58 protein-coding genes (1 of these 58 running past the window's edge) are annotated in these 57671 nt (G+C 40.2%); 40 read left to right on the top strand and 18 right to left on the bottom strand.

What is annotated here, in order from left to right:
* Nucleotides 1–529 carry the 5' portion of a patatin-like phospholipase family protein gene (locus tag GGD38_RS16495; RefSeq protein ID WP_375297347.1) on the bottom strand. It extends 239 nt beyond the left edge of the window, so 529 of the gene's 768 nt are visible here — the first part of the coding sequence; the start codon lies at nt 527–529; the stop codon falls past the left edge of the window.
* A gap of 182 nt (nt 530–711) precedes the next feature.
* Between GGD38_RS16495 and GGD38_RS16490 the strand changes: the two genes are divergently transcribed.
* From GGD38_RS16490 to GGD38_RS16475, 4 genes are read left to right on the top strand one after another with little or no spacing between them, the layout of a single operon-like run.
* Complete coding sequence (locus tag GGD38_RS16490; RefSeq protein WP_375297346.1) at nt 712–1620, top strand: hypothetical protein; 909 nt, start codon at nt 712–714, stop codon at nt 1618–1620.
* Nucleotides 1610–2602: a hypothetical protein gene (locus tag GGD38_RS16485; RefSeq protein ID WP_375297345.1), complete on the top strand. Its 993-nt coding sequence runs from the start codon at nt 1610–1612 to the stop codon at nt 2600–2602. Before GGD38_RS16490 ends, GGD38_RS16485 begins: the two co-directional genes overlap by 11 nt.
* 10 nt (nt 2603–2612) lie before the next feature.
* Nucleotides 2613–2783: a hypothetical protein gene (locus tag GGD38_RS16480; RefSeq protein WP_375297344.1), complete on the top strand. Its 171-nt coding sequence runs from the start codon at nt 2613–2615 to the stop codon at nt 2781–2783.
* Nucleotides 2740–3204, top strand: coding sequence for a hypothetical protein (locus GGD38_RS16475; protein ID WP_375297343.1), 465 nt, complete (start codon nt 2740–2742; stop codon nt 3202–3204). Before GGD38_RS16480 ends, GGD38_RS16475 begins: the two co-directional genes overlap by 44 nt.
* Nucleotides 3205–3254: 50 nt before the next feature.
* On the opposite strand, the gene GGD38_RS16470 is transcribed toward GGD38_RS16475, so the two are convergent.
* The gene (locus GGD38_RS16470; RefSeq protein ID WP_375297342.1) at nt 3255–3875 is read right to left on the bottom strand and encodes a hypothetical protein; all 621 of its coding nucleotides are present in this window, start codon (nt 3873–3875) and stop codon (nt 3255–3257) included.
* Between the two features lie 1070 nt (nt 3876–4945).
* On the opposite strand from GGD38_RS16470, the gene GGD38_RS16465 reads away from it, so the two are divergent.
* The 7 genes from GGD38_RS16465 to GGD38_RS16435 all read left to right on the top strand — a co-directional run bounded on the left by GGD38_RS16465 (nt 4946) and on the right by GGD38_RS16435 (nt 9456).
* Nucleotides 4946–5233 (top strand): hypothetical protein, encoded by a 288-nt coding sequence (locus GGD38_RS16465; RefSeq protein WP_375297341.1) that lies wholly within the window; start codon nt 4946–4948, stop codon nt 5231–5233.
* On the top strand, nt 5175–6029 hold the full coding sequence (locus tag GGD38_RS16460; protein WP_375303704.1) for a polysaccharide lyase family 1 protein: 855 nt from the start codon (nt 5175–5177) through the stop codon (nt 6027–6029). The genes GGD38_RS16465 and GGD38_RS16460 overlap by 59 nt, the downstream gene beginning before the upstream one ends.
* Nucleotides 6030–6160: 131 nt before the next feature.
* Complete coding sequence (locus tag GGD38_RS16455; protein WP_375297340.1) at nt 6161–6952, top strand: polysaccharide deacetylase family protein; 792 nt, start codon at nt 6161–6163, stop codon at nt 6950–6952.
* A 132-nt stretch (nt 6953–7084) separates the two neighbouring features.
* On the top strand, nt 7085–7738 hold the full coding sequence (locus tag GGD38_RS16450) for a DUF6088 family protein (RefSeq protein WP_375297339.1): 654 nt from the start codon (nt 7085–7087) through the stop codon (nt 7736–7738).
* On the top strand, nt 7689–8519 hold the full coding sequence (locus tag GGD38_RS16445; RefSeq protein ID WP_375297338.1) for a nucleotidyl transferase AbiEii/AbiGii toxin family protein: 831 nt from the start codon (nt 7689–7691) through the stop codon (nt 8517–8519). Before GGD38_RS16450 ends, GGD38_RS16445 begins: the two co-directional genes overlap by 50 nt.
* A 60-nt stretch (nt 8520–8579) precedes the next feature.
* Entirely contained in the window at nt 8580–8933 is a 354-nt protein-coding gene (locus GGD38_RS16440; RefSeq protein WP_375297337.1) for a VOC family protein, read from the top strand.
* Nucleotides 8917–9456 (top strand): hypothetical protein, encoded by a 540-nt coding sequence (locus GGD38_RS16435; protein WP_375297336.1) that lies wholly within the window; start codon nt 8917–8919, stop codon nt 9454–9456. Before GGD38_RS16440 ends, GGD38_RS16435 begins: the two co-directional genes overlap by 17 nt.
* A 286-nt stretch (nt 9457–9742) precedes the next feature.
* On the opposite strand, the gene GGD38_RS16430 is transcribed toward GGD38_RS16435, so the two are convergent.
* Both GGD38_RS16430 and GGD38_RS16425 read right to left on the bottom strand, forming a co-directional pair.
* Nucleotides 9743–10261 carry an exonuclease gene (locus tag GGD38_RS16430; RefSeq protein ID WP_375297335.1) on the bottom strand — a complete coding sequence of 173 codons (519 nt, stop codon included), beginning with the start codon at nt 10259–10261 and terminating at the stop codon, nt 9743–9745.
* 19 nt (nt 10262–10280) lie between these two features.
* Entirely contained in the window at nt 10281–11012 is a 732-nt protein-coding gene (locus GGD38_RS16425) for a protein phosphatase 2C domain-containing protein (RefSeq protein WP_375297334.1), read from the bottom strand.
* Between the two features lie 101 nt (nt 11013–11113).
* On the opposite strand from GGD38_RS16425, the gene GGD38_RS16420 reads away from it, so the two are divergent.
* The 3 genes from GGD38_RS16420 (at nt 11114) to GGD38_RS16410 (ending at nt 14219) form a co-directional block, all read left to right on the top strand.
* A complete protein-coding gene (locus GGD38_RS16420; protein ID WP_375297333.1) occupies nt 11114–12007 on the top strand; it encodes a hypothetical protein in 894 nt (297 codons plus the stop codon).
* A gap of 30 nt (nt 12008–12037) precedes the next feature.
* A complete protein-coding gene (locus GGD38_RS16415) occupies nt 12038–12901 on the top strand; it encodes a helix-turn-helix domain-containing protein (protein WP_375297332.1) in 864 nt (287 codons plus the stop codon).
* Nucleotides 12902–13106: 205 nt separating this feature from the next.
* Nucleotides 13107–14219, top strand: coding sequence for an alkene reductase (locus tag GGD38_RS16410; RefSeq protein WP_375297331.1), 1113 nt, complete (start codon nt 13107–13109; stop codon nt 14217–14219).
* Between the two features lie 15 nt (nt 14220–14234).
* Here the strand turns inward: GGD38_RS16410 and GGD38_RS16405 are convergent, their stop codons facing one another.
* Nucleotides 14235–17168, bottom strand: a complete 2934-nt coding sequence (locus GGD38_RS16405; protein ID WP_375297330.1) for a triple tyrosine motif-containing protein — start codon at nt 17166–17168, stop codon at nt 14235–14237.
* A gap of 194 nt (nt 17169–17362) precedes the next feature.
* On the opposite strand from GGD38_RS16405, the gene GGD38_RS16400 reads away from it, so the two are divergent.
* From GGD38_RS16400 to GGD38_RS16390, 3 genes are all read left to right on the top strand, one after another.
* The gene (locus tag GGD38_RS16400) at nt 17363–19114 is read left to right on the top strand and encodes a cellulase family glycosylhydrolase (RefSeq protein ID WP_375303851.1); all 1752 of its coding nucleotides are present in this window, start codon (nt 17363–17365) and stop codon (nt 19112–19114) included.
* A 110-nt stretch (nt 19115–19224) separates the two neighbouring features.
* Nucleotides 19225–20664, top strand: coding sequence for a glycoside hydrolase family 30 beta sandwich domain-containing protein (locus tag GGD38_RS16395; protein ID WP_375297328.1), 1440 nt, complete (start codon nt 19225–19227; stop codon nt 20662–20664).
* 17 nt (nt 20665–20681) lie between these two features.
* The gene (locus tag GGD38_RS16390; RefSeq protein WP_375297327.1) at nt 20682–22130 is read left to right on the top strand and encodes a glycoside hydrolase family 30 beta sandwich domain-containing protein; all 1449 of its coding nucleotides are present in this window, start codon (nt 20682–20684) and stop codon (nt 22128–22130) included.
* A gap of 87 nt (nt 22131–22217) precedes the next feature.
* Here GGD38_RS16390 and GGD38_RS16385 read toward each other — a convergent pair whose 3' ends face one another.
* Nucleotides 22218–22700: a hypothetical protein gene (locus tag GGD38_RS16385; protein WP_375297326.1), complete on the bottom strand. Its 483-nt coding sequence runs from the start codon at nt 22698–22700 to the stop codon at nt 22218–22220.
* Nucleotides 22701–23241: 541 nt separating this feature from the next.
* On the opposite strand from GGD38_RS16385, the gene GGD38_RS16380 reads away from it, so the two are divergent.
* Complete coding sequence (locus GGD38_RS16380; RefSeq protein WP_375303850.1) at nt 23242–25575, top strand: ABC transporter permease; 2334 nt, start codon at nt 23242–23244, stop codon at nt 25573–25575.
* Between the two features lie 52 nt (nt 25576–25627).
* Here the strand turns inward: GGD38_RS16380 and GGD38_RS16375 are convergent, their stop codons facing one another.
* Nucleotides 25628–26536: an XRE family transcriptional regulator gene (locus GGD38_RS16375; RefSeq protein WP_375297323.1), complete on the bottom strand. Its 909-nt coding sequence runs from the start codon at nt 26534–26536 to the stop codon at nt 25628–25630.
* Nucleotides 26537–26616: 80 nt separating this feature from the next.
* Here GGD38_RS16375 and GGD38_RS16370 point away from each other — a divergent pair, with 80 nt between their 5' ends.
* From GGD38_RS16370 to GGD38_RS16355, 4 genes are all read left to right on the top strand, one after another.
* A complete protein-coding gene (locus GGD38_RS16370; RefSeq protein ID WP_375303849.1) occupies nt 26617–26859 on the top strand; it encodes a hypothetical protein in 243 nt (80 codons plus the stop codon).
* 13 nt (nt 26860–26872) lie between these two features.
* A complete protein-coding gene (locus GGD38_RS16365; RefSeq protein WP_375297321.1) occupies nt 26873–27271 on the top strand; it encodes a hypothetical protein in 399 nt (132 codons plus the stop codon).
* 221 nt (nt 27272–27492) lie between these two features.
* Complete coding sequence (locus GGD38_RS16360) at nt 27493–27717, top strand: hypothetical protein (protein ID WP_375297320.1); 225 nt, start codon at nt 27493–27495, stop codon at nt 27715–27717.
* Between the two features lie 70 nt (nt 27718–27787).
* Entirely contained in the window at nt 27788–28312 is a 525-nt protein-coding gene (locus tag GGD38_RS16355; protein WP_375297319.1) for a host-nuclease inhibitor Gam family protein, read from the top strand.
* Nucleotides 28313–28399: 87 nt separating this feature from the next.
* Here the strand turns inward: GGD38_RS16355 and GGD38_RS16350 are convergent, their stop codons facing one another.
* Both GGD38_RS16350 and GGD38_RS16345 read right to left on the bottom strand, forming a co-directional pair.
* The gene (locus tag GGD38_RS16350; RefSeq protein WP_375297318.1) at nt 28400–29464 is read right to left on the bottom strand and encodes a class 1 isoprenoid biosynthesis enzyme; all 1065 of its coding nucleotides are present in this window, start codon (nt 29462–29464) and stop codon (nt 28400–28402) included.
* A gap of 18 nt (nt 29465–29482) precedes the next feature.
* Nucleotides 29483–30322: an NAD(P)-dependent oxidoreductase gene (locus GGD38_RS16345; RefSeq protein WP_375297317.1), complete on the bottom strand. Its 840-nt coding sequence runs from the start codon at nt 30320–30322 to the stop codon at nt 29483–29485.
* Between the two features lie 186 nt (nt 30323–30508).
* Between GGD38_RS16345 and GGD38_RS16340 the strand changes: the two genes are divergently transcribed.
* Nucleotides 30509–30778 (top strand): hypothetical protein, encoded by a 270-nt coding sequence (locus GGD38_RS16340; protein ID WP_375297316.1) that lies wholly within the window; start codon nt 30509–30511, stop codon nt 30776–30778.
* 80 nt (nt 30779–30858) lie between these two features.
* Here GGD38_RS16340 and GGD38_RS16335 read toward each other — a convergent pair whose 3' ends face one another.
* Both GGD38_RS16335 and GGD38_RS16330 read right to left on the bottom strand, forming a co-directional pair.
* Nucleotides 30859–32199 (bottom strand): serine hydrolase domain-containing protein, encoded by a 1341-nt coding sequence (locus GGD38_RS16335; RefSeq protein WP_375297315.1) that lies wholly within the window; start codon nt 32197–32199, stop codon nt 30859–30861.
* A gap of 63 nt (nt 32200–32262) precedes the next feature.
* A complete protein-coding gene (locus GGD38_RS16330; protein WP_375297314.1) occupies nt 32263–33444 on the bottom strand; it encodes a hypothetical protein in 1182 nt (393 codons plus the stop codon).
* 122 nt (nt 33445–33566) lie between these two features.
* Between GGD38_RS16330 and GGD38_RS16325 the strand changes: the two genes are divergently transcribed.
* Both GGD38_RS16325 and GGD38_RS16320 read left to right on the top strand, forming a co-directional pair.
* Entirely contained in the window at nt 33567–34829 is a 1263-nt protein-coding gene (locus tag GGD38_RS16325; protein WP_375303848.1) for a hypothetical protein, read from the top strand.
* Nucleotides 34830–34865: 36 nt separating this feature from the next.
* Entirely contained in the window at nt 34866–35804 is a 939-nt protein-coding gene (locus GGD38_RS16320) for a hypothetical protein (RefSeq protein ID WP_375297311.1), read from the top strand.
* Here the strand turns inward: GGD38_RS16320 and cysC are convergent.
* Complete coding sequence (gene cysC, locus GGD38_RS16315) at nt 35738–36286, bottom strand: adenylyl-sulfate kinase (protein WP_375297310.1); 549 nt, start codon at nt 36284–36286, stop codon at nt 35738–35740. The two genes, GGD38_RS16320 and cysC, sit on opposite strands and share 67 nt — an antisense overlap.
* Before the next feature lie 47 nt (nt 36287–36333).
* On the opposite strand from cysC, the gene GGD38_RS16310 reads away from it, so the two are divergent.
* Nucleotides 36334–37050: an aspartyl/asparaginyl beta-hydroxylase domain-containing protein gene (locus GGD38_RS16310; protein ID WP_375297309.1), complete on the top strand. Its 717-nt coding sequence runs from the start codon at nt 36334–36336 to the stop codon at nt 37048–37050.
* 92 nt (nt 37051–37142) lie between these two features.
* Here GGD38_RS16310 and GGD38_RS16305 read toward each other — a convergent pair whose 3' ends face one another.
* Entirely contained in the window at nt 37143–38090 is a 948-nt protein-coding gene (locus GGD38_RS16305) for an NmrA/HSCARG family protein (protein ID WP_375297308.1), read from the bottom strand.
* Nucleotides 38091–38833: 743 nt separating this feature from the next.
* Between GGD38_RS16305 and GGD38_RS16300 the strand changes: the two genes are divergently transcribed.
* Nucleotides 38834–39679 carry a metallophosphoesterase gene (locus tag GGD38_RS16300; RefSeq protein WP_375297307.1) on the top strand — a complete coding sequence of 282 codons (846 nt, stop codon included), beginning with the start codon at nt 38834–38836 and terminating at the stop codon, nt 39677–39679.
* A 13-nt stretch (nt 39680–39692) separates the two neighbouring features.
* On the opposite strand, the gene GGD38_RS16295 is transcribed toward GGD38_RS16300, so the two are convergent.
* A complete protein-coding gene (locus GGD38_RS16295) occupies nt 39693–40061 on the bottom strand; it encodes a hypothetical protein (RefSeq protein ID WP_375297306.1) in 369 nt (122 codons plus the stop codon).
* A gap of 445 nt (nt 40062–40506) precedes the next feature.
* Between GGD38_RS16295 and GGD38_RS16290 the strand changes: the two genes are divergently transcribed.
* Entirely contained in the window at nt 40507–41967 is a 1461-nt protein-coding gene (locus GGD38_RS16290) for a hypothetical protein (RefSeq protein ID WP_375297305.1), read from the top strand.
* A gap of 60 nt (nt 41968–42027) precedes the next feature.
* Here the strand turns inward: GGD38_RS16290 and GGD38_RS16285 are convergent, their stop codons facing one another.
* Nucleotides 42028–42867 (bottom strand): DUF4249 family protein, encoded by an 840-nt coding sequence (locus GGD38_RS16285; RefSeq protein WP_375297304.1) that lies wholly within the window; start codon nt 42865–42867, stop codon nt 42028–42030.
* A complete protein-coding gene (locus tag GGD38_RS16280; RefSeq protein ID WP_375297303.1) occupies nt 42864–44897 on the bottom strand; it encodes a TonB-dependent receptor plug domain-containing protein in 2034 nt (677 codons plus the stop codon). The genes GGD38_RS16285 and GGD38_RS16280 overlap by 4 nt, the downstream gene beginning before the upstream one ends.
* 590 nt (nt 44898–45487) lie before the next feature.
* Between GGD38_RS16280 and GGD38_RS16275 the strand changes: the two genes are divergently transcribed.
* The 5 genes from GGD38_RS16275 (at nt 45488) to GGD38_RS16255 (ending at nt 50057) form a co-directional block, all read left to right on the top strand.
* Entirely contained in the window at nt 45488–46840 is a 1353-nt protein-coding gene (locus tag GGD38_RS16275) for a tyrosine-type recombinase/integrase (protein ID WP_375297302.1), read from the top strand.
* Nucleotides 46841–46960: 120 nt separating this feature from the next.
* Nucleotides 46961–47380 carry a hypothetical protein gene (locus GGD38_RS16270; protein WP_375297301.1) on the top strand — a complete coding sequence of 140 codons (420 nt, stop codon included), beginning with the start codon at nt 46961–46963 and terminating at the stop codon, nt 47378–47380.
* A gap of 194 nt (nt 47381–47574) precedes the next feature.
* A complete protein-coding gene (locus tag GGD38_RS16265; RefSeq protein WP_375297300.1) occupies nt 47575–47772 on the top strand; it encodes a hypothetical protein in 198 nt (65 codons plus the stop codon).
* On the top strand, nt 47759–48046 hold the full coding sequence (locus tag GGD38_RS16260; RefSeq protein WP_375297299.1) for a helix-turn-helix domain-containing protein: 288 nt from the start codon (nt 47759–47761) through the stop codon (nt 48044–48046). The genes GGD38_RS16265 and GGD38_RS16260 overlap by 14 nt, the downstream gene beginning before the upstream one ends.
* Nucleotides 48047–48452: 406 nt before the next feature.
* Nucleotides 48453–50057 carry a hypothetical protein gene (locus GGD38_RS16255; protein ID WP_375297298.1) on the top strand — a complete coding sequence of 535 codons (1605 nt, stop codon included), beginning with the start codon at nt 48453–48455 and terminating at the stop codon, nt 50055–50057.
* A gap of 455 nt (nt 50058–50512) precedes the next feature.
* On the opposite strand, the gene GGD38_RS16250 is transcribed toward GGD38_RS16255, so the two are convergent.
* Both GGD38_RS16250 and GGD38_RS16245 read right to left on the bottom strand, forming a co-directional pair.
* Nucleotides 50513–52027: an N-6 DNA methylase gene (locus GGD38_RS16250; RefSeq protein ID WP_375297297.1), complete on the bottom strand. Its 1515-nt coding sequence runs from the start codon at nt 52025–52027 to the stop codon at nt 50513–50515.
* Nucleotides 52002–52574, bottom strand: a complete 573-nt coding sequence (locus GGD38_RS16245) for a restriction endonuclease subunit S (protein WP_375297296.1) — start codon at nt 52572–52574, stop codon at nt 52002–52004. The genes GGD38_RS16250 and GGD38_RS16245 overlap by 26 nt, the downstream gene beginning before the upstream one ends.
* 165 nt (nt 52575–52739) lie before the next feature.
* Here GGD38_RS16245 and GGD38_RS16240 point away from each other — a divergent pair, with 165 nt between their 5' ends.
* The 7 genes from GGD38_RS16240 (at nt 52740) to GGD38_RS16210 (ending at nt 57583) form a co-directional block, all read left to right on the top strand.
* Nucleotides 52740–53627 (top strand): hypothetical protein, encoded by an 888-nt coding sequence (locus GGD38_RS16240; protein WP_375297295.1) that lies wholly within the window; start codon nt 52740–52742, stop codon nt 53625–53627.
* A gap of 126 nt (nt 53628–53753) precedes the next feature.
* On the top strand, nt 53754–54077 hold the full coding sequence (locus GGD38_RS16235) for a helix-turn-helix domain-containing protein (RefSeq protein WP_375297294.1): 324 nt from the start codon (nt 53754–53756) through the stop codon (nt 54075–54077).
* An 80-nt stretch (nt 54078–54157) separates the two neighbouring features.
* Complete coding sequence (locus GGD38_RS16230) at nt 54158–54550, top strand: hypothetical protein (protein WP_375297293.1); 393 nt, start codon at nt 54158–54160, stop codon at nt 54548–54550.
* Nucleotides 54547–55488, top strand: coding sequence for a CHC2 zinc finger domain-containing protein (locus tag GGD38_RS16225; protein WP_375297292.1), 942 nt, complete (start codon nt 54547–54549; stop codon nt 55486–55488). The genes GGD38_RS16230 and GGD38_RS16225 overlap by 4 nt, the downstream gene beginning before the upstream one ends.
* Nucleotides 55489–55604: 116 nt before the next feature.
* A complete protein-coding gene (locus tag GGD38_RS16220; RefSeq protein ID WP_375297291.1) occupies nt 55605–55985 on the top strand; it encodes a mobilization protein in 381 nt (126 codons plus the stop codon).
* Between the two features lie 50 nt (nt 55986–56035).
* On the top strand, nt 56036–57007 hold the full coding sequence (locus tag GGD38_RS16215; protein WP_375303847.1) for a relaxase/mobilization nuclease domain-containing protein: 972 nt from the start codon (nt 56036–56038) through the stop codon (nt 57005–57007).
* Nucleotides 57008–57037: 30 nt separating this feature from the next.
* Nucleotides 57038–57583 carry a hypothetical protein gene (locus GGD38_RS16210; protein ID WP_375297289.1) on the top strand — a complete coding sequence of 182 codons (546 nt, stop codon included), beginning with the start codon at nt 57038–57040 and terminating at the stop codon, nt 57581–57583.
* Nucleotides 57584–57671 lie beyond the last annotated feature (88 nt).

Below are 57671 nucleotides of genomic sequence, written 5' to 3'. Positions count from 1 at the left end.
TGTTTACATAGCAGCCAATAAGTACATCGCAGTTGTTCTGGAGTGGTTCAACCGGGAAGTTGTTAAGCAGGCCGCCGTCTACAAGAATGTGATCGTTGATCTTTACCGGTTCAAAGATCACGGGAACAGAAGCGGAGGCAATAACGGTTTCAATTAGTTTGCCCTGGGAGAAGGTGATGGCTTCGTTGGTGGCGTAATCGGTAGCGATTATAAAAAGTTGTTTGTTCAGGCTTTCGTAACTATCTATAGGAATGCAGGTTTCCAGCACTTTTCGCAGCGCTTTCATGGAAAAGAAACCATCTTTATTCATTAAAAAGCTCGACCAGCCGAAGTAGGAGTTCTTTTTCATGATCTCAAGAATAGTTTTGGGCGAATGGCCGGCGGCGTATAAAGCGCCAACAATGGCGCCGGCGCTAACGCCTGAAATGGCATTGGGTTCAATTTGTAATTCTTCCAACACCTGTAACAAACCTAAATGGGCGAACCCACGTACTCCACCGCCACTTAATACAATACCGATTTTTGCCATTGAACGAGAATTTAAAACTGCGACCTAAAGTATACGCTTTTGGCGTTAAATGCAATAGTGGGGTTGAATATTTTACGCTTCGGGATTAATAATTTTTATTATGCCTCATTTAACATTTTTCTGTGTTTGGTTCAGAAATATACCGGGGTTATTTCCGTTAGCGGAAGATAACCCTTACAGCAATGCGCCAGCCCTTTTTTCACTTCGTTATGGTGGTAACGTTGCTGGCCGGTTGTGGCCAGCGGGAGGATGTGGACCGGTTGAAAATTATAAATCAAAGTTTGGAGGAGGCGAATACTGTTATTCAGAATGAAAACGAAGTTCTTGGAAAAGCTTTGACGGTGAGGGCGCGCACGCCACGAACCCTCTATTATGGAAAGATATGGGAGCCAAGGGGAAACCGTATAAGAAGAGAAGCCGATAGTATTGTTACTATGATAGAGAATTTAAAGAGCGATCTGTTAAAGCAGAAAGAAGATCCTTCCTTTGATAAAATGATGCAAAGGCTGGCGGCATTTAAAGACAGTATTCCTTTCATATTTAAGGGAGACTCCTCGCTGGAGTTTGCTTATATACAAAATGACATACTTGCGATGCACGCAAAAGCGCCGCTGCTATACGGCTATTCAGATTGCCTGAATAAAGACCAGCGCATACAGTTCATAAAAAATTGGCGGGAAAAGAATTTCTCAGGCGCCTCTTCTGTAATGGCAATACTTGTATTAAATAAGATTGAACACGATGTGTTGGCAACGGCAAAGCTATTTTTAGATTTCTGTTTTAGTAAAACGGAGGTACATACCTGTGGTTTTAGAGGGATTGCATTAATGAACAGTAACTATGTAAAACAAGGCCAGTCAATAGAGGTAACGGCAGGCATTGGTGATTTCGATACGGCGGAAGCGCCCCGGATATCTATAGCAGGTAAAGAAATAGCATTGAATAATGAAGGTGCGGCTGTTCATCGTTTTGCTGCTGTTGGCAAACCGGGCAACAACAAGATCAGGGTTGAGTTTGAGTTTATGAAACCCGATGGTTCCAATGAACATGTATACAAGGACCTTAATTATATAATTGCTGATGAGAAATAATTTAATAATGATAAGACCCTATTATGTTGCCTTGTTAGCCATGCTTGCTGCCTGCCAGCCAAAGGAGAACAAGGTGCAGTTGAATGCTATTAATGCAAGTCTTGAAAAGTCGAATGAGCTTATTAAACGTGCAAGTGAACGAGCTTTAGAGCAAATGGAGAATAACCACCATGACATACCCAATAGCGATAGAATAGTTAAGTTGTTGTTGATAATGAGAAAGGCAAAAGCCGAAACAGACTCCCTTGCCAATTTAGTTGAGAATTTAAAAACGCAATTGTTAAAGCAATCAGGTAACCTGGGGGTGGACAATGCGCCAATTCTTCATTCTTTGTATGAACCTAATGGCAGCGGGTATAGACTGCTCAATAATCTGGCTTCTATCAAAGATAGTTTGTCTGCTATTTTCAGTATTGTAGATTCCAGCAACACTCCATATTTATACGAAACTACAAAAGAGAATATTGACAAACTTCGAAATGCAAGCCCACTGCTGCCAGATTACACAGATAAAATGAATGCAAAGCAACGTGCTGGGTACTTTAACAAATGGCTCGAAGATAATATGAGGGGAAGCTCTGCTTTAATGGCAATGGTGGTATTAAATAAATTGGAAAACGATATACTTAATACAGGAACAATGTTGATGGAATATTGCTGTAATCAGGTTGGCTATGTAGATGGGCGGGGATTTTATGAAAAATATAATGCAATAGCAGTTTTAAATAGCAGCTATGTAAAGCGTGGGCAAACTCTAGAAGTAACCGCGGGTGCAGCCGCATTTGGAAGGGCCGCAAACCCCAGGGTATCAATAGATGATAAGGAAATACAATTGGATAAAGATGGGGTTGCCTTGTATAAGTTTAAAGCTGCCGGAAAGCCGGGGAAGCATATTGTGCCGGTAAAAATTGCGTTTAAAAAGATTAATGGTTATACAAGTTCTGTAATAAAAAAGCTTGAGTATATAATAGCTGAGAAATAACATTATGACAATGAAAATAGCCATTCTTTTTCCTGCATGCCTTACTATCTTCATGACCGCCTGCCGCCAACAGCAACCTGTAAGCCAGTTGAAAGAGATCAATGAAGCGCTTGAAAAAGCAAACTCTATAAAAAGTATTGCAAACAGATGTAACAGGGTATTCAAAAACAGATTGGCTTAATAAGAATTTTGATAATTGTTCGCCTTTATTGGCAGTTATGGTCTTAAATGAAATTGAGGCCAATGTGTTGCGCTCAGAGAATAATCTCGTTAATTACTGTAATTATAATGTGGTGTTCAATTTTTGTGGATATTACAGACCTTCTCCAATTGCATCAATAAACAACAATATAGTAAAACCAGGCGAGGCAATAATGGTTACTGCAGGTGTAGGCGTTTTTGACAAGGATGCATCCGCGCGAATTACAATAAACGGCACCCGAATTAAATTATATGAAAGCCCTGTTGCGAGATACGAATTCATTGCCACTGGAAAGCCCGGAACTTATAATATACCAGTGAAAATAGAATATAAAGAATCAGACGGTTCTTGGCAAACGGCATCTAAAAATCTCCAGTATATTATAACTGATGATAAATAAAGAACCCCATCCCGGCAAGCCGGAACGGGGTATTGGTTAATAATGATTGTTTACTGAATGATGCGAAGAACCGGGTCCCAGTATATTGGATTTCCGTCTTTGTCAATGACAATGACACGGAACCACATTCTGGAAGCTGATTCAAGGCCGGTAAAAGTATGCGTAGGTTTTAGCGTTGTTTCTCCTGCCCACACACTTTGCGGTGTTAACGGATCTGCTGTACACTGATGTACATACGCCCTTGCTTTAGTTACTCTGGTTATGCTGGTAGTTACCTGTCCAGCCATTCCCAAATCAACTTGCAGTTTGGGTGGCGCCTTTTGCCTTTTAGCCGTTTCTCCGTTGATTTCAAAGCCACTCGACAATAACATGGCTTTGTCGCCTTTACAGATCTGAGTTACATAATAAGCCAGTTCTGTAAGCATTTGCCGCAGGTTGGCTTGTTTACCGTCCTTGATAGCAACCTTTTCCCGATCAAAACCGCCGGCATTAGATAACGCGGTTACAAATTCTTCCAACGCATTTTCTATTTCTGCCAGCACAGGTGTTGGATTCGGAAAATAGGTATTCTCTTTTAAACTGTCCAGAATGCGATGGGTGATTTTTATTAAATCCCCTGCACGACAGTAATTGAACCTCATTAGTATTCTATTGATTTTAATCTTTTTCATTTTACTTGTTTTTTGATGGTTTTAAATTGATTTTAAAAACTGCTACTAATCAGTACAACTTGGATGGCCATCAAAGTTGATCGATAACAACTTCAGAATTGTTTAAATCGTTATGCTGAGGATCCTTGCAACAATTCGGTTATTCATTTCTGTTGCTGTTTCTGAGAACAAACCTAGAATGAATTTTTGAATCAAAAAACAGGCATGAGTGAAAATGAGCGATTTTGAGCGATAATGATCAATTATGAGTCAAAATAGTCACTTTGACTTGCCTCAAAAACTGATCGCCGTCAGCTATTTTGAGCTTAAGATGTTAATACATGGGTTCTTGCGGATGCTTAATTGGCGTGACGATACTACAAAAAACAAGACGCAAGGTGAGTAAACGAATAAATAAAGCTGTAAAAAAGGATACGGGGTGACAAAACCTTTTTTTCGATGCATTCAAGGGGATTATCGATAGCAAAAACTTTTTGTTTAAGTCAGAAGAACATAAGCAGGTGGTTAAAACTTTTTAGTTGATACGGTTAAAAGAAATTCAATAATAGAAACTTTTATATTGTATCAGAAAGGAAGTAATCACTATGACCGAAAGCTTTTTCCTATACGATTAAAAGGTTTTTGATAGGCGGTTATTTTCTTCTGAGTCAGAGAACAGGAATGAGCGGTGAGAAGAAAAAGAAACGGTACTTAAAAACATTGTAGTTAGTGTGTTTAAAAAGTTGCCAATAGCCGAAATTTTGAGACGGACCGAAATAAAAGAAACACCAATATCAAAAGATTTTTTTCAATATAAAAGGAATCCTAAGTTATAAAGCATTGCAAACGTTGTCGGGAACGATTGCACAGAAAAATGACCAACCACAGCACCATTCATTTTTAGTAATCACTATCTTCCATATACGACATTTATTTAGGGTTACTAACGATTGCCTGGCCATTAGCTGCAGCCATTTTAATTTGTACCCGCTTTTTAGCCTCTCTCCTTTATCGAATGATCTCCCCAGGTAACCGGGTTGCACACCCATTTTATTTACAGTTGCTATTATTAACGATTAACTCGCTTCCAAATGAAAAAAACACCCATTTGTATGGCAGTGCTTGCCATTGTCTTTTGTATTTTTTCCTGCTCAAAGCCGGGTACTTCCGAAGAAGAACCCAGCATTCAAAACGACGCCAGGACTGCCAGCGCCGAGGCCGCCTTTGGCATTGCCGGCTTCGCCACGCAGAATGGCGGCACCACCGGCGGACAAGGCGGAACAACAGTTACAGCTACCACCTATGCGCAATTGAAAAGCTATCTCGAAAGTTCAACCACTTACATTAAGGGTAACCCAAAGGATCTACAATGGCACTAAAGGTGGCCGCATCAACGTAAATTCAAACAAAACATTGCTGGGCGTTGGCACTGCCGGCTTTCTGGACGGCGTAGGATTGAATATTTCCAGTAAACGGAATATCATAATCCAGAATATCAAGATCACACTCACTTCTATCACCGACCGCAGCGATCCGGCAGTTTATGATCCGGATGGCGATGAAGGTCTGCCGCAGATCATTGTAAATGGCGGCGATTGTATAAGCATTCAGGGAAGCAGCTCAAATGTGTGGATAGACCATTGCGAGCTCTATAATACCGACCCCACCGTTCAAACCAATAAAGACCTGTACGATGGGTTGGTTGATATCAAAAATACCAGCCAGTATGTTACATTGTCGTGGAATTATTTTCATGACAACCACAAAACCCACCTGGTGGGTTCGTCAGATTCAGATCTTTCAGACCGGAAGTTGACATTCCACCATAATTATTACCGGAACATACAATCGCGGTTGCCACTGAACCGGGGTGGTGTGGCGCATGTATACAACAACTATTATAATGTTATCAGGGGATCGGCTGTTGATTCGCGCATGGGCGCCTGTGTTCGGGTAGAGAACAATGTATTTGAAACAGTAAAAAGTCCCATAATAGCCAGCGGTACCACCCTTGGTAAATACCAGGTGATTGGCAATACCTTCTCTGGTATTACTGGTACTGCCGCTCCAACTTCTTCAACCTGCACATTTACGCCGCCGTATTCTTATTCACTGGATGCTGCCAGTGCAGTAAAATCGGGCGTGACTTCAGGTGCTGGTATAGGGAAGATCTAAAAAAATGCATTAGTTTACTTGTAAACGTAGTTGCGGAATGCAGCTACGTTTTTTTAATTCCCGTTAGTTTGCGTTGTAATTTTTCTTAAATTAAGGGTCTGGAATGGGGATCACTGTCAAACCAAAACGAAATGACCATATTAAAAACGATTGCTGCTCTTCTGCTATTCAACAATACACTATACGCTCAACAATCATTGCCCTGGAAAGGGAAAAAATGCGCAGTAGTATTGACCTACGACGATGGGCTCGATGTACACATTACCAACGCGCTTCCTGCGCTTGATTCCTTAGGATTAAAAGCTACTTTTTACATTGCCAATTATATGGGCGGCCTGCAAAAGCAGGTACCAGGCTGGCGGGCAGCAGCGGCCAAAGGGCATGAACTGGCCAATCATACCATGTTTCATCCCTGTGAAGGTGGCAGAGCGGGCCGGGAATTTGTAAATGCCGATTATGACATGAACAATTACTCCATGCGCCGTATCACGAATGAGATCAAGGCCATGAATGCCGTTTTATACGCAATTGACGCAAAGACCACCAGGACCTTTGCTTTCCCTTGCGGCGATAACAAAGTGCACGACACTGCGTATATCGATACTATGCATGATGAATTTATTGCGGCCCGCGGTGTAGTAGGTACAATACCAACCATCGATAAAGTAAACCTGTACGATTTCCCAGGTTATGGAGTGTTCAATCACACAGGCGAAGCAATGATAGAATGGGTAAAGGAGGCCGAAGCCAAACAGGGATTGCTGGTGATCATTTTTCATGGGGTTGGCGGCGGCCATAATATAAATGTTTCCTTACCGGCGCATAGCCAACTGCTACATTATTTAAAGCAACATGAAAAAGACATTTGGATAGCGCCTCTGGCACAGGTGGCAAAGTGGGTAAAGGAGAAGCAGGGAAAGTAGGGGTTTTGGGTGTTTGAAATGAATGATTACATTAGGGTTGCTGTAAGTAGCTGATAGGCATTGTTTTGCGTTATTGGTTATAAGGGTATTGTTATTGCGAAATGTCACCTTTTTTCATAAATTTGTGACAAAATGCAAGCCACACATACACATATTGAGCATGTAATACTGCGACGGAAAGGGGGCGAATTAATTTTCCCTACAGATTTTCGTGGCAAGGGCACGGAGGATGCTATTAAAAAGGCATTATCCAGGCTTACTCAAAAAGGTGTGTTGAAGCGATTGGCTCATGGTATTTATTATATTCCTAAAACAGACCCGGTATTAGGTGACCTTCGGCCTGGAGCAGAAGATGTTGTGAAGATGCTTGCCAAAAAAGAAAAAATACGGGTACGTCCGGCTGGTGCCTATGTGCTTCACCAGTTAGGTTTAACAACTCAGGTCCCAACCAAACTCGTCTACATAACAGATGGGCATCCCCGCCTTTTTAAGTTGGGGAGAATGCAGATCAAATTCAAAGCAACTACGCCTAAAAAGCTATCAACTATTGGTAAGATCAGTAGTTTGGTAATTCAGGCCCTTGAAGAAATAGGGACTGACAATGTTGATGCAAAAACGGAATTAAAACTTTATGAGCTCTTAATGAAGGAAGTTCCAAAAAACTTGAAGCATGATCTTGCACTGGCCCCTGCTAAAGTAAACGATTACATTGTCAAACTTTTGAAAAAGCAGGCAAATGACAGGTTGGTTGACGCTAACAAACGAACAACGAAAAGCGACCATTGATCAGGCAGAACAATTAAGCGGCATTAGCGCCAAGGTTATTGAAAAAGATTGGTGGGTGACACTTACGCTGAAAGCATTATTCAGTTCAATATACTCCAGGTACATAGTATTCAAAGGCGGCACTTCGTTAAGTAAGTGCTGGAGACTTATTGCACGATTTTCAGAAGATGTCGATATTGCGTTATCTCCTGAAGCGTTTGGGATGAAGTATGTTAAATATCCTTCGTTATATACGCCTAGTAGTTATATAGCAGACGAAGTAAAAGTTGAAGCGAGTGTACGATCGCTTCGGACACCATACACAACAGTCGCTATCCATTCTCTTCTTAATGAGCATAATCCTAATCCTGTTTATGGCGAAACACTTTTTGAAGTAGATGCGGTTGAGCCACGAAAAACGTTTCTGGAAAAGGCGTTCCTGCTTCATGAAGAATTTGGAAAACCAGACAGGTCCAGGATCAAATCTGATCGAATGTCCAGACATTTATATGACCTGGGAAATATTATGAACACCCCCTTTGGGCAGGAAGCCCTAAATGATTTCCGGTTATATGATTATATAGTAAAGCGCCGCGAATCATATAACAGAATTTCATGGGTAAATTACAAAAGCCTAAAACGTTCTTCTTTATCATTTATTCCCCCTGACGACCTTATTGATGTGTATCGGCAGGACTACAGTCGCATGCAGGAGCAAATGATTTATGGAGACACGCTCTCTTTTGATGATTTAATAGGGCAATTGAAGAAATTACAAAACGATTTTAGGAAAAATCAATAATCTAAAAATCTACGTTTAAATATTGCAGAGATAAGAGTATATTTAGGGTAATTAACCCTTATGGAACTTCGACTCCTTGTTGTACGAACAACAGATATTGCCCGGCTTGCAGATTTTTATTCTTTACTGGGCTTAACCTTTGACTATCACAAACACGATAAATCCCCTTATCACTATTCAGCTTCAATTGGAAAAACCATCCTAGAAATTTATCCCCTGGCAAAAGGTCAAACGGAAGCCGATAAAGATCTGAGATTAGGATTCGCAGTAAATGATCTTGCTGCAACTATTCAATTGCTAAAAACCAAGCAAACAGAATTTTTATCGGAACCAATGCATACAGATTATGGATTTATGACCATCGTAAAAGACCCCGATGGACGTAAAATAGAATTATATGAGAACCAGTTATAGTACCGTAGTTGTAAAAGTATCAAAGACACCCGGCGAAGTAGCAGCGCAAATTGAAAGATGGTTTTTGTTGTATCACAAAACGGAAAAGACGTCCTTCAGCGGCTCTGAAACATTTACCATTTTTGATCTATTGTCTCCCGAAAAACAAAAGGAGTTAGTAAAACATGTTGAGTTTAATAAACAGGAAATCCCCGTGCTGGTTATGTTCCTCAACAGTAACGAATGCATACTAAATACTACCGAACGATTTATTCATATTGATAATAAAGGAACATCGTCCCTTTATTATACTGAGTTTGATGGCCCCAATGGCTTTAAAGCATTAGGTCCGGGAACTATGGATAATCTTACGGTGGTTAGCATTAAAAAGGAGGGAAAACTGGAAGAGTTTGGTTTGAAAAAGAAAGACGGGGAAGTAGTTTACTGGCCGGTGCCTACAGGAAAGCCGGGATTTGCATTCTGGAATATTACAGACAGGTTCAAGATCATCGGCCGGCGATTTGTAATTAAAAAGAAAAAATAGCTTGTACACAAAAATTTATTGGGTGCATGATTTCGCCAATGGGGCGAAACTTGGCATTATGCCCCGGCCGCGGGGTGATGAGTGGTTAGAACAGAAGCCGGATATTCAGTCGTTATCCATTGCCGAATGGGCATTGGCCGATCCTCAATAATCGCCGGCTCTATTCTGTTAAAGGCAGGTTTTAAAACTGATCAAATCTTACAAAAGATCACTCAGCAAGAGGGCTTAAAGTGCCAGACACCGATCAGCAGGTGCAATGGTTAAGAAGCAGGGAGAACGGTTAACCCTAAAACTTGATCTTCAAATCATACTCCTTCTTCAATGTCAATAACGCTTCGGCATTTCCGCGTGCATCATCAACAGGATTATGCGTATGCTTTGTTTTGCGCAGGTGTTTAAAATTTTGGAAGGTATCCAGCACCACTCCTTTATAAAGGCTGCCCAGGTTCTGAGAGCTAAAGCCAAACGGATTTGAACCCGTGAAATGATGAAAGTACCAGCAGATAAACATCCAGTCGAAACCATTATTATCGCTGATAAAGATCGGCCGGTCCTGGGCCACCCTGCTGATCCAGTTTGCAAATGATTTCATAACAGTTGCAGCATCATCAAACTCCATTGTTTCTTCCCTTGTAAAACCAGAAACGGCTAATGCTTCGGGAATGAATTTATTTGAAATGGGTTTGCATTTACCATAAAAGGTTTTGTTCAGTTGTTCATCAACCAGTACAGCGCCAAATGAGATCATGGAATAGTCGCCGGGTATGGGACCATCGCTCTCTATATCAACCATGATATAAGCCATAAAAATTGTGTTTAAGGTTTTAAAATATTGTTCTGATAATTGCCAGGTCGTCACCTGGCTTCAATCCCCAGTTGTTTTGAATGTCGAGCAGTTTGCTGTTCAACATATTGCCGTTATTGCTTCCTTCGGCATCAAACAACAGGTGTTCTACCACATTGCCCGGGCTTGCATAGGTTTTGTTGTCAAATTTGTTAAAAGTAAATATGCCATCAGTTGCCAGACTGAAGTCCTGAATATGCTGCGCAGCTATCCTTTGCTGTTGGTTGTTGTACCAGCTGTTGAATGCTTCATTTAAATGGTATCCCAAATAATCGGGTTTGTTATCCTGTTCAAATTCATACAGCTGGTTATTGATACATATGAGCCCATCGCCTACGCATAGGAACTCACCTGAGCGGTTTTCTGTATCAATAACGCCCATCAATAAAGTATTCAGTACTTCATCCCTTTCTAACTGAAGTATATTTTTTGCACTGCGTAGCTCCTCAAATAACTGCCTGGTTATTTGTTCAAGAGTTAGCTGTAAGCTTGCTGAGTTCTTTGTTATGAACTCTTTGTAGTTATACTCTTTGCAAACTTTTCTTAGCAATTTACCTGTTAAAGTAGCTGCGAAGTAGCTGTCGGTGCCCATTGTGCAGCCGTCCATTACAGCACAAAGAAGCTTATTCTTTCCAATTTCTGCAGTGATAAAATAGTCTTCGCAATGGTTGGTGTGAAGCTCACCGATTTGTAGCGTAGTATAGATCCTCATTCAGAAATACCATGCAAAATTAGTAAAATCTAAATAATACGCAATAGCCCTGGAAATTTTGCCCGGATTTTACCTATATTCATTAAAACCTGATCTCTTCTATGAACCGTTTATATATGCGAAATTTTGTGTGCATGTGCGCACTTATTACCTTACTGTTACCTGTTATTGCCTTTTCTCAAATTGCAACAAGAAAATATAAAATTGGCGAAAGGTATAAATATAAATTAACCACCGAAACCTGGCGTAATGATAAGTATACTGGCAAAACAGTATCAACTGCCGAACATCAGGTTGTTAATATAAACGGAATATTGTCAGAAGAAATAAAATGGATAAGCAAGATAACTTACAACGGATCTGCTTCTGCTTCGCTCGACAGCATTGCACAGAAAGTAGCGCCATACCGCATTTCGCTTTTGCCCAACGGTAAAGTACTATTGCCTGCATTAACCGTTTCTGAAATGGTAGGCGAAGTTACCGACCTCAATACCTTTTTTGTAGCTGTTGCTCCGGCTTCAAATGCCGGCAAGGTGTCTGCAAAGGATACGGTTTATATTAACAAAGAACCGCGCCAGGGAAATTTTGCCGACAGCGTATTTATCTTATATGGCACAGATTGTATTGAAATGTCGCAACATTTTATAACCTCCGATAAATTAAGTACAACCATTCGTACCGACTTTCTGCCGCCGGCTTCTTTTTGCCTTACTCCAAAACTGGATACCGTTGCAACACAGCTCTATGACCAGCCCAATAACTTTCAAATGATACAAAAGGGCGCAGGTGATAAAGTGAATTTTTTCTGGGGTGTTGAAACGTTTACCATCACTTCCCGGATCGATAATAAAACCGGCGCCATCATAGAGGCCGGTATGGAAAATACATTGAACCTGCAAATGCGGTACAATGCCTCGAAAGATCTGCAATCGTATGCCATACAATTGCCGGTTAAAATAAAAAGGCATTTGAAGCTGGAACTGGTGAAAGAATAATTTCTATATTCTTCCCTAACTTTACCTGCTATGAATCAAAAAATGCTTCACCGGCCTTTTGAATTATACGTAGCCGATATGGAATTGTGGTATGCCCGGCCGTTGAAATATCATTTTTTTGAAATTGTTCAAATTCTCGAAGGCGAAGGTATTCGTGAAGTAAATGAGAACCGGTATCCGTATAGCAAAGGCAGCATATTTTTGTTTACCCCGCTCGACTGCCGGGGTTTTGAAATGAGCACACCTACCCGCTTTTGTTCTATCCGCTTTTCGGAAGTGTTCCTTGGTAAATGTAAAGATGAGCAGGAACGCGGGCGCATTGCCCAATGGCTTCGCCAGCTGGAACATATTTTCTACCATCATAACCGCTTTGAGCGAATGCTTATAAAGGAGGAGGCCGATTGCCAAATGATAAGTACGCTTATTGGCAATATGGTACAGGAGTACGAAGCGCAACAACCTTATTACGAAGAGAACCTGCAACATTTTATTACCCTGGTGCTCAACATTCTTGCCCGTAATGTGGCCGATAGCAAATTGAATGTACCGGCAAACCCCCAGCCAGAGCCGCTTATAAATCGCATGTTGCTGCACGTGCATGAAAATATTCGTAATCCCGAACAGCTGCGCATCAGTCACCTGGCCAGTCATTTTAACTTATCGGCCAACTATGTAGGCGAATACTTTAGAAAACTTACCGGTGAAAGCCTGCAACAATATATTACACAATATAAAATGCAATTGGTGCAACACCGCCTAACCAATAGTGCCCTAACCGTTAGCCAGATCGCTGCTGAACTGGGCTTTACCGACGAAAGCCATTTAAACCGCCAGTTCAGAAAACATAGCGGGGTTAGTCCAATGGAGTTTCGCAAAAACGTGAAATCAATGTGATAATTTGATAATTTGCTAATGTGATAATGCTAAACTTTCGGTCACTCCGCCTTTTATCGCGAGCCTCGCAATAGGGCATTATCTCATTATCGAATTATCACATTAGCTAATTCCTCAACCCCGAATTGTACCGAACAAACCTTTCTTTTTCACTGTTCACCCATGGCCATGGCTGCTAATTTTGACATTAAATAAAGTGTCAATCATGAAATTAAATAAGTTATTGTCGCCATTGGTCACTGATACCATTACTTTAAAAAACCGCGTAGTTATGGCCCCCATGAGCCGTCGCCGGGCGCAGAATGGGGTTCCCAATTCCTCCTATGAATTATATTTTGCGCAAAGGGCCGGCGCCGGTTTAATAATTACCGATAATACAGCTGTAACGGCCAATGGTACCGGCTATCTGAATGTTCCCGGAATTTATAATGAAGCACAAAAAGCAGGCTGGAAGAAAGTGGTTGATGCCGTTCATGCCCGCGGCGGAAAGATCATTGTTCAACTGGTGCACGCAGGCCGTATTGGCCATTCGCTCAATTATGAAGGCAATGAACCTATTGTAGCGCCTTCTGCGGTACAGGCCAGTGGCGTAATGCGCATTCCCGGCGATCTCCATGTGCCTATGCCCGTACCCAAAGCGCTCACTACTGAAGGTACAAAAGCAATGGTGCAGGCGCATATACAGGCTGCTATAAATGCTATTGAAGTTGGTTTTGATGGAGTAGAAATTCATGGGGCGCATGGCTTTCTGCCCGAACAATTCTTAAATCCGCATACCAATCGCCGCACCGATGAGTATGGTGGTAGTATAGAAAATAGAAGCCGGTTTTTGCTCGAGATCATGAAAGGCGTTGTAGCTGCCATTGGTAAAGAAAAGACCGGCATAAGATTGTCGCCTTTTGCGCGCATCAACGACCTGCCTGCTTATGAAGAAGAAGCCGAAACTTATAAGTACGTTATTGACGAATTACAAAAACTCGATATCCTGTACATACACCTTTCGGCCCTGGTCTCTGATGGAAGCTCATCAATACCTACCGCATTTTTGCAAGATGTGCGTAGCCGCTTTAATAACCTGCTGATGCTGGCAGGTGGTTTTACCGCCGCTTCTGCAGAAAATATTTTACAACAAAACCTGGTTAACCTGGTGGCTTTTGGTAAACCTTTTATTGCCAACCCCGATCTGGTTGAACGATTCAGAAACAATACCGAACTGGCTATTCCCGACCCCGAAACATTTTACCAGGGCGGCGATGCCGGATATATTGACTACCCCGCTATTCACACAAATGAACGATCACACTGTGCTGCCCTTTAACCGGGCGCACAGTGGTTAATCAATTTCCGAATGAAAGTTCAACAGGAAGTTAACCAGGTTCACCTCGGGTTGAATGCCTAATTTCTTTCTTAAGCGGTGGCGCCCCAGCTCAACGCCCTTTATGGTAATGTTCATGATCTGCGCAATTTCTTTACTGGTTAAATTCAACCGTAAATAAGCACATAATTTAAGATCGCTTGCTGTTAAATTGGGATACACGCTTTTTAATGATACCAGGAAGTTGCTGTGTACTTTATCGAAGTGTACGGCAAATTGCTCCCAGTTCTGTTTCATTTTTTCGTCGCCCAGCATACGCAGGATCTTTTTATAATCGGTGTTATCTTTATCTACTTCACTCGATTTTTTCATGCGCACAAACTCTTCTTTCACCTTCATCAGCATTTCGCCTTTTTGCACAAGCGTAAATGTGGTTGATGCAAGCTCTGTATTTTTTACCTGTATTTCCGATTGCAGCTTTTCATTTTGTAAACGAATGATCTCTTTTTCGTTTCTTTCCAGCTCCAGCTGATGCAGGTACATCAATTGCTTTTGTTCTTCCTGGTGTTTTTCTATTTCCAACTGGTGCAAATATTCCATCCGCCTGCGCTCTTCATCGTGCTTTAGCTGTTGCATAATGAATTTTTTCTTCTGCCATTTGTAAATAGCATATAAAAGCAACAGCGCTAAAATTGTATAGATCGAATAAGCATATGTGGTGCGATACCAGGGCGCCAGAATGGTAAACCGGTAAACAGCTACTTTCGATTCCTGCCCCTCGTGCGTTCTTGCCTTTATTTTAAAAGTGTAAGTGCCGGGTGACAGGTAGGTATAATCTTTTTCGTTTTTCTTTGTCCAGGCACTCCAGCCATTGTCATAATCTTCCAAAAAGTAAGCATACTCTATGCTGCCCTGTTTGCCATATAATGGCGAAGAATAGTCGAAGTGTACTGAGTTCCAGGCATATTTTATTTCGGGCGTTTCATCCATTTCTGTGTTGATATATCCACCGAAAATGGTGCTGTCTCTTTTATTTACAATACGTACATCACTTATGTGTATGGGAATATCTTCTTTAAATTGTTTGTACTGGTCGTAATTCACCAGGTAAAAGCCCTCTTCGGCTGCAATGAAAATATTATTACTGTTATATGGATAAATATATTCCAATCCATTTCCTGTGATCTTTCCATTGAGCTCGGGTATATAAATAATGCGCGGTTGCTTGCCGCTTAGATCGGCAACACCCAGGTGCCGGTTGTGCACAAACCAAATATTGCCATTGCCATCTTCTTTCATATACCTGATGGGCGCTTTGGGCAATATATTTTGCAAAAATTGCGAAGGTTCAAAATCGCTGGTCCTGGTATTGTATTCGAATATGCCTTTGTCGTTGCTAAGAATTATGCGGCCCTTTATTTTAAAAATGTGATTGTTGTTATTTGAAACAATTCCTTTAGTGTCTTTATACGGAACATACGTAGGGTTAACGCCCCCATTCAATGTTATTTTATATAATCCTTTATAGGGGTGTGCCGCCCAGGCAATTGAATTATCAAGCGCCACAAAACGGGCCGATTCAAAATGTGAATGTATTTGTGGATTGGTAAAACGGCCATTCTTGAAATTATAAAAATTCAATCCATTATAAGTACCTGCCAATACTACCGGCGACGGCGACACATTACTTAAGGGAAGAAACATCCAGAAGCCTGAAGTGCTATCTATCATTTTGGTAACGCCGTTCTCAATTACAAAAAAACCATCGTTGTGGCCCATTACCAGTTGTCCGTTCAGTTCACTCAGGTTCCACACCTGGCCTTTAGGCCCTTTTATTAATTCGAATTTACTTTTTATCAACCCTATTTCCGGTTGTGTTGAAATAGCTGTCTGGTAAACTCCATTCGAGGTACCTATGTATAAATGGTCTTTAAAAATGATGGCTGCTTTGCCGGCGCTTTGTTCCTGGTAATCGGGGTAAATATGTTTTATGGCATTGTTATAAGCGATGAAATCGATGCCATTATCGAGGCCCAGCCAAATATTCTTTTTGTTATCTATAAAAAGGCTCAGGATGTTATTGCTTTGCAGCCCGTCTTGTTTTGAAAGCCGTTGTACCAGCTCCCCTTTTTCATTTATTATAAAACAACCTGCCAGGTTGGTGATAATAGCTATCTGGTTTTTATCTATCACGGCGGCGCTGTAAGGGTTCTTTTCATTTATCAGCCGCATGTCGGGGGTGTTAAAAGGAGTTATCTGTTCCTTGTATAAAATATACGACCCGTGGTGCTTGGTAAGAAGTAATGAACTGTCGCCTGTAATGGGCACAATGGCAGTGATCTCGGCTTTCTCAGGAAAATAATCGGCTTTGGAAAAAGGTACCCATTCGCCGTTTTGAAACTGAAGCAATCCTTTTTGCCAGGCTTTTGTAATAAGTTTATTATTATGTAGCCCCAAAAAGCTCCAGGCTGCATTACCATAAACCGTGATCTTGTCGTTCTCTAATTTGAATATTTTGCGGAAGGCTCTAAAGAAAACGGCATTTCCAACTGGAACAACATTCCAGATATCGGTAAAGTCTTTTTGATTTTCAGGAACGAGGTTGTTTAAAGAATGGTACTGAAGCTTTCCGTTCTTATCGGGTCCAAAAAAACCTATTTCACCCTGCGACCCAATGTAAATGCGGCCATCGTTTCCAACGGCTATCGAACGTACCCCTGTGCCGCCGGGTAAAGTATATTTCTTCCAAAAACTTCCGTCAAAACTTAATAGTCCTTCATCGTTGGCGGCGTAAATAATACCTTTTTTATCCTGAACGATCTTCCAGTTTTGAGTGCCGGCATTATATACCTGTTTGGGATAATTAATGATCTCTGGCAGGGCAATGGTGTTTTGAGTAAACCCATTGAATACTCCAAGGCAACAAATCGATAACAGCAGTTTTCTCATCATGACAGGCAATTGAGGGCGATAGAAGAACTAAGGTAAGTAAATGATAGATATGATAGAGGGGGCCGATGTGGTGTTAATAGGGTAAAGTAATTGTTCTTTAACCTCTTATGTTGTTTTTGATGTGGTAATGATGTGGTGATAAAATGAAATTTTTTAAATGGTAGTTCTAATTTTAGCTACCCAAAAAATGCCCCATGTTTAAAAACAAACCGATTCGCTTGCTTTTCCTCTTACTGATAATTATAGTTAAACAACATCAATCCAATGCCCAGGGTCTTTTAAAGGTCAGCGGTAAACAAATAGTGAATGAAAAAGGCCGGAACATAATTCTTCGTGGAGTTGGTTTAGGCGGCTGGATGTTGCAGGAAGGGTATATGCTGCAACTAAGCGGCTTAGGCATGCAACATAGAATAAGGGCACAAATGGTTGAACTTATTGGTGAAGATAGTACCCGCACATTTTACGATACCTGGCTGGCAAACCATACCCGCAGAATTGATATCGATTCTATGAAGGCATGGGGATTCAACTCTGTTCGTCTTCCCATGCACTATAACCTGTATACGCTGCCGGTTGAGCAGGAACCTGTTGCCGGAAAGCAAACCTGGCTGGAAAAAGGTTTTCAAATGACCGATAGCCTGCTTGCCTGGTGCAAAGCCAATAACATGTACCTTATTCTCGATCTGCACGCCGCACCGGGCGGACAGGGAAATGACAATAATATTTCTGACCGCGACCCCGCCAAACCATCGTTGTGGGATAGCGAGGCCAACCGTCTGAAAACGATAGCGCTGTGGAAAAAGCTGGCAGAGCGTTACACCAACGAGCCATTTATTGGCGGCTACGATATTCTTAATGAACCCAACTGGGGCTTTGCCGATTTGGTAAATGATAAGAACGGCCTTAACGAAAAAGGGAATGAGCCCCTTAAGCAATTGATGGTGGATATTACCAAAGCCATTCGCGAGGTTGATACAAAACACCTCATCATAATTGAAGGCAATGGATGGGGCAATAATTACAATGGCATATTACCACCCTGGGATAACAATATGGTACTAAGCTTTCATAAATACTGGAATTTCAACACCCAAGAAGCCATTCAACATATACTCGATACAAGGGAGAAATACAATGTGCCGGTATGGTTGGGCGAAACCGGTGAGAATTCAAATGTGTGGTTTACCGAAGCGGTGAGGCTGCTCGAAGCCAACAATATTGGCTGGGCCTGGTGGCCACTAAAAAAACTGGGCAATAATAACCCAATGCAGGTACTGTCGAACAAAGATTATGATAAGGTACTTGCATACTGGTCAAAAAGAGGACCGCAGCCTTCAAAAGCGGAAGCATATAATGGATTGATGCAGCTGGCAGCAGCCACACGCCTGGAGAATACCATTATAAAACGCGATGTGCTGGATGCACTGTTCCGGCAGCCTTTTTCGAGATCCACCCTTCCATTTAAAACCCATGTCATAAAAAATGGTGCTGAAGTAAAAGCTGTTGACTACGACCTGGGTATAAACGGCGCAGCCTACCAGGACACCGATACGGCCGACTACCACATTTCAAATGGAAAACGGGGTGGCAACCGCGGCCGGGTATATAGAAATGATGGCGTTGATATTACCACCGACCCTGCAGCCCTTAATAGTTACATTGTAAACCATACAGCTGCCGGCGAATGGTTACAATACACACTCGATGTTGTACAGGGCGGCAAATACAAGGTGAAGCTTAATTACAATGCTAACAAGGAAAACGGCAGGCTCTCTTTATATGTGAATAATAGCAATACCAAAAAGGTAACAGTGCCAAAAGGTAGCGACTGGCAGGCCCTGGAAATAAATGATGTAGAATTGAAAAAAGGCGCCAACACCCTTCGCATTTATATCGATTCCGGTGAAATGGACCTCCGTTCCTTACAGTTTACTACCGTTAAGTAATAAATCAATAGTTGATGTGGTAATGTAGTGGTGCCTTTTTAGGCCGGGGCACATCAACAGTATATTTTTAGAATGCTGATTTAATTAACTAACAATTGACTTGCGCTAATATGTGTTTTAATGTAGGATTCTGGTTGGTATGGCTAATGCTCGCCGGCGGTTGCAAAAGGAGCAATGATGCCGAAAATCCACCTCTTACCCCCGACCCAGACCCGCCAAAAGCTACCACCGCTGTAAGTTTGTATGTAACCAATGGCGACAAAACTTTGCTTTTTAGAAAATCGAATGATGTGCTGGTGTTTTCAGGTACGGGCACTGCAAGCACAACTATTGAAGTAGACTCCGCCCAAATTTTTCAAACGATTGATGGCTTCGGGTATACATTAACAGGCGGCAGCGCTACCCTGTTGAATTCGTTGCCGGCCATTACACGTGATCACCTATTGAAAGAGCTTTTTTTGTGGGACAGTACAAACATAGGCGTAAGTTATTTGCGCATCAGTATCGGCGCCTCTGACCTTAGTGATTCTACCTTCTCCTATGACGACATGCCTGCTGGCGAAACCGATGTTAATCTAACGCATTTCACCCTCAACAAAGAAAAGCAGGACCTGATACCCATTCTGAAAAAGATCGTTGCACTAAACCCTTCAATAAAGATCCTGGGATCGCCCTGGTCGGCCCCGGTATGGATGAAGACCAACGGCAGCTTTAAAGGCGGTAGTCTGAAACCCGAATATTACGCAGCTTACGCCAATTACTTTGTAAAGTATATACAGGCAATGAAGGCCGAAGGTATAACCATCGACGCCATTACCCCGCAGAATGAACCGCTGCATGGTGGCAATAACCCAAGCATGGTAATGCAGGCAACGGAGCAGGCTTCGTTTATTAAAAATAACCTGGGACCAGCCTTTGCAAGCGCCGGCATTAACACCAAAATAATTACTTACGATCATAATGCCGATAAGCCTGAATATCCGCTGGCAATATTGAACGATGCAGCGGCCAAACCTTTTGTCAATGGCTCGGCCTTTCACTTGTACGGCGGCAGTATTTCGGCGCTTAGTACGGTACATAGTGCGCACCCCGACAAGCATGTTTATTTTACTGAACAATGGGTGGGTGGCCCCGGCGATTTTGCCGGCGATTTGAAATGGCATGTGGAGAACCTGATCATTGGCGCCACCCGTAACTGGAGCCGTAATGTGCTGGAATGGAACCTGGCGGCAGATGCCAGCTACAAACCACATACTACCGGCGGTTGCACTTCCTGTTTAGGGGCGCTCACCATTAGCTCCAATGTAAGTAGAAATGTATCGTATTACATAATTGCGCATGCCAGCAAATTTGTTCGTCCCGGTTCGGTACGTATAGGTTCTACCAATGCCGGTTCACTGGCAACGGTGGCATTCAAAAATCCTGAGGGTAAAAAAGTGTTGATCGTGCTGAATAAAGGAACAAATACCGAATCATTCAACATAAAGTTCAATGGCAGTATGGTTACCTCACTATTGAAAGGAGGCGCTGTAGGAACCTATGTATGGTAAATAGAAAAATAATTATAATGAAGAAAATTGCTGTCCCGTTTTTAATTCTTGTTACCCAAGCAGCTGTTGTGAAGGCGCAACAAACCGGCACTAAGAAAAACTATAAAACCGTTACCGTTTACACCACTGCCGATAAAACTGATTACCGGCTTTCAAAAACAAACACCCTAACCCTTACTCCGTATGGCCAGCCCCTGGAGACTCAGCCCTGCGTATTTATTGATGCAACGCGAAAATTTCAAACCATAACAGGTATAGGCGGCGCCATTACCGACGCCAGCGCCGAAACATTTGCAAAGTTGCCTGCTGCCACACAGGATGAATTGATAAATGCTTATTACAATCCGGAAAAAGGGATCGGTTACTCACTGGTGCGTACGAATATTAACAGCTGCGATTTCTCAAGCGATACGTACACGTATATTGCCGAGAACGATGCCGCGCTGAAAACGTTCAATATTGCGCATGATGAGAAGTATCGTATACCAATGATCAAAAGGGCCATTGCTACCGCCGGAAGAAAAACACCATTATTTGTTAGTCCATGGAGCCCACCCGCCTTTATGAAAGACAACAACAACATGTTGCAGGGCGGAAAATTGAAAGAGGAATTTAAACAAAGCTGGGCCAATTATTTTGTAAAGTACATTAAAGCCTATGAAGCCAAAGGCATTCCTGTGTGGGGACTAACCGTACAAAACGAGCCCATGGCCAAACAACGCTGGGAATCGTGCATCTTTACTGCTGAAGAAGAGCGCGATTTCATAAAGAAGTATTTAGGGCCTACATTACAACAACAGGGCCTGGGCAGTAAAAAGCTGATTGCGTGGGACCATAACCGCGATCTGTTGTACCAGCGGGCAACAACTATTTTAAATGATGCTGCCGCTGCCAAATATGTTTGGGGTATTGGTTTTCACTGGTACGAAACCTGGACCGGAAGCGCTATGCAATTTGAGAACCTGAGAAGAGTGCATGAAACGTTTCCCGATAAGAACCTTGTGTTTACAGAAGGCTGTGTTGAGAAGTTTGATTTGAACCGCATCAACGAATGGTCAATTGGCGAGCGTTATGGCTTTTCACTGGTGAATGATTTCAACAGTGGTACCGTTGCCTGGACCGACTGGAATATTCTGCTCGATGAGAACGGTGGACCAAACCATGTTGGTAACTTTTGTTTTGCGCCGGTACATGCCGATACAAAAACAGGTAAGTTGATTTACACAAATGCCTATTATTACCTGGGGCATTTTTCAAAGTTTGTAAAAGCCGGCGCCAACCGTATTGGTACGGCCTCGAGCCGCGATAAACTGTCTGCAACGGCATTTATAAATCCTGATGGTAAGTTGATAGTAGTAGTGTTAAACCTGTCGAACGATGCGGTAGAATATAATTTGTGGTTACAGGGCAGTGCTGCTGCTGTTAATAGTTTGCCCCATTCAATTACAACGCTGGTTATTGAGTAATACACTGATCGCTATAAAAACAAGAGAGTCCCGCCTTCAAGGCGGGACTCTCTTGTTTTTATATATTACTATCGGGTAATTGGTTTCTTATTGTGAAATGTATGTGGCGTTGAACTGGCCATTAGTGATAACCGTGCTGTCTTTTGCATTTGACCAGCTATAAAGTACACCGCTGAAAGTGCCGGCAATTTTTTTACCTGATTTGTCAAAGTTGGTAAGTTTTAATGTGCCGTGCGCATTGTAAGCAAAGTCCATAAACATAGCATTTCTCTTATTGTCAGAAAAGGCAATATCTACATCGTCAAAATCATACGCCGTATTAACTTTAAGGGTATCCGGTACTGAAACTATAAAGTATGATGAATCCTTGGTCAGGTCGCCTTCAATATGGATACCACCGTTAGCAGCAACGGCTGTTACTCCTGAAAAATCATAGGTTGTGCCGTCTATGGTTGCACTTAATGGTTTAGGGCTGTCGTCTTTATCTTTTTTACAGCTGGTTACTACAATTGATAAAGTAAGGGCTACAACAGCAGACATTGCCAGGAACTGGCGGTTTTTGGTTTTCATAACTTTTTTTAGGTTTGTGGACTAAGAAACGGGTTAGTGTAACCTTTATTGTTGTGGTTTTTTAGCGTGGATTGTTACTGTATAGTATACACGGTGCATTTTCGCTGTTTTTTATACCTGCGAACTATAAATGCATTCAGGTTACGGTGCACGGTTATTGCCTAAAACAACACACTTATTGCTTAAACTGCACACTTATTCGTTGGGCTTGCTATTACCAAAAAAAAGTGGCACCTTGTGCGGTTAAGCCTGGAAGGTGCCAGATATTATAAAAAAAAATTTAATTTTTTTTAAAGAAAGCTTCTGTTCCCATCTCTTATTTTACCTGGACTGCGAAGTTGTCTTGTTTGGTATTCACGAAACATAAAATGCATTTCCTGCCTCCTGCTTTTGTATTATTCCTTTAAAAATGAACACTGACTGTAACATTAGCGTACACAAGCATAAACCAGTCTAACTATAAGTTGTTGGGTTATAGCGTGTAAAAAACTGGCATTTTTTAGGTTGGCATCTTTTGCCGCAGGCGCCATAAAAGGAGCATATGATCAAAAACTATTTTAAAACTGCTTTCCGCAATCTGTTTAAAACCCCATTACTTTCTTTTATTAATATAACAGGACTGGCATTGGGAATGGCCGGCGCTGGTTTGCTTTTATTGAATATCTATTATGAAATAAGCATCGATCAGTTTCATGAGAAGAAAGACCAGGTTTTTAAAGTATATAATAAAACCTCTGTAAATGACCGCCTGATCTGTCATGACCATAGCCAGGCGCCACTGGGACCGGCCATGCAAAAGGAATTTCCGGGAATAAAACAGATGGCCCGCATTGCCAGCACAGGAAAGCAGGTGGGATATAAAGATAAAATGCTACAGGCTAATGGTTATTATGCCGATGCGCCTTTCCTGAACATGTTTAGTTTTCCTTTATTGGCGGGGAGCAAACAGGCAGCGTTGAATGACAAGCATGCAATTGTTATTACTGAAAAGCTGGCAAAAAAGATCTTTGGTGAGGAAGATCCTTTGAATAAAGTGATCCGTTTGGATAATACCCGCGACGTTACTGTATCTGGGGTGCTTAAAGATATTCCAATGAACAGTTCGCTGAAGTTTGAATATCTGTTACCCTGGGAAGATAATAACGATAAATGGGATATTTATTTTGCAAACACTTTTGTTGAGTTGAATAAGGCAGAAGAAGCAGGTACTATTGATAAACAGATAGCTGATATTATTAGCAGGCACAGTAAAAATGAACAACATTCCCAGGTGTTTTTACATCCTGTAGCAAAAATGCATTTGCAGGGTTCGTTTGATGAAAAGGGAAAACCGAAAACTCAATCCGAAATATATTTCCTGAGTGTACTGGCTGCAATAATGCTTTTAATAGGCTGTATAAACTTTATGAACCTTAGCACGGCACACAGTGGAAAACGAGGAAAAGAAGTAGGCGTTAGAAAGATAATGGGCGCGGTAAAGAAATCGCTGATAGTACAGTTTATAACAGAATCAACCTTACTGGCTTTTATTGCAGGTTGCGTAAGTTTACTCATTGTTCAGCTGGTTTGGCCCACATTCAGCGCCATGGCTAAAGTTAGAATAGATATTCCCTGGCATTTACCGGCTTTCTGGTTGTCGACGCTGACGTTTATTTTGTTTACCGGAATACTGGCGGGCAGTTATCCTGCTTTTTATTTGTCGTCATTTAAACCGGTTAAGGTATTAAAAGGCGTATTCAGCAATAAGGCGTCGTTGATAACACCACGGCGTATATTGGTAGTGGTTCAGTTTGTGCTGGCCATATTCCTTATGAACTTTGCGATCCTTTTTCGCAAACAGGCCAGTTTTACCGAAAACCGGGAAATGGGATTTGGAAAAGATGGATTGATCTTTCAGTCAATGACAAATGATCTGCGAAAAAACTTTGAAGCCGTTGAGCAGGAGCTAATGAGTACCGGTTTGGTAACATCTATTTGTAAAAGCAATTCGGCAATAACAAGGTCTGGCGGCGGTATAAGTGGTTTGGAATGGAATGGCAGGGACGATAATAAATATGTTTCATTTGGTTTGTTTACTTCCATTGGCGGTTTTGTAAAAACGAATGGACTTACTTTACTGGCCGGCCGGGATATAGACTATTATAATTATAAATCCGATAAAAAATCCTGCGTTATAAATGAAAGCGCTGCTAAGGAATTAGGTTTTGCCAATCCCGTTGGGCAAACCATAAAGGAAGATAACCATACCTGGAATATCATTGGCGTTGTAAAGGATTTTTATCAAAGCTCGCCAGGTGAATTATCTAAACCCGTAATGATAAGATATGGTACAGATGATGGAACGATCAATATAAGAATGCAAACCAGCAGCATATCGTTGCAGGGTATCAGCAAAGTCGAAGAAATATTAAAAAAGAATAACCCCGGTTATATTACCGACCTGCAATTTGCCGATGAGGATGTGGCCCGTACTTTTCAGCAACGGAAGAATGCATCCAATTTAATAAACTCCTTTACATTGATAGCCATATTTATTGCCAGTATGGGATTGTTGGGACTTACCGCCTACATGGTTGAAATGAGAAGGCGTGAAGTTGGTATAAGAAAAGTGCTGGGCGCCAGTGTTGCTAAGATAACTAGGTTGCTGGCGAAAGAATTTGTAAAGCTTGTAGGCATTTCGGTGCTCATTGCTTCGCCGCTGGCCTGGCTGTTTATGAATTACTTTTTACAGCAGTTCAGTTACAGAACAACAATAAGCTGGTGGATACTGCCGGTAACGGGTATTATTGCTATAGTCATTGCAATCGCTACAATCAGTTTTCAAACAATTAAAACGGCGATAGCCAATCCCGTGAATGCGCTAAGAAGTGAGTAACAACGCAAGAGAAATGCACATGAAATAATCAGTTGGGAGAAAAGACGCCAGTCTATTCTCCCATCTTTTGTTTCAGCATGGCCAGTTCAGCTTCTATATTTACCAGGCGTTTGTAAATTTCACCGGGGCCCGGAAGTTGTCTTGTCCAACGTTCAACCACATACCATATTTCAGCCACTTCATCCATATCCATAACTATGGTGGGAAATTCACCGGCGTGGTTGTTATCGCTTTTTACAATGATCTTCCCTTCGTGGTGGCGGTTAATAAGACGTTTTATCAATACACCCTGTGTGCGGGTAACCAATACATATACGCGATCATCACGAACTTCCGAAATGTCGGCCCAGCGGGCAATAACACGGTCGGCATCCTGCAACGTGGGGAACATGGAGTGGCCTTCTACTTCAAATATGCGGTAAGTGCCGTTGGTATAACCAGGCAGCCGGTAAGCCGATAACGATTGAATAAATTGCGGATCGCCATACCCCAGCATGTAACCAGCCCTTGCTTTCACCGGTACATATATTATATTCTCTTCGCCCTGGCTATCGATCGTGACAATTTTTGGGGCTTGAAAACGCCGATAGGGGTATAAGGTGCTGCCCACCACAGAAACCGGCAGGTCGTCATCTACAGGCGGTTGATACTGCCGCACCACGGAAGTCACATTGCCCCCAACCGCGCCATTTTTTTTGTCACGATCGTCATTTTTCTCATCATTTCCGCCTTTTAATTCGACAAGGCTTTCTTTCGACAAATCGAGGCTGATAAGCTCATCCATTGAGATGTCGAAAAATGAGGCAATTTTTTCTAATGTGTTCAAGTCAGGCTCAGAATGGGTTGTTTCGTAATTCGAAAAGGTATTTCGCTTCAAACCCAGTGCTGTAGCCACTTCTGCTTGTGTCAGTCCTTTCTTTTTTCTTAAAAAAGAAAGGTTCGATGCAAAAAAAGTTGGCATAAAGTAAAATTTTCTGCCTCAAAAATTGGTAATGTCAAAAAATGAGGCGTATATTTGCTGTATCGAAAAACGATACAAATATGCATGAGGCTAAAAGTAGGCAAAAAATCGAGGAATCAATGCTCCGGCGGCGCGATGTGGCTGCTTTGGTGGCAGAAATTCACGGTGTTACGGCCGATCATGTCAGAAAAGTGGTCAGAGGTGATCGAGAAAATGAGCAAATTCTGGCAACCTACATGCACATAATTGAGAACGATAACATGTTATTAAGGGCTGCAAAAGATGTTGTGCCTTTTAAACAAGACCTGAATCCTGAAGCATGAAAGCTGCCTGATCATGATCCATTTATTTATACAGAATGATCTGGCTCCCCATCTCAAAGCGCAGATATGCCATTTACTCAAGTGGGACGAGCTGCAGTATGGAGAATTTCAGTTTCAATGTGGCTGTTTGTATTTGCAATATTATATATCAAAAGATCCTGTGGCTATTGATGAAGTGTTACTCCATCGCCTTTATTGGAAATGGTGGAAGTACGAATGGCTCGACAGAGATTATGTTCTTGCCGGCACCCTGGTGAAATGTGACAAACTTTCTATAGAAGAGAAAAGGAGGCTGTATCGTAATTGGCACGATGCACGCGTATTAGCCGATGAGTGTTCGCCGGTAGGATTAATTATGAGCAACGGATATAAAAAAATGATTAGCGAAATAATAAAATCGGAAGTGTTATGAATATACTCACAAGAAAAGAGCTATCAATCGTAAGTCTAGTAATTACGCGTGCTCAATCGGAAATTCAAGAACAAGCTGGTATTGACGTAGTGTTGGTTCCCCGCTATTCGAATAAACGAGTGGAAGATGATGTGAGGCAACTGTTTGAGTCAATGTGTGAATGTTGGAATGTACAACTTTCATGGGTAAGTGATAAAAGCAGAGCAAACGACAGACCTGTTATGAGAAAACTATTATGGATGGCAGGCAAAAAGCGTTTTCCACAGATCTCTTATTGCGTGTTGGCTAACCTTACAGGAGCAACCGACCACGCTGGAGTAATTAAAGGAATTAGAAGCGGGTACGACTGGTTACGTGTACAGGACGAAAAGTTCCTGAAGTATTACGAGCCTGTTAAAAGCTATTTGATGGAATTAGAAGAAGAGCAGGTATTAAGCGTGCATTAGTACGGTGGCAGAAGAACCCACCAATGCACCGCCTGCTACCTTATTTTATAAACAAGTAAATTATAAACGTATGTTCCGTGAAAAAAAACGAGTGATCAACAATGTAGATTATGATCAAGCCCAGGAGGCATCTGCAAGATATGCTGAAATTTCTGCCCGTCTTGGTTTTTTAGAAGCGCAAATAAACGAGCGCATCAATAGCATTAAAGATGAGTTCGCCGATGAGATCATTCACCTCACCCGCGAAAAAGAAAGGCAATTTGAAACGTTGGAAGTTTATGCAAAAGAGCAGAAAGATAATTGGGGCCGGCGCAAAAGCCTTGATCTTTTACACAGTGTTATCGGTTTTCGTACAGGAACACCCAGGGTTACCAAAGACAAAATGTTTACCTGGGATAATATACTTGATATGGTAAAAGAAAGATTCCCTTCACTAATTCGTGCTAAATACGAGCTCGATAAAGAAGCGATCATTGCCATGCGCGATGATAAAGAGTTCCTGGAGGTGCAAAAAGCATGTTATATAGACGTAGAGCAAAGCGAATCGTTCTATGTTGAAGCAAAACAGCTGGAGTTAATGCGTCAACGCGCCTAGTGCTCCGCTTTAAATATTTTTCGGTTCTGATTGTAATTTTTGTGTCATAGCTAGTAAGTACGCCGTTCTGTTTCTACAGAGTGGCCTTTAAACAGGCATAGCGATGGTAATTGCTGCAGCGAGGTTGCCGGCAGAAGGGTCGTAGTAATTTGCGATACGCCGGATGTGACTTAGCCATTTCCTTATCTGTTTTAAACTATCCATGTCACATACCAACGCCTTTCTGCTCAAAGTGCGAAGGTCTGCAACCGTTGGTATGCCTGTTGTTACTTGTTTTAACTGCTCAAGCGCCATCCAACCCATGGCATGCAGAGAATGTATAGTGATAGCGTAATTTTGTTTTGCTTTTTTAGAAGCCGGCAACTGCCATAATAAATTATTGATGCGCGCCACCTCATTCATAAAGTTCTGCTGCAGTTTTTCGTAGTTGCGATATAAAATGGGCAGCGTATAAACGCCGTTATTCACATCTTTATAAACATCAAACGCGTCGTTGGTCAATTGCATTAAACCCGCAATGGGGAAAAGTATTTCTCTTACTTTTTCATTTGGATAATCATCGAGCACAGCGCAATATAACAGCACTGCAAAATAACTTTTGTTATAGGTTACCTGGTAAAGTTCATCTTCGGCGATATTTTCATTTAATTGTTTCAACGACTCCTTTTGCCAGCAAGCGACTGCCTGTAGCTGTTCAATGAACAAATCTTTCCCGGGCAGGTTCCGCAATATCTCAAGGTATAATTTTACAACCAGCCGGTCAGTATCTTTTAAGGCTACATAGGTTGTGGGATTTGTAACCAGTGAGGTTATCTGTTCGTGATCAAGAATTTTGTCGTCGAAAAGATCATCGAACAAAGGCCCGAAAACACTAAGCAGAACAATGCGTTTATTTTCTTCAGCACTTAATTTTTTGCCACTTAATTCATACAGGTTGCCGCAAACCAGGTTTAACCCCAGTTGCCAGTATTTGGTTATTCTTTTTATATGGGTAGCAGTAAATGTTTGTTCAATATTGGGAATAAGACCGGCCAATGCTACCGGAAGATGGTCTTTGAGAAAACGTTCTTGTTTTTTTACCCGCCGGTAAAGGCACAACATCCTGGTAAGGATGCGATAATTATTGACGGAAGGTTGATTGCTTAGGTGCATGGCCGGCAAATTAATCTTTTATTTTCCAATCACTGTCCAGTCGTGGTTGCCCAATCCTTTATTAATATACTCATCCATTAAAGCGGCAATGGCCGGCATCAGCAATAATTGGTGGCCGCTTTGTTGGGCTGCATCAATAAATAACTGCGTGTCTTTACGGGCCATGTTCAATTCCCAGGATGGTTGCGAATGGTCGGCGCCCGTCATACGTTGCAAACGGGTTGTTACAAGTGTGCCCGGGTTCCATGAGTTAAATAACGTAAGCAGATCTTCTACCGAAACCCCAAGTGATTTTGATAAAGTGAGCGTGTCCTTTAACCCTGCGGTAAGGCAAACCAAAAAAGCATTGCCCGCCAGCTTCATGGAAGCCGCTTTACCTACTTCGGCACCAAAGTGAAGCAGTTTGCCGGTCATTTTAGCCAGCCCGGGCGTAAGAGAATTAATGATGGCCTCATCGCCCGATAACAGGATAAAACCTGTACTCTCCAGTGCATTTATGGGGCCCATGAACACTGGTGCATGTTGATAGGTAAATCCTTTTGCTTTCCAGGCCTCCGTTCTTTTTATGGCGCCTTCTTTTGAAGTGGTTGTATGGTCTATGATAATAGCGCCAGGAGCAAAGCCCGCCTCGGCAACTTTAAGTACTTCATCAACAGAGGCATCGTCTTTTAAGGTAAGGTGAATTTCCGTAGCCCCTTTTACAGCGTCCTGTGCTTGTGCAAATGCTTTGGCGCCTGCTTTTTCAAGCTCCTGCGCCTTTGAAAAAGTGCGGTTCCAAACCTGTACTGTTTCTCCACGTTTGAGCATGGCCCGAACAAAGTTCGAACCTAATAACCCCATGCCTAAAAATGCTTTCATGATGATTTTTTTGCAAAGATTGGTGTTTTTGGGAAAACTATGGCAAAAGACAGATCACCACAAATAAAGTACATATTATAGCGGCTATATGAAAAAATGAACAATGTGATGTCAGTAATCGTACTTTCTGATGTCATATAATGCCATAATTAGGATATGTATAGCCATTTGACTTTTTATTTGCATATGGCGAAGGATAAACGCTATACTACGGTTAGAAATCTTATTACAGGGGGATATATAAAAAGCTTTTCAGAGATCTGGGACACATTACCAAAAACTATTGTAGCCCGCGATCTGAAAAAGCATCACCAAACATTCTCAAAACTTATTAGTAGTCCGGAAAAGATAAAGTTTGAAGAAGCCATTGAAATTGCATCGTTGATTGAAATTGAGAGTATTCAAATAATAAACCTTATCTATAATGAATTAGACCCCGACAAAAAGTATAAATGAGTTTTATTGATTAGGAATAGTTACACGATAATCTTCACAAAGAACAAATCAGGTCTGCATTAGCGGGCCTTTTTTGATGCTTATTCCTTTCGTAAAATATATATATTGTCCGTTTCTTTTATTTGCAATTCTCCTTTGTTGGTATTGAACTCGAAGAAGGACCCGTTTGGAACATTCATAAAGTAGTTGGCATTTATCGGTTCTATGTTCATTGATCTCCCTGCAGCTTCAATAGTCAGCTTGTTGTTTTCTTTTTTACAGGTTACTTTAAAAGGAAGGTTGCCTGAATAAGTGCCGGTGTATTTATCAGCGTTTGTATTTTGCAAAGTATGCGCAGATGAGAATGGGATTGTATATTGCTTATTAAAGCAAATTTTTAGTACCCCATCCAGTATATCAACTCTTGGATATAAAATACCATTAGTGATATAACATACGGCCATTTTGCTTTCAGGATAATACCGCACTGCCGAATAAAACTCTTCAATTCTTCCGTTGTGCCCATACCCTTTAGTTGCGTCAAAATCATAAGGGAATATGCCCATGCCATAGCCATCGATCATAGTTGTCATGTTGGTAAGGCTTGTTTTGTTTATAAGCCTGCCGTTAAATAGCGCATGAATAAACACAGTTAGGTCGCCAGGTGTTGATACAATTGCTCCTGCGCCGCTATGTATATTTACATTGGTTTCTTTTTCCGTGGTCCAGGCGCCGTTGGAATATTTGTACGAACTGCTTTCATTCCTGTTATAATCAATCGGCTTTCCGAAATAAGTATGGGTTAAACCTATTCGGGAAATTATTTTCTTTTCGAGAATTGCTGCGTAGGATCCTTTCGCAATTTTTTCTATAATATAGCTTAGCAATAGAAAGTTTGAATTGCAATAATCTGCTTTCGCCCCGGGTTCAAAGTCGGCGCCTTTATCAGCAATTATTTTAAGTAACTCTTCCTGAGTTTTGGGTTTATCCATCCAGTCGGGGAAATTGGTGTCAACAGTATAGTTGTGCAGGCCGCTCCGGTGATATAACATATCTTTTATTGTGATCTTGCCGGCATTAGGCAATTGCGGATAGAATGTTGACAGGCTTTGGTCAAGGCTTAGTTTCCCTTCCTCCATGAGCTGAAGGATCATCACAGCCGTAAACATTTTTGATACGGAGCCAATCCTGTATTTAGTATTGATATCCGGCACTGCTTTTCTATTACTGCCAAGTGTAATAAAGCCAATTGCTTTTTGATATACTGGTTTACCGTTAATGGAAACAGCTACACTGCCGGTTGCAAGATGACGGGTTTGCAACACATCGAACAGGCTGTCGAGCTTTTTTACATCGGGCGATTGGGAATAGGATGCAGAAAGAAAGGATACAAAAAGAAACAGGAGCAGCGAAAGTGCTTTGGTAAAAACGGTCGTATACATAAAGGGAAATTACAAAAGTAGAGGGAAACTTCTCATTGGAGTTTCCCTTTTAACAGTGTAGTATTATTTAATAACTGGCAGGTGAATGCCGTCTGTATCATCTAGCCGGGCAATAATGCCCCAGCCATAAAAATAGTTGGTAAGGCCAATAAGGATCTCGTTCTTTCCCTTTTGCAATGGCAACTTTATGGCAGCATTTTCTATAGTACATCTTCCGCGTGGGAATTTCTGCCCTGGTGTTCCAAAATGATTTTTATCAGAATAAAGGAACTGCCCGTTTATAAATAAACAAACCTCATCGCTAAAGCCCAAATTCAACATACGCTCCTGCACTTTGTCGCTTTCAATTGTTGTTTTTAACCAGGCCAGCCTGCGGTTTTTGAAATCGGTTGCCCCAAACAGCCTTGTCAAATTTACTATGCCACGGTCTTCGGCTGTTATGTTGGTCCATTCAGTAGTACTATCTGGAAAACCAAGAGTGGCAACGCGCATAATGGGTGGTATAATTTCTTTGCCAAATTCAAACCCAATGCCTTTGCTTACCTGCCAGTTACGCAGGTACCGGGTATCGTTATATGAGGAAATATAACCGGGGGCAGGGTCAAGATTTTCGACAACATCAGGTTTTAGTACAACGTTGGCAATTGCCACTTCACCACCTGAAAATGAAATACCGCCATTTTCTCTCCCCCCTTCCAGTTTAGGCACCACCAGGGCCGGCCGGCTCATATCGTTTACATATGCTTTCATTTGTTTGCCCGATAAAACCAGTTTCACATGGTTCCATGTTGGTATGTTCAGTTTGGCGCCGGCCTGGTATTCGTCGGTGAGGTCCCAAATGCTCATGCCATCTATAAGGGCTGAGTATTGAAGCGTAGTACGGCTTTCTGGCGAGGTGCTTCCAAAATAACGCAGGTAAAAATGCTCGCCATTTTTTCCGTCATCAGACAAATGGAAATTAATGCCGGGAAATCCCTGGCCCAATGCTACATCATATTCAATGGTGCCGTTTGCGAATTGTATATCTTTTAGCACCAGTGGCGATGCATTTTTTATACGTATGGCTTTTACATTCTTTTCCATGGTAAATTCAACGCCGGTGGTGTCATGTTTCCAATGCGCAGCATCCATGGGTATGCTTATTTCCTGGCTGGCTTTCTTTGGCTGTTTTTGAGCAACAGCAGTAATGGCAACAGAAGGCACGATAATGAGAAAAATGATGATTTTTTTGAATGTGCAATTCATAAATATCTGTTTTTAACTTTAGGTATTAGCGCAAACAAGGTACATGCAAAGGCCGGCGGCCCCCTGTGCAAGTGTGCGCCAAACCGGTGCAAACAAGTGCCAATCACATTCATCAGTAAATAATGGATAACAATAGCGAACAATACTACCTGGCCCGCATACTTGATAAGATAGTGCTGCTGTTTGAACGGGGTGCCAGCGATCAGTGGACAACCTACGACTTTGAAAAACTGTCGGAAGCGATCTTTGACCGTACCCAAATCCGGCTAAGTGTAACAACCCTTAAGCGTATTTGGGGCAGGTTGAAGTACGACAGTGCGCCCACCCTTACTACGCTTAACACGCTGGCGCAATTTGCCGGGTATGTTGATTGGCTTCAGTTTAAACAAAAAGAAGACCAGCCTGGCGAACCGGTTGTTACAATGGTACCGGAACCATCCGGAAAGAAAACCAGGTTTTGGCTGGTGGGGTTTGCCGGCAGCGTGCTGCTAATAGTGGGTGTGTATTTATTGTTTCTTTCGGCCCGCCAAAAACAACCGCATTATGATGAGGGCCAGTTTGATTTCAGCGCCAACAAAGTGATCACCGAAGGGGTGCCCAATTCTGTTATATTCCATTATGCCGTGCCGCGCGGAATAAAACCCGATTCACTTTTTATTGTACAAACCTGGGACATTACCCGCAAACAACTTGTGCCGGGCGATAAGCATGAACATTCAGCTATATATTATTATCCCGGTTTTTTTAAGACCAAACTGATTGCCGATGGGCAGGTTGTGAAAACGCACGATCTGTGGATCACGTCTGGTGGCTGGCTATGTTTACTGGAAGATGAGCCGGTACCTGTTTACTTAAAAAAAGAACAATACCTGCAAAATGGCATTGTTGAAGTGACCGAGGCAATGCTGGCTCCGCATCGCAAATCGCCTGCACAGCGGCTTCGGATTTTCTATCAGCGCGAAATGGGCGACCTTATGAACGATAACTTCACGTTTGAAACGATGCTGAAGAATGATTTTGACGATGGCTCAAACGCCTGCCATAAGGCACAGGTGCTTATTCAGTGTAAGAATGATATAATTATGATCCCTTTGGCTGCCAAACCTTGTGTAGGTGATCTGTCGCTTTATTTTTGCGGAGCAGCAGCAGAAAGCAAAACAGCTGACCTTAGCGGCTTTGGATGTGATCTTACACAATGGACATCGTTACGGGTGGAAGTGGTGAATAAGGCGGCGACCATTTATGTAAACAATAAAAAAGCGTATTCCTTTTTGTTCCCTAATAAGCCAACGGGTATTGTAGGTGTGCAATACAGGTTTAATGGAGCTGCTGCCGTAAAGGAAACAAGATTTAAGGCGGGAAACAAGGTGTATGAAATGGAGTGAGGCCGTTTTTCATTATATTACAACATAAACGCTTACATGAATATATTGCAGGAGCTGGAGAACTGGATACCTTATAAACTTTCGTTCGTTGATGAGCAGCCGCATTGTGAATGGTTGTACACAAACGATAAAGAGTTTACCGAACCGTTTTTTGATGAAACGATCTCAAGGTGCCGGAGTGCTAATTTTCACAGCTTCAGAAGCGTGAGTGGTATAGAAGTGTTGCCGCAATGGTCAGAAGGAATTGAGCGGGTGCAGCCTTCGGCGTTTATTTTCCATGTGTCAAGATGTGGGTCAACACTGGCTTCGCAGCTGCTGGCTCAGGACCGCACCAATATTGTGCTCTCAGAAGTTCCTTTTTTCGATTCCATACTTCGGGCAGGAAATAATATTCCTTATCAGGTGCTAAAAGATGCCCTTGCTTTTTATTCACCGGTAAAAAATTATAGAAAACGCCTGTTTATTAAAACCGATAGCTGGCATATTTTCTTTTATAAACAAATACGGGAGCTATACCCGCAAACGCCTTTCATTTTGCTGTATCGCCGGCCCGATGAAGTGGTGAGGTCGCAACAAAAACGAAGAGGAATGCATGCCATCCCCGGTGTAATTGAACCTGCACTGTTTGGTTTCGAAAAGGATGTGCGGGTAATGAACCAGGATGTATATCTGGGCGAAGTGCTTGATAAATATTTTCAGGCTTTTTTGCAGGTGTTGGAAAAAGATACTCTTGCTACTCCTATCAATTATAACGAAGGCCCTGTTGCCGTGGTAGAAAAGATAGCGCAGATAACAAACACGCCTGTTAGCGAGGAAGCAATGGAAAAGATAAGAAGTCGCGCCATGTATCACGCCAAGTATCCTGAACAGGTTTTTTCAGAAGAGGCCATTCAGGATCCTGTACCTGATTATTGCCGGTCGGCATATGATAAATATGAGGTCCTTGATAAAATAAGGAAGTCGTACAATTTTTGAACCGACTGTGCAGCAGGTTCGGAGCTTGTATCGATGACCAGGTGGGGCGAAAGCGGAGCTTCGTATGTGTCATTTACACCTGTAAGGTTAAAAAGCTTATCGGGGTGGTCATCATGTAATAATGCACGCTTATACAAACCTTTTGTATCTCTATTTATAAGAACATGCATCTCGCATTTTATCCATACCGTTTTTGCGTCGTAGTTTTTTGTCAACTCATTTCTGATCTCTTCAAAAGGATTGATAGCGGCGATCATAACAATGTCGGCCTTCGTTTTAAGCGACCAGGCTGCTTTACCAAGCCTTCTGATATTCTCCATTCTGTCTTCCTTTGAAAAGCCCAGGTCTTTGCAAAGTGTTTTCCGGTATACATCGCCGTCAATGATCACTACTTTTAATGATTGCTGTTCAAGCAGTGTTTTTACACCTTCGGCCAACGTGCTTTTCCCTGCGCCGGAGAGCCCGGTTAGTTGAATTATCATGGTATGGTCATTAAAAGGATTCAGGAAATCTTTGTAGTTTTATCAACATGAGCATAATCAAGTCTGCAATATTGAATATACCTGTTGACATCAAAAGTATTCAAAAAGAAGTTACAATACTTCAGGCAGAACTTTGGCAGCCGCATTTAAACAAGTGGGATTATGAGGGCGGATGGGATGTTTTATCGCTCCGCTCACCTGGCGGTGGTTTAAATACGTTGGCTGAAGCGTTGAATAATGAACCCTATGCCAATACGCTACTGCTGAAGCAATGCCCATCGGTTCGTTTGCTGTTAGATAGTTTGCAATGCGAAAAATTATCGGCCCGTTTCCTGAACCTGCATGCGGGGGCAGTGATAAAAGAACATACCGATAAGGAATTATATTTTGAGAAAGGCGAGGCCCGCTTGCATTTTCCCATAGTTACAAATCCGTTTGTTGAATTTTATCTCGATAACGAGCGTTTACCAATGCAGGAAGGCGAGTGCTGGTATATAAATGCCAATCTGCCTCACCGGCTTGCAAATAATGGAAGCAATAACAGAATACATCTGGTAGTAGATTGTATGGTAAATGACTGGTTGCAGGAAGTGTTTAGGAATTGCATTACAAAAACGGAATTGATGGAAAGAGATATTGTTTTACGAAATAAAAACACAACAATCCAAATCATCAACGAGTTGAGAATGCGGGCCGATAGCACGTCGGTACAATTAGCTAATGAATTGGAGCGGCAGTTAAATGAGGCTGAGGGTGGTGGCTAGGAAAAGATTTTACAGATGATGATGAATGAATCGCTATAAAACACAAAGCCACCCGAAGGAGGCTTTGTAAACTGTATGTAAAAATTGTAAGCTTAAACAGGAATTTTACTTCCATATTTTGTAAGCCATTGTTCATAGCTCAACAGGTCGGGGTTAAGTTGTTTAGACATATTTACATCCCTTGTTTTATTTAATTCCTTTTCAAACTCATCATAAAACTGGAACATATTTCCAAGGTCATCGGCGCCGGGGAAGCCAAAACTTCTATATACATCCGCAGAAACTTTATTGTAAACTACCTGTTCACCCAATACTTTGCTCAATCCATCGGCCATTTCATTTCCCGTTAAATGTTCACCGGCAATACCAACTCTTTTACCCACCATTTCGGTTCCTTTTTTAAAAATGCCATATGCACATTTGCCAATGTCTTCTGCTGCAATGCCAGCCATCTTCGCATTTCCTATTGGGAGGGTAAGTGCTAACTTACCATCTTCGCCACGTTTGGGTCCGGCGCCAAAGTAGATAAAATTATCCCAGTAAAAAGACGCCAGTAAAAATGTTGTAGGTATGCCAGCTTCTATAAACAATTTATCCGATTCTCCTTTGCCATCAAAGTGAGGAACCTTATACTCTCCATGCAGGGTTGGCATTCGCTGATCGTTAAGGGGAATGTATTCACGCACATCTTCCAATGTAGACCAGATGGCATGTTTTAGATCGGTTTTTTTTGCGGCCTCTACAAATATGGCTGCTTCTGCTTTTTCTTTTTCAGGGGAGAAGTGGGCCCAGAAAAAGGTAACGAAAAAAGCGCCATAAGCACCACGAAGTGCATTTTCGACAGACTGCCGATCATCAATATCCGCAGCAACAACCTCCGCTCCGAGTTGTGCCAGCTCTTTTGCTTTGTCGGAATTAACATCGCGGGTAACAGCTCTAACAGCGAACTCGCTGTTTTTATCTTGCAGAATAGCGTGGGCAAGCCCACCGCCCTGGGCGCCAGTGGCGCCGAATATGGTGATGATTTTTTTGGATGGCATATAATATATTTTCCATCTGAATTTAATGCAAAAGCATCATGAAAAATCATGATATAGATCATGAAAAGCCGACATCACTGCCGGCCATTGAAGCGCTAAATAAAATTCCAGGGCATTATTTGCTCTATTTCTTAAGCATCGATTCAAATAATTTGTCAGCTATACTCACAAGCTTACTCTGAGCAGTTGGGTCAAACTCATTTGAAAGCAGAACAATGCCTGCATTCACTTCCGGATATATAACGCAATAACTTGAAAATCCAAAGGTGCCACCCGTGTGCCAGATCTTTCGGATATTATTCTTTATCCTGTTTATCCGCCAAAATAACCCTATCCCCGTACTATCTATATAGTTTTGCGTAGGAATATGTGACAGCCGAACCGATTTGTTTTTGAGATTGAACCTATCTCATAAATACTATTAGCTACTGGCAGCACTTTGTGCCCTTTTCTGATGGTGCCGTAATTATAAGTATATATTTTACCGTTTTTAATTATTCCAAGTGAAAGCCCGGCGCGTGATGTATCAGCCATAAAATCAACTAGAATATTTTGCACGAGTGTATCCATACTACTTCTTAATGGATTATCGGTGGCCATAGATGCGCACTTTTGCGAGTGGCCATAAAAAGTTGGCAACAAACAAAGAGATATAAGCGTAATCTGTTTCATAACCTGTTAAAAATAGCGTATAATAGCGGAATATAATCCTGGCATCAATTTTAGACCGACGAGCTTAAACTATGAGAGTTGCTATTTTTTCTGACATACACGGCAAAATATTGTTGCCTTTCAAATTGGTAGATGTATATCAAAAAGAAACAGGCAATAAAATTGATTTTATTTTACAGTGTGGCGATATGGGCGCATATCCTAACATTGAAAATTTAGACAAGGCAACAATAAAACACGCCAGGTACGACAGAGACGAATTAGGATTTTATGATGGTTTTACTAAAGTAAATCGGGATATCAAGACGTTTTTAGACAATCTGGGTATAAGTATGATTTGTGTTCGTGGGAATCACGAAGACCACGATTTTTTAGATAATTTGGAAAAGGAGAACTTTCAGAGCAGCAAATTCCCTATTGACATTTATAAAAAAGTGTTCGTTTGTAAGTCGGGTTTAAAACAAGAATTGCGAACGGAAAATGACGTATTGAAATTTGTTGGAATAGGTAGAATTGGAGACAGAAAAGGAAGAACAGAAAAACGGTTTATTCAGGAATACGAAAGAAAAGAAATAAAAAAACTACTTAAAACACGAGACACGTTTGATATCTTAATCACTCACGATAAAGACGACGGTAGTCAAAGGGGTTATGGAATGGCTGAGATAAGAGAGGTGTTGGACAACATTATTTTTCACTATCATTTTTACGGACATACGGGAGAACCATTTAAACAGGAAACAGATTATAATGGCATAACCCAATCCATAAAAGTAAAAGAACTGGAATTTAATGAAAGTGGAATTTTAGAAAAAGGTTGTATGATAATATTAACAAAAGAAAAAGGTGATTTAAGCATTGAAATTGTTGACCAAAAGTTGACAAATAGATTGACAAAATATAATTGGAAAGACTAGTAAATGTGCAGGGCTAACTACGGTGATGCTTTGCTTTGAGAATACCCAAAATATTTAATTTGTCAGGTTCGTAAAAAATTAGGTAACTGCCATCATGGTCAGTATTCAACCAGGTTATGCCTAATTCTTTAGAATTGCTTTGTTGCAAGTTGGAAACTGTTATTTTGTAGTCGTTGATGTAATCAATATCAAATTTTCCGTGGTCTTTTGCAATTTGAAGTCTAAGCTTGTATAGGCTGGCTATGTGATCCTGTGGCATAACAATTCCAGGATGGAAATAACGGTCGGATTTAGCTATTATCTCATAAATCTCCCGGATATATTTCTTATCTAAATTGAGTCTGCAAAGATCGGTAAACGTGTCAAAAGTCAGTTTGCTCATAGAGATTGAAGGTTTGTGGTTGCTTCCCGCGAAAAACACAAAAGCCTCCAAAGATGAAATGTAGTTAAATAAAAAAGCTGCCTCTCGGCAGCCTTTTCGCTCCCAATAGACAGTTTTTGAAACAGTTGATCCTTCATTTAGACTTTTGCTGGGTTAAACAACAACATATCTAATCAGATTCGCAACCGTGATTTAGCATAGTACTCGTTAATAATTGTCGTGAATATAGATCAGGATAAGTATTCATAAATTTTTAGATCATAGGTAAAAATAAACTTATCAATATTACGTTGTTGGGTGGTATTTAGCCCCAGATTAATTTAAACTGTTTCTAACAGTTTAAATTAATAGATAATAAATGTAATTTGCGCCGCATAACTAAATCCTAAAGCTTATTTCTTATAATCCCCTTCCAGATACCATTTTTGTAAATTTTACTTTTATTATGAAAAAAAAAACAGCCCTATTTCTATTGATCGCAGCACCGATCGTATTCAGTGCATGTAAGAAATCCAAGGACTCTGGTCCTGAAAACGATCCATCCATTTATGAATTGCCTTATGATAAAGAAGGTGTAACCGCCAATAAAGCCTTTATGGAGTCTGAAGGGCGGGATTTTGTCAAAAAAGTTGATGATTTGAGTTCCAATACTGCTATAGAAGCATTAAAAAACTTCAATAGGTTGGAAGCTCCTGAAATAGACATAACGGTAACTGCCTTCAGAAAAATGACAGACGGATCGCAGGAAATAGAAGCCCTAAACAATGTGCTAAGGATACTAACTACGGAGAAGAAATCATATATTCCAAGCAAGGCATTTGGAATTTACAAATATAATCAATCTACAAAAAAGTGGGATCGGACTGCTTCCAGCGACAAAATTGAATTTCATTTTCCTGCTGCAGAGAATGGAAATACGAACAATACTGTGTTGACTATTACATATAAGAATTCTGGAAAATCCTATGTGGAGAATAGTACGAACTACAGCTATGTATACAATCCTCAAACAGGCAGCTACGATGTTGTTGAAAAAAATATAGAAGAGACCTATGAATTGCCTTCCGAGCTAATGGCCAGAATGACGATTAACAGTTCGGAAGTGTTGAACCTGTCTTCAAGCTATTCTTACCATGAGGATAAGCTCCCTCAATTGATTAGTGTAAAGCTTTCTCTCGGATCATATACCACGAAGTTGGAAACTAAGAATGACAATAAGCTGGTAAGTTTTAAATTTAGCTTCGGCAAAGGGGCGGAAACTTTAATGAATTTAGAAACCAACTCAAACTTCAGTTCGCTGTCGTATGACAAACTGGCGAATTCGAAGGATGACGAAGCGTTAGATCTATTCGTTTCTGCCAACACAACATTTACAGTAGGCAACTTTACGCTGGGTGGACAACTTGATTATGCATTGATGCACAATGAACTGAAAGCAGTTCGCGACAAAGAGCCTGTTTCTCCAGATTGGGCGACCTATTTCGCAGGCATAAAATATCCTAATTATAATGAATACAGCAGCTATGACGCATACCAGAAAGCGTTGAACGAGTATAATGCGAAATGGGACGCTGCATACAAGCTTTATGACTCCGCCTATAAAAAGTATGAGAAAGATCGTGAGGTGTATGAAAAAGAGTATTATACCTTGTTGGCAAACCTTTTAAACAAACACGGTGCTGTAGTAGCCGTAAACACAAAAACAAAGAAGAAAATAGCAGCAGTTACCTTTCAGCTAAAGGAGGAAGTATATCAATACGGCAATACAACTGTACATTCTTATGATGTGGAACCTTTGCTTGTATTCGGAGATGAATCAAAAGTCAGCTTTGAGGTATTTGGAGAGACAGGTTTTGATAATCTGATCGACGATGTCGAAGCTTTGTTGGATAAATTTGAGAACTAAAAGCGCCTGGCGCTTATCAGATAATATCGAAATGCCATCACGCAAAACGTGATGGCATTTTTATTTAATAATCAGCTTGTCAACCGAAGAATTGGCGCCATACCAGATGCCAACACCATTGATACCATTCCCTTCAATATTACCAGAAAAATCAGAGGAGTAGTTCAGAAATGAAAGTGCAAGACCTTGTTGCGAAACCGCAGACCATAAAGAATAACTAGTTGCGGAAACATTAGATACCTTTATTGCTATTTCATCACCTTTTTTATAATATCTGGAAGAGTTCATGGTGTCTTGTATCGATCGGGTCCTCATCAATGATACAGTAAATTCTTTGCCGGCCCGATCAATAGCCCTGATCCCTCTGGGAGTAGTTGCATAGAACTCATGTTGGGTTTGCAACTTCGTAAACAAAAGATAATTGGCTTCCGGATTTGCATTGTCAATATTTACGACAGGTTGAGCTCTTTCCGGGTCAATCCATTCATATGATATGTTTTTTATTGCAGGCTTATAAAGTGGGATCTCTGTTTCGGAAAGAAGAACATCATTGTTGTATTTAACTTCCAATTTGTACTTCTGACCTGCCTTTCCTTTCAGAGAATTACCAACATAAAATAAATAAGGGAAAACTTTATCGTTGCGCGTCAATGTCAGCACTTCTTCTTCTCCTGCGCCAGAGACCTTTACGGTTGCCCAACGCACAATAAGAGCTTCCAGTTGCTCTTCGTCGATAATGAAGTTAGTGGGGATGTTGTGCATTACTTTCACCACAGGAACTGCTCCATTTTCAATAACACCTTCAACTACAAACTTAGGGTCAAATTCTTTTTGGGCAGCTTCCTTTATGCATGCAGAAAATGCCGTACCTATAATGATTGTTAATAGTAATTTTTTCATAGCAGTTCTAATGAATAAGTAAGAGCAGGTAACAGGGGCAAACTTGCGCCATCTTTTTGAATCATTTTAAAGGCATTGTTCTGTTGAAATAAATCCCGGTCATAACTTTGGTATATATAAATTGGATTAGAGCGATTGTAGACATTGATAATTGAAATACCCAGGGTTTGCCTGCATTTGCGGGTTTTATTCAAAAGCCAGTTTACGCTTGCGTCCAATCTGTGATAGGCAGCCATCCGGGCACTGTTTTTGGCGCCATATTCCGCCAATACGGAATTGCCAAAATAATACATCCCTATGGTGGGAGTATATGCGCTTCCGCTATTGTACATGAAACTAACTGAGAAAGTTATTTTCGGAGTCATTTTATAGGAATTCACAATACTTAAATTATGCGGCCGGTCGTAAATATATTTATACCATTCTCCGTTATTGATTGCATCAAATTTCCTGAAGCTTCTTGAATAGGAGTAGTTTACTGTGAAGTAATTGCGGGTGGTAATAAATCTGGCAAAAAAATCGGCTCCGTAAGTAACCCCATTACCATTTTTTACTCCACTGGCAATATCATTGCTTTCATTTAAAGAGATGATGTTCCCGTTAAATTCTTTTAAGCCAGACAGCCATCTGTAATAAACATCTACACTGTATTCGATGCTGGCCCCTGCGTAACGGTATCCGCCGGAGGCTTCCCGGATCTTTGAAACAGAAAGATTTCGGTTGGCATGAATTACGTAATCAACAGGCAGGTTAATATTTGTAAGGCCAACCTGGTGTATTGGCTGATAAGCCATCGACAAACTACAGAAAAAAGAATTCCTTGCATCCATCAGATAGGATACTGAAAGTGCCGGATTAATAAAAAACAGGCGTTCAACAGCTGAAACTGTAGAAAGATTCAGTGAGCCTTCCAGTTCAATTTTTTCCGACAATGGAGATTTAGCGTTCAAAAAATACTTAAATAAATGCTGATTACTTTTATACCGGATATTGCCACCAGATTGAGCAGGCTGCCCCTCATTCTGAAGGGTAGTGCCTAAATCATCCATCATATAAAGGAAGCCTGTTTCCAACGAGCGGCGCGATTTTCGATACGCCAGTGTAGAATTAATGCTTAAGGTTTTTTGATGATTGAATAGCGCAAACTCTTCGCCATAGAGATCAAATGCAACACGGGTATTGTACTTTGAATATCCTATATTATTTTCCCATTGCAGATATTGCCGGAGATCAGCAGTATGAGTTATGCCCATAACCAGATTTCCCCAATCCATACTATTCTTTGCCGTCTGCTCATAAAGATCAAACATAGCTTTATCTCTGCCCAGGTATAAGAAGGCTTTTATCTCACTCTTGTTGAAAACCCTTTTGGCGTTCATGTTAAAGTCGAATAGGTCATAGTTCATACCTTCTAAATCCTTTCCCGTTTTACGTAATACAGGCCACAGTGTTTTATTCATAAAGGTATTCCTCCAGAATATTTCCATCATTTGACTAGAGTCCCGTTCAATTCTGGCGCCTACGCCCAGGTGAGCCAGGGAGGCTTCTGCTTTTATAAGGGTAGTATCTCTGACTTGCCAGTTGCTATTTATATCAATGTAGCCCGATAATTTCCCAAAATACTTTCCCGGAACAACGCCCGTGTAGATCTTCAGGTCTTCAACAACGTTATTATTGAATAAAGGGAATAATCCGAAAAGATGGCTTGGGTTATGAACAAGGACCCCATTGTAAAAATAGCCATTGCTTCCTGAGGGAAGCCCTCTGTACTGCACACCCGAATTGGCATCGCCCCCATTGCCAAAACCAGGAAGAAAGCGTATTGATTTTAAAGGATCTGCTATCCCCATTATCTTTGGTACCAGTTCTATCTGCTTTGCGCTTAATGTAAGCCTGTTCACTCCATTAATTAACTGCTTTTGTCTGGCTACTGTAACGGTATCCATATTTTTAATAGTATCCGCTACAGACTGACCATATAGGAGGTTGTAGATGAGGAGTGCCAGGGTGAAGGTTAATCCGGTTTTCAAGAATTCAGTTGATAACGTTAATGACAAATTGTTGTGAAATTACAATTTTTACACTTCGATAATTAGTGCCCATGCTAAACGTTTTCACAGAGCTGTACTTTTTGAATAGTTCATAGCCGTGCAGAAGGCCATCTTTACCACCGCTTCTTCAATGGCAGGCAAAAGATTAAGCTCTTACCGTTTACGAATGCAAATAGAAATGTAGTTAAAAAACACCTGAAGTTGTTAGTTGAAATAACTACCTGCCGAAAGAAGACGAAGGTAAAGGCACATGGTATGCCCACTTGCTGGCAAATTACTGGCAAAAATGCAAAAAGGCCGCCGAGAGGCGACCTTTTAAGTGATTGATTTTCTGCTCCCCCTTCAGGACTTGAACCTGAGACCCTCTGATTAACAGCCCCGATTATCCGCTTTTTTTAGCTTAATCAGGGTTAATCAACTTTAGCTTAATCGTTTAATATTCACATAATTATACAGTTTTCTCTAATTTCAGTGAAATGCAGAAAAAGAGCGTTTAACTGCCGTTTGTTTGAAAATTGTTTGAAAATTTTCGGGTAGGTGGGATTTGTGAATCGTAAAATTTTCATTGTATGAACGTAACAACGAATGTGTTTTTGGACACCCGGAGGATCAAAAAGAAAACGAAAACTTATCCTGTAAAGCTGCGGGTAACCTGTAACCGGAAGCACCAGGAATACCAGACAGTATTTGACCTTACCAGCGAGGACTATAAAAAATTAGGTGCCTCCCGGGTAAGTGACTGGTTAAGGGAGGTTAAGGATAAGCTGAAGGAAATTGAATCTACAGCCAGTAAAGTGGCAAAGGATCTCGATCCTTTTACCTATGAGGACTTTGAAAAGGACTATATTTTAGGAAATCCTTTATTTCACCAGCGAAATGCCATCAAAGCTTCTGCCGTACCGGTCACCAATCAGTTTAATATAGAAGAATATGGCAATCGCTTCCCTATTCTTAAGTTGCCGGAACCGGAGCCTAATACGGTGCTGGCCACTACCCTTTATTATATCCGCAAGCTGTTGGAAGAACATAGAATCAGAACAGCGGCCAGCTATCAGACCACCTATATGACATTTTCCCGGTTTCGCGGAAATGTACGGTTTACGCAGATTGATGTAGCTTTTCTAAAGCAGTTTGAAGACTGGATGCTGAAGCAGGATTATTCCAAAACGACGGTTGGTATTTACACCAGAACTTTGCGAACGCTATTTAATGAGGCAATTTTTCTGGGAATCATTAAAAGAGATAAATGCTATCCGTTCGGAAGACGCAAGTACCAACCACCAGCCTCAAGGAATATAAAAAAGGCGTTAACCCTGGAAGACGTTGGCAAAATTTATTACTATGAGCCTATTTGCTTGGAAGAGCGGAAAGCTAAGGACTTTTGGCTGTTTTCCTATTTCGCTAACGGCATAAACCCAACTGACATAGCCCATTTAAAGTATAAGAACATTGACGGGGATTACATCACATTTGAAAGAGCCAAAACGGAAAACGCCACCCGATCAGCTCCTAAGCCTATTACGGTTTATATAACAGAAGACATGCAGCAGATCATTGATTTTTGGAGTACCAAGGACAAACGTCCAGGTAATTATATATTTCCTGTCCTTCAGCACGACATAACGCCACTGCGCCAGGTTGAGTTGATAGAATTATTTGTGCAGGCTCTTAATGATTGGATGCGCAAGATCAAAAAGAAGCTGGATATTGAAAAGGCCGTCACGACTTACGTTGCACGACATACTTTTTCAACTATTATGAAACGGTCAGGGGTAAGTACTGAGTTTATCCAGGAGTCTTTGGGCCATACGAGTATTAAAACCACCGAAAACTACCTGGATAGTTTTGAAAAGACGGTGAAGAAGGAGTATTCGCAGAAGTTAGTGGCGTTTAAGAAAGATTCTGATGGCAATATCCCATAATAAAGGAAAGTAAAACCTAACATTTATACGATATACACAATTAGATATAACATAAGTAAATTGAATGACGAAATAAATATATTGTTTTGGTTATAATTTGGATAAGCTTATCTTTGTTACATGGCACGGATTGTAAAACTCAAAAAAGTAGATATAGATAAGTTTTTTGATGAAATGGTAATTGCCGTGGGTAAAACTGCCGAAACTTTTAAGTTTAAGAAAGCCGAAAAATTCGAATATGATAGTTATTCGAAATACTATAGGAGGTTAAAGCAGAGCCTTAAATACTCTCTTATTTCAATGCCAACAGGTTCAGGTTGTACATTTACAGCCCACTATCCTGTTGACATAGAGAAGATATTTAATTATGCTTTTTTGAAGCGTGATTTTATAGAGAAATTGACAAATTATAGAAAAAAGTCTCTAGTGTCCAGGCATCACGCTATTGACGCTATAATTGTAGGTTGTGTCACAGTATTAGATTGTAGAGATTTAGTTTCGATACCTGCTGACAAAAAAAAATATAATAACAGTTATTAGAAAGCAACTTCAGGTAATTAGAAAGTTGTTGGCTGTATTAAGAAAAAAGAAGGTTTCTTGTTATGTATTAGACCTTCGTCAGTTTTTCAGAAACAAAATAAGATTTCTATTCAAAAATATGGATGATTGTCCAAGCCATAACAATGTGTTCAAATTTAAAAATTGTAACCCATTGTTAAGAACAATCATCACACATGAAAAAAATAGAAACTATTCAATATTTGCAGGATTTGCATAATAATGATACATCACTGAGTGAAAATCACAAGAAAGCTATTGAAGAAGCTATTAGGGAAATCAAGAAGAATAAAAATTTGGAGGCAGCCGTTATACTTCTTCATCTATTGGATATATCAATTAAAATACCAGAAATATTAAATGAATTTAGGTAAGGCTATTAAGAATGTTCGTAAACGGAAAAAGCTAAGTCAAGAAGAATTAGCTAGAGGAGCAGGTATTACGCAAGCTGCCTTATCACAAATTGAGAATGGTAAAAGGCCAGGTACAAAAACCTTAAATAAAATTTGTACAGCACTCGAAATTTCGGAATCCTTAATTTATGTTATTGGAATTGAAGAGGAAGATGTGCCGAAAAAAAATAAAGTTTTGTACAAAAAGTTATTCCCGGTTATCCAAGATTTAGTATTGCAGATTGCAATGGAATAATACTTTATGCTTCTTTTAGTTTGTTCGTTTTTATTTTATATCGTAAGCTGTTACCAAATAGTCTCTGTCTGTGTGAAAGAGGAAAAAATAGCGTTACTGAAAGGAAGCTTTCGCCCCGCTGTTAAACCAAAAGTGTAAATACTCCAAATGAGTGAAGGCCACTGTTTATATAAAAGGCATCAATTACCAGATATATGTTTTAATCAGAAAAAGGTAAATTAGAGACAAATATCAGATTTTACTAGGCATGCACAAGTCACTATATTACAAATTCTATTGGCTGAATATTAATTTATTCAGCCTTTTTAATGTTATTACTGAATGGTATAGCAAGCTCCAGGCAGCAGTTAATTTTGGATGAATGAAAAATATTATTTTTAGTATCAGAAAAAATTAAATGCTAACCATGAATTACACCTTTGAAGATTGGGTAAACAATAAGATCTGTATGGAAATCGGCTTCGATGGGGAGTTCTTAGCAAATGATAGTGAGAGGTATTTAGAACTTGAGTCAATGGGAAAAATAACATATGAGGTTATAAATAAAATACAAGAAGCACAAAGTAAGACTTATGAATACATTATCGGATCTTCTTTGAATTTATATGAGAGTGCTTTAGACAGGCAGACCAAAGGAACTTTGAGTTTACTTGATGTGCTTGCAACAAGAATAAAAAACATCAAAGATTTCATTTCAAAACATCAGGATATATATTACGAAGTTATTTTACCAAGAAGACATAGAGGTATCAAAATCGGGGCTAAATTTATTACAGCTAATTTGTATTTAGATTATAAGAATAATAAACATATAGATGCGATGTGGCATCCAAGGGCTAATTATCAATTGCGAGTCAATGACCAACTCCAATATTTCCCGACAAAAGACCAATGGCAATTTATTATTGTTGAGGTACAAGTACGGTGGATGAAAAGATTAGAAGAAATAAGAGACTGTCAACTAATTCAGGAAAAAAGAATACTTGATCTTAAGGAAAAAAATAGGGAATACGACAAGTTAATTTTGGACTATCATAACAGGTATTCGGTGGCAACAAATTTTATTATTTCAAAAGAGTTTATTGAAAACGAAATAAATGATTGGACGAAAAATGTTCGAAATCCCTTTGAAATTCAAATTGGATGTAATGAAGGCGAACTTGTTAAACCATTTAATGTAGCGCAATATGCTACAATTGCGTACAACTATTTACTTAAAGGGCATAATCCTCAAGTAAAACAATTAATAAAAGATGCAAAAGAAAAGTGTTTAGAAGCAAATAACAAATTGATAGAAAAATCAGGGAAATTAACAGGAGTTGTTCCAATTAATTTTGATTTTGAGCAGATAATAGTGAATTGGATTATAACTGGAGTTGGCTTTGCTATGTATATTAATTTCTTGCAGAATCAATTAAGAAAAGATGTCTCTTACCAATCCTTTGATAAATTATTCGAAGATGCAATATTATACCAACTAATCACTTACAAAAATGCAGCGCAAAAGGAGGCATTGCGCGCCTTGCATAATTATCAATTTAATGCCTGGTTATTAGAAAAAAGTAAGAATCGAGACTTTTTAGAGATTAATTATAAAGAGGTGCTGACTAAGGAAAATTTTTTGTTGTACTTACTAGATGAGCGTGATAAATTAAATAGGGATAAAACTTTTTTTGAAAAAGAGAAATCATCTTGGAAATTAAAGGATGTTGGTACAATAGATTCATTCATTAAGGATGAGTTAATAAATCGTTTAGAAGAAATAGAAAAAAAGTTATCAACTAAAATTGAAAATTGGAAGAAAAGAGACGACAAAATCGGATGTGCAGCTTTTTGTGAGCTTCTTTTAGATCACAATTTTTTTCTTTTTCAACATAAAAAAAGTAGAATAAAATCACTAGCAGCATTTGCAATGTTGAGATATGGTAATGAAATTGCAGTTCAGTTAGCAGGAAGCAAGAAAGCAGCGCGACTTGAACATAAAAAGCTTTTGAAAAAATATTTTAAATAGCCCAAATGTACCGTACTGTACCCTGTTTTTAGCTTACACTATGTGTTTGTAAGTCAATGAATTAACAGGTTTTGGATGGGGTGTACCTATAATTTCTCACTTTATTCAAACGTCATGATTAAACAATTTTGAAAAACAAATTGATTATCATGAAAATTAAGAGCAATAGAAGTGAATTGAAAAGAGTTTACGAATTTTTATTAAATAACTATGCTACAGCAACTGAGGTGTCGGTAGCATTAAACATTTATCGGCCAAATCTTTGCAGATATAAAAGAAAGTTGCAAAAAATGGGCTATTTGAGTGAAATAGGAATTGTTGTCTGTCCAATAACAAAAAGATATGCAGCCTTGTTAACTTCAATTATTTGATTTATCCAATTACCGTTGGAGATCTATATAAGTATAAATTGAATTTTGAGTTCGAGTCAAGAACCAGGTGAAAAGTGTATGCCATCAAAGGGATAAATTATTCAATATTTTCGTTCTTAATTCCTTTAATTTAATATCTAGTAGAGAAATCTCTGATGCAAGTTTTTCTATATCTACAGGTTGTTTTTCATCTTTAATGTGTACATAGCGTTCCAAGTTGATGTTGAATTCATTTTGTGCAATTTCTTCTAGTGAAACAACAGAACTAAAGCCGTTCACAACCGCTAAACTATTTTTTGAAGGATCTTGTTTAAAAGCGTTATATGTGGAAACTATACGTTCGATGCCTTCAGATGAAAGAATATTCTTTCTACGGTTTTGGTAGAATTCATTACTGGCGTTAATAAATAAAATATTTTGATTGTCTCCACGATTCTTATTAAATAGTAATACGGCTACTGGAATGGTAGTTGCTGTTAACAGGTTTGCTGGCAAACCTATTACGGCTTCTAATAGATTATCTTCTATTATTCCTTTTCGAATTTCTTGCTCTTGTCCTTTTCTGACCAATGTACCGTGACTTACTAATATTCCAATGCGACCTTTCTGATTTGTAGAAGCAGTTAACATGTGTGAGATAAATGCATAATCACCTTTGTTTTCTGGGGGCATCCCCCATTTAAACATGCGATAGTCCAGGCCATTCCTCCACCAGTGACTAATTGAAAACGGAGGCGTAGATACAACTATATCGAATTGACTAAGGTTATTTTGTGCTATAAATTTAGGGTCGTTAATTGAATCGCCAAGTTGAATATTTGCGTCATCAAAACAATGAATAAACATATTCATCCTTGCTATATTATAAGTCTCTTGATTTACTTCTTGACCATGTAATCTAACCCCTTTATTTTGGCAATTCCCAAAGTGAACAAGCGACCCTCCATAACCACAAGCAGGGTCGTAAATTGTATCTTGCTCCTGTGGTTCTAGTAATAATTTTAATAAAGCACTTACCTCATATGGCGTATTAGTATATCCGCCTTTTTTCCCTTCAAACCAACTGATTTTTTCCAAAAGTAATTCGAAACACTGGGCAATGGTATCATTGCTTTCCACAGAAGGTTGAAAATTAAAATCAGAAAAAAAGTCTAATAGTGAGTGTAAGATAGAAACATACGAATTTCTATCTTTAAAGCTCATGGCAGCATCGTATCCTATTGAAGAAAAAATACCTTCAAATTTATCTTTATTAGCGAGTTCTATTTCTCGTAGCGCAACATGAAAATAATTTACAAATTCGGGATGTAAACTAAGTTTTCTAACCGTATCAAAGTCTGTATCTTTTGGAATAATAAAACGGCAAATAGGCAAATTATTTCCTTGCTTTAGCTCGTTGTTATTTTTCTCAAGTAATGAATCTTTCCAGAGATCGCTGATGTATTTAAAGAAGAAAAAAGATAGGATATAGGGTGGGTATTCATTTGCGCTTAGGAAACCTCTTAATTTGTTTGCAGCCTCCCAAAAAATTAGTTCAGCCATTTGGCTGGCCGTTGTCTGTCCGACAATATTACTATAATAGTCTTTTGAGTTTTTCATTTATTAAAATTGCCCACTTTTCGTCACGTTCTTTTGCATATTGCATTTCTTCCTGACGAAATAAATATGTTTCTCCAATTAGTCGTTGTGCTGACAAAGTCGGAACCTTTATCTCAAAATGCCTTAAATCATCGATAGAAAGGTTATGGACTGTAGTTTTAACTTGTGAAATCTTAAATAATTCTTGTGACTCAGGTAAATTGAGATACCACCAAAGATAAAGTGAATCCACATATTCTTTAATGGGTCTAATAACTATAAAGGCTCCGGCCGGGAGTATTGGAAGAGAATACTTTTTACTTTCAAAAAGAATAGCTTTATTGGTATTGCCTTTCGCAATTAATAATATGTCATAATCTTTCAAAAAGTATTTATCCGATCCATGAAATTCGGGTGTAGTTGCCAAGTTTGAATAATCTATTTCACCACTTGACGTATTCACATCTTTTAGTTGAATTACTCCAATTCCATTTGTTCCATTGATTTCCAGTGATTTACGAAAAGAGTAACCAGAAAAAATGTCGCTATAAGCTTGAAATTTCGCCATATTTGCATAATATTATTATGTAGTAAAATTAAAGGCTTGTTTTCAAATGCGCAAATAATATTTACATAATGTTATTATGTGGTTGAGTTTTTTTAGAAAATTAACTTCAAGGAAATCTTGGGATCCGGTAATTTCAGATAATATTTAAACCGATAACCTATAGACATGAACATAAGAAAGAGACTATTTTCCAATTTGTTCCTCCGTAACATGATTTCAGACCTGTTTGGTCGTTCGGGCAATTACAACACACCGGGCTCTTTCATCCCATACTTTCAATATAAAATTGGTGATTTCCAAGATGATAATCATTTTTTATATTTTCAACGAGAACCCTTTGGCCGTCGGTATTATAACGAGTTCTTTAATAAGCTGAATCAATATATTCATGGCCATATACCAGATTATCTTGAATTTCATTTTTCGGCATATTCTGACAAACATGGTTTTTTAAAATTCCTTCAGCATGAGATTTCTGGCAGATTGAAGCAGAAGAGTGGCCAGGCGCGGTCCCAGAAATTGGAGATTGCCCAGGAATGGGTGGCTGAAAAACAGCAGGAACTAAAATCAGCTCAAAAGATAGCTTTGCAACAAGAGATTAAACAGGGAGTTCAGGATATGCTACCGTTTGCAAGTGGCGTTAACCTGGGAGAAATTGAAAATATAGCCCAAACACTATCCCAAAAGCTAAGTGATCGTATTGAGCTGATCCTGTCGGGAACAGAGGAACGTATGTTGTCTATAACCGATTCTTATGTTACGGGGAACATAGAACTGAATAACCAGAATCACCTGGTTAAGGTTATTAAACTTTTCAAGTTGCTCAAAGATGTCCAGGCTCCTCCTGAAAAAGCCAAGGCAGAGCAGTTATTCAGAAGATTCTCTGATACTGATATTGCTGCCATTCTTCGGCTGCATTTTGAACCATTCAAATCTAAGCAGCATAACAGTATTCAGAAGATAGATATTAAAAAGGCAGACGAGAGTATTCCAAACAAAAACCCTAAAGTTCAGAAGCTTGAGGCTGCATTGCAGGAGTATTTTTATAGTTAATAAAGGTCTCTAACCCACCTTAATCTTGCATAATCGTTTAATCTTCAATCTCAAAAATTCCATGACTCATCCATCATTGACTTTCCTCGTTTCTTAACTCAAATTACGTCCATAAAACAAATTTTTATGGACACTTTATTTATTCCTAATGAAAATGATTTTCGGCGGTGGATCAGGGAGGCGGTGAAAGAATGCCTGGAAAACACGCCCATAAAAACACCTCCTTCTGCAAACAAACCTGAAGATGAACCGCTAATTACCCGCAAGGAAGTAGCATATATGTTCCGCGTTTCCCTAGTCACTTTACATGAGTGGATGAAACAGGGGCTACCCTTCCATAAACAGGGAGGTCGCGTTTATTTCCTGCGCTCTGAGGTAATGGACTATCTGAAACAGAAACGCCGGCATCCATTTATTGATCCTCAAACCGACCGAGTAGCCGAAAAATGATGTTCGTTTTCACACTACCCTAATACCTAGCCTTGGTTTAGACAGACATTTATTGGTTAACAAATTTAAAAATCAACCTTATGGCTGAGTTTAAGAGACAGACTTTCCTGTTAAGCACTGGAAAGCAGATCAAGTTGCATGGGAATAGCTTTTTTATTAGTAAATCCCTTGAGATTGGAGAGGGCTTTGTGCCCAACATCTTTTCTCTATTTGAAGAACAAATGGGTGGGAAGACTTATGCCACCGTTTCGAACCCACACAAATTAACATCGGAAGAATTACAAGAGCTGGCTGATTATAACATCCGGTTATGGCTCGATTTAAAGGACAGTATTCGCAATAATGGGTTAAGCAATCCCAGAATTTTTGGTCGGGAGGTGGGAAAATCTGAAGACGGAACAGACGAAAGATCTCCAAAACCTAAGCGCGAGAAACCTAATCTTTTCAAAGAATCTGAAAAACGTGAAGTATGAAACAATTTACTTGTGATGATGCCAAACAGATTGATATGGTAAATTATCTGGCTTCCTTAAACCATTCGCCACAGAAAGTACACAACGACGATTATCGGTACTTGTCTCCGTTGCGGACAGAGAGAACCGCGTCATTTAAAGTGAACCGGGAAAAGCAAATTTGGTATGACCACGGTTTAGGCAAAGGAGGCGACCTCATTGATTTCGGAACACTATACCACAAATGTTCCGTTAATGAATTGCTTAATCGTTTGTCGGAGTACCACACCCGCCCGGTTCTTTCTTTTCACCCGCCTACTATTTCAGGCAATCCTTCGGGTGCCAATTCCCGTGTTGCTGGTGAAAAGAAAGAGACCACAGAAAGCAAAATTGTTGTGCTGGATTCCCGCCCCCTGACTGCAATCGAACTTTTAAATTACCTGAATAAAAGGTGCATCCCGCTGGAAATAGCCAACCGCTTTTGTAAGGAAGTTGATTTTCTTTTGTATGGCAAAAAGCATACGGTGATCGGTTTTCAAAATAAAGCCGGTGGCTACGAGTTACGAAACGAAAATTTTAAGGGTAGCAGTTCCCCAAAGGATGTAACTTTTGTAGATAACCGGACTGACGATGTTGCGGTGTTTGAAGGATTTTTCAGCTTCCTTTCTTTTTGCACCGTCAATAAAAATCTAACAGCCCCACTGACAAATTGCCTTGTACTAAACTCCCTTTCTTTTTTTGAAAAAAGTCGCTCCCTGATGGAACAATACAACCAGCTTCATTTGATTTTAGACAGAGATATCGCCGGTATGAAATGCACAAAACAGGCTTTACAATGGGACCGAGATAAGTATATAGATCGAAGTGATTTCTATCAAAACTATAAAGATTTAAACGACTGGCTTATTCATCACCAGCACAGCCAAAAGCAAAGCCAAAAGATAGACAGGAAGCTTTGACGTTCGGGTAGCCAGCTATGTTTTGGTAATACCAAAACGCTGGCCCATTCATGCTATCGCATTCATGGGGACGAACCCGCCTATCGGCGGATTCGTGAAAACAAGGAGGAAAGATTATGGAGCAGCAAGAAAAATCAACAAAAAATAAAGGTGGCCGTCCTAGAAAGGCTATAAAAAAAGATAAACTAATACCAGTAAAATGTAGCGCATATGAAAGGCGTGTTATTGTGGCAAAAGCAAAAAGTGCAGATGTGTCTACATCAGAATACATGAGGGAAATAGCGTTGAACGGTAAAATTGACAGGCGTGAAAAAGCATTACCGCCGGAGGTTTTACAATTAACTGCAATGCTTAATCACATAGCTGCAAATCTCAATCAGATTGCCAAAAAGCGTAACGGAATAGAAGAATTAACAGCCTATGAACGGGCGAATTTAAAAATTCAATCAGCCGAGTTGAAGCAATTAGCGGTTAATATAAAATTGCATTTACAATGATCGGATATGTGGGAACCGGTGCTTCTTTTTATGAATGCATTAGGTATTGTTTGGAGGACAAAAACAATTTAAGCGAAGAACAGAAGGTTTTAAAAACGCTGAAAGATCAATTGCAACACAAAGACAGGGCTGAAATTTTAGAATTCAATAAGTGTGTTGGAGACCTGGGCGAGCTGACCAGCCAGTTTATAGATGTTGCCAAATTGAGTAAAAGAGTTGAAAAGCCGGTGTTTCATTTTTCCCTTCGGCCTGCACCAGGTGATGTACTTTCCCGGGACCAACTTATAGAAATGGGAAAAGAATGCGCAAAACAGTTTGGAGTTGCGGACAATCAATACCTTATTATACTACATAAAGACACCACCGAGCCACATATACATATTGTCGCCAACAGGGTGGGCTTTGATGGGAAAGTTGCAAAGGATAACTACAGTTACAGAAAAATGGATGGCCTTTGCAGGCAGCTTGAAAAGCAGTTTCACCTAAAAGAAGTATTAAGTGCCCGCCGGTTTTTGCCAGAAGAACTGCGGCACCTTCCGCGCCTTGATAGTCGAAAAGAAAAACTAAAAACCGATATCCGCGACACTTTGAAGCAGGTAAACTCCTTTCAACACTTCGAAGAAAAAATGAAATCGCTAGGTTATACGGTGTTAAAAGGTAGGGGTATCTCTTTCGTCGATGATAAAAAAGTAAAGATAAAAGGTAGTGAGGTTGGTTTTTCGCTGGCTAAGATTGAAAAGATTCTTCATCTGAAACAGGAAATATCAATTAAACAGGAGAAACAAAAACTACGGGAAATAGCTCTCCAAAGGGATATAGATAATGCACATACTCCTGTTCAGAAGCTGTTATTAAAGACAACTCATTCGAACCGGCAGGAAGATTTTGAAGTGTTAGAGTTGATAAAGCAGCTAGACAAATTGTTGAACGTCCTGCTGAAACCGGAGTACGTAGATCAGTCAGTAAGCCCGGAATTATTAAAAGAGGCCAGACGTAAAAAGCATCGGCATAAGCCATCATAGTAAACATTCTATCATTTAAAATTTTAAAATATGGAGCCTAAAAATATTGAAAAAGTGGAAGCTGGCAGTTTAGAGATCGTATTGAATGAATTTTCGGAGGAACAAAAGACACACGCGAAATCTATAGGCGACCTGGTTATAGCAGTGAATGGCTTAACTGGAAAATTAATACAACTTGAAGAAAAGCTGGACAAGCGTAAGGATGTAACGGTTCATACTAATACTAAACCTATAGAAGATATTTTAAAGAAAGCAGTGACCGAAACGAAATTAATAGTAAGCGGTCAGCGTAAAAGCGTAACTAAGAAGTATCAGTTATTGCTATTTCCCGAACAGGATGCCAAACTGTTCTATAAAATAGTTTTTGGCCGATGGTTTATGTGGCTGGCAATAATTGTATTCTTAAATTTTCTTTACGATTGGGCTGTTCATTGGTCTGATAATAATAAAGAGGTAAAATTACAACAGTTGCAAAATGATAGATTTACTGACTCCTGGAATTATTTGTATAAGGGGAGTAAAAAAGATGTCAGGAAATTAATGGACAGTGCATGGGTAAAAAGTGCTAATAGATAAATTGTAAAAAGTCCCGGTGTAGACACATCGGGGCTTTATGGTTTAATGGCTCTGATTAGCATCTTTTTGACAATGGCTTATTTCCACT

The organism is Niastella sp. OAS944, assembly GCA_024809215.1.
GTDB lineage: Bacteria > Bacteroidota > Bacteroidia > Chitinophagales > Chitinophagaceae > Niastella.
This window is presented reverse-complemented; position numbering and strand designations above follow the sequence as displayed.

Coding starts and splice junctions, on each gene's coding strand:
- GGD38_RS16490 (WP_375297346.1), top strand. CDS start 712: ATGCGCCAGCCCTTTTTTCACTTCGTTATGGTGGTAACGTTGCTGGCC.
- GGD38_RS16485 (WP_375297345.1), top strand. CDS start 1,610: ATGAGAAATAATTTAATAATGATAAGACCCTATTATGTTGCCTTGTTA.
- GGD38_RS16480 (WP_375297344.1), top strand. CDS start 2,613: ATGAAAATAGCCATTCTTTTTCCTGCATGCCTTACTATCTTCATGACC.
- GGD38_RS16470 (WP_375297342.1), bottom strand. CDS start 3,875: ATGAAAAAGATTAAAATCAATAGAATACTAATGAGGTTCAATTACTGT.
- GGD38_RS16465 (WP_375297341.1), top strand. CDS start 4,946: ATGAAAAAAACACCCATTTGTATGGCAGTGCTTGCCATTGTCTTTTGT.
- GGD38_RS16455 (WP_375297340.1), top strand. CDS start 6,161: ATGACCATATTAAAAACGATTGCTGCTCTTCTGCTATTCAACAATACA.
- GGD38_RS16450 (WP_375297339.1), top strand. CDS start 7,085: ATGCAAGCCACACATACACATATTGAGCATGTAATACTGCGACGGAAA.
- GGD38_RS16445 (WP_375297338.1), top strand. CDS start 7,689: ATGACAGGTTGGTTGACGCTAACAAACGAACAACGAAAAGCGACCATT.
- GGD38_RS16440 (WP_375297337.1), top strand. CDS start 8,580: ATGGAACTTCGACTCCTTGTTGTACGAACAACAGATATTGCCCGGCTT.
- GGD38_RS16435 (WP_375297336.1), top strand. CDS start 8,917: ATGAGAACCAGTTATAGTACCGTAGTTGTAAAAGTATCAAAGACACCC.
- GGD38_RS16430 (WP_375297335.1), bottom strand. CDS start 10,261: ATGGCTTATATCATGGTTGATATAGAGAGCGATGGTCCCATACCCGGC.
- GGD38_RS16425 (WP_375297334.1), bottom strand. CDS start 11,012: ATGAGGATCTATACTACGCTACAAATCGGTGAGCTTCACACCAACCAT.
- GGD38_RS16420 (WP_375297333.1), top strand. CDS start 11,114: ATGAACCGTTTATATATGCGAAATTTTGTGTGCATGTGCGCACTTATT.
- GGD38_RS16415 (WP_375297332.1), top strand. CDS start 12,038: ATGAATCAAAAAATGCTTCACCGGCCTTTTGAATTATACGTAGCCGAT.
- GGD38_RS16410 (WP_375297331.1), top strand. CDS start 13,107: ATGAAATTAAATAAGTTATTGTCGCCATTGGTCACTGATACCATTACT.
- GGD38_RS16405 (WP_375297330.1), bottom strand. CDS start 17,168: ATGATGAGAAAACTGCTGTTATCGATTTGTTGCCTTGGAGTATTCAAT.
- GGD38_RS16400 (WP_375303851.1), top strand. CDS start 17,363: ATGTTTAAAAACAAACCGATTCGCTTGCTTTTCCTCTTACTGATAATT.
- GGD38_RS16395 (WP_375297328.1), top strand. CDS start 19,225: ATGTGTTTTAATGTAGGATTCTGGTTGGTATGGCTAATGCTCGCCGGC.
- GGD38_RS16390 (WP_375297327.1), top strand. CDS start 20,682: ATGAAGAAAATTGCTGTCCCGTTTTTAATTCTTGTTACCCAAGCAGCT.
- GGD38_RS16385 (WP_375297326.1), bottom strand. CDS start 22,700: ATGAAAACCAAAAACCGCCAGTTCCTGGCAATGTCTGCTGTTGTAGCC.
- GGD38_RS16380 (WP_375303850.1), top strand. CDS start 23,242: ATGATCAAAAACTATTTTAAAACTGCTTTCCGCAATCTGTTTAAAACC.
- GGD38_RS16375 (WP_375297323.1), bottom strand. CDS start 26,536: ATGCCAACTTTTTTTGCATCGAACCTTTCTTTTTTAAGAAAAAAGAAA.
- GGD38_RS16370 (WP_375303849.1), top strand. CDS start 26,617: ATGCATGAGGCTAAAAGTAGGCAAAAAATCGAGGAATCAATGCTCCGG.
- GGD38_RS16365 (WP_375297321.1), top strand. CDS start 26,873: ATGATCCATTTATTTATACAGAATGATCTGGCTCCCCATCTCAAAGCG.
- GGD38_RS16360 (WP_375297320.1), top strand. CDS start 27,493: ATGAGAAAACTATTATGGATGGCAGGCAAAAAGCGTTTTCCACAGATC.
- GGD38_RS16355 (WP_375297319.1), top strand. CDS start 27,788: ATGTTCCGTGAAAAAAAACGAGTGATCAACAATGTAGATTATGATCAA.
- GGD38_RS16350 (WP_375297318.1), bottom strand. CDS start 29,464: ATGCACCTAAGCAATCAACCTTCCGTCAATAATTATCGCATCCTTACC.
- GGD38_RS16345 (WP_375297317.1), bottom strand. CDS start 30,322: ATGAAAGCATTTTTAGGCATGGGGTTATTAGGTTCGAACTTTGTTCGG.
- GGD38_RS16340 (WP_375297316.1), top strand. CDS start 30,509: ATGGCGAAGGATAAACGCTATACTACGGTTAGAAATCTTATTACAGGG.
- GGD38_RS16335 (WP_375297315.1), bottom strand. CDS start 32,199: ATGTATACGACCGTTTTTACCAAAGCACTTTCGCTGCTCCTGTTTCTT.
- GGD38_RS16330 (WP_375297314.1), bottom strand. CDS start 33,444: ATGAATTGCACATTCAAAAAAATCATCATTTTTCTCATTATCGTGCCT.
- GGD38_RS16325 (WP_375303848.1), top strand. CDS start 33,567: ATGGATAACAATAGCGAACAATACTACCTGGCCCGCATACTTGATAAG.
- GGD38_RS16320 (WP_375297311.1), top strand. CDS start 34,866: ATGAATATATTGCAGGAGCTGGAGAACTGGATACCTTATAAACTTTCG.
- cysC (WP_375297310.1), bottom strand. CDS start 36,286: ATGATAATTCAACTAACCGGGCTCTCCGGCGCAGGGAAAAGCACGTTG.
- GGD38_RS16310 (WP_375297309.1), top strand. CDS start 36,334: ATGAGCATAATCAAGTCTGCAATATTGAATATACCTGTTGACATCAAA.
- GGD38_RS16305 (WP_375297308.1), bottom strand. CDS start 38,090: ATGCCATCCAAAAAAATCATCACCATATTCGGCGCCACTGGCGCCCAG.
- GGD38_RS16300 (WP_375297307.1), top strand. CDS start 38,834: ATGAGAGTTGCTATTTTTTCTGACATACACGGCAAAATATTGTTGCCT.
- GGD38_RS16295 (WP_375297306.1), bottom strand. CDS start 40,061: ATGAGCAAACTGACTTTTGACACGTTTACCGATCTTTGCAGACTCAAT.
- GGD38_RS16290 (WP_375297305.1), top strand. CDS start 40,507: ATGAAAAAAAAAACAGCCCTATTTCTATTGATCGCAGCACCGATCGTA.
- GGD38_RS16285 (WP_375297304.1), bottom strand. CDS start 42,867: ATGAAAAAATTACTATTAACAATCATTATAGGTACGGCATTTTCTGCA.
- GGD38_RS16275 (WP_375297302.1), top strand. CDS start 45,488: ATGAACGTAACAACGAATGTGTTTTTGGACACCCGGAGGATCAAAAAG.
- GGD38_RS16270 (WP_375297301.1), top strand. CDS start 46,961: ATGGCACGGATTGTAAAACTCAAAAAAGTAGATATAGATAAGTTTTTT.
- GGD38_RS16265 (WP_375297300.1), top strand. CDS start 47,575: ATGAAAAAAATAGAAACTATTCAATATTTGCAGGATTTGCATAATAAT.
- GGD38_RS16260 (WP_375297299.1), top strand. CDS start 47,759: ATGAATTTAGGTAAGGCTATTAAGAATGTTCGTAAACGGAAAAAGCTA.
- GGD38_RS16255 (WP_375297298.1), top strand. CDS start 48,453: ATGAATTACACCTTTGAAGATTGGGTAAACAATAAGATCTGTATGGAA.
- GGD38_RS16250 (WP_375297297.1), bottom strand. CDS start 52,027: ATGAAAAACTCAAAAGACTATTATAGTAATATTGTCGGACAGACAACG.
- GGD38_RS16245 (WP_375297296.1), bottom strand. CDS start 52,574: ATGGCGAAATTTCAAGCTTATAGCGACATTTTTTCTGGTTACTCTTTT.
- GGD38_RS16240 (WP_375297295.1), top strand. CDS start 52,740: ATGAACATAAGAAAGAGACTATTTTCCAATTTGTTCCTCCGTAACATG.
- GGD38_RS16235 (WP_375297294.1), top strand. CDS start 53,754: ATGGACACTTTATTTATTCCTAATGAAAATGATTTTCGGCGGTGGATC.
- GGD38_RS16230 (WP_375297293.1), top strand. CDS start 54,158: ATGGCTGAGTTTAAGAGACAGACTTTCCTGTTAAGCACTGGAAAGCAG.
- GGD38_RS16225 (WP_375297292.1), top strand. CDS start 54,547: ATGAAACAATTTACTTGTGATGATGCCAAACAGATTGATATGGTAAAT.
- GGD38_RS16220 (WP_375297291.1), top strand. CDS start 55,605: ATGGAGCAGCAAGAAAAATCAACAAAAAATAAAGGTGGCCGTCCTAGA.
- GGD38_RS16210 (WP_375297289.1), top strand. CDS start 57,038: ATGGAGCCTAAAAATATTGAAAAAGTGGAAGCTGGCAGTTTAGAGATC.